Below are 57,016 nucleotides of genomic sequence, written 5' to 3'. Positions count from 1 at the left end.
GCCCGCCATGGTCTGCTTGACGAGCTCGTTCACGCTGCCTTCCACGAACTCGTAGCGCCAACCGGTGTACTTGGCTATCTCAACGAGCCAGTCGTAGAGCACGCCGCTGCGCCGCCCTCTCTCATCTACCATGCTCAAGCCTTCGGCCTGGGGAAACGCCACGCGTACGAGACGCCCTTGGTCCTCGGCGCCCGCATCGGCGCCTTGGGTTCCCCCGGTGCCGGCAGCAGCCGGCCCGCCTTCTGCGCCGGAGGCCGCCGGCGCCTCGTCGGAAGCGGAGGCGGCCCTTTCCTGGGCGAACGCGAGGGATGCGGACGGAGCGGACAGCGCCGCAGCGAGTGCCAAGCATACGATACGCGCAGCCCACTTCCCCATTTCGTCCTCCTCCGGCTCCCACGCGTGCATCAAGCAAGCGCTCAGGATACCATGGGTTGGCGCGAAGGCCCCTGGGCCGGTGCTATTATATGGTCGAAAACCGTCAGCAGCGCCCTTAGGGGCCGAGGAGGAGGCAGGCATGGACGCACGTCGGCACCGCAGGCTCCGCGCAGCCCCGAGCGCCCTCGCGGCTGCCGTGCTCCTTTCCTGCTGCCTGCCCTCCGCGGCGCTTGCGCATACCGACGGGGACGATGCGGTCCTCGGCCGCAGCATGGCCGAACTGGGGATTTCGGAAGAACTTCAGCCCAGCATCGACGCATCGCATGCGGCGCTCATGGACGAGGAGGGCACGCTCTGGTACGGCCGGGCAGCCGGCGAGCGGGCCCAGATCGCCTCGCTCACGAAGATCATGACGGCCATCGTGGCGGCCGAGCACCTGGATGCCGGCGACCGCATCGTCGTGACGCCCGAGGCCGCCGCCGTGGGCGAGTCGAGCGCGGGGCTCGCGGCCGGCGACGAGATGTCGTTCGGCGACGCGCTCAAGGCCGTGCTCACCGCGTCGGGCAACGACGCCGCGAGCGCCGTGGCGCAGGCGGCGGGGGCCCGCATCCTGGAAGCGCGCGGGCAGGACGGCGGCGCCGTCGCGCGCGAGGCGGCGTTCGTGGAGGCCATGAACGCGAAGGCGGCCGAGCTGGGCATGGACGGCACGCGCTTCGCGAACCCCCATGGGCTCGACTTCGACGCGTACGCCCAAGGGCAGTACAGCTGCGCCCGCGACGTTGCCGTCATGCTGCGCTGCGCCATGGGAAACGACCTCGTGCGCTCGGGCATCGGGCACGCGCGCACGACCATCGCGGTGTCGCGCGGCGGCGGGACGGTCGCCGTGGAGCTGGCGAACACGGACACGATGATCGAGGGCTACCCCGGCACGTGCGCCGCCAAGACCGGCTACACGCTGGCTGCCGGCCCCTGCGTCGCCACCGCCCTGAACCGCGGCGACGGGCACGAGTACTACGCCGTGGTGCTGGGCTCGTCCTCGAAGCCGCAGCGCTTCGCCGATTCCGAGGCGCTCTACGACTGGGTGCTCGCCCACCGCGACGAGCTGCAGGCGGCCGCGCAGCCGGCCGATGCCTCCGCCGGGCCCGCCGCGCCGCCGGCATCGGCGGAGGCGACCTACCAGCTGGTGTCCGCCCCGCACTCCGTGCGCGCCGAGATCGGCGGCGTGCAGGCCGCCTGGCCCGTGGTGGCCGAGGTGGCGCACGCCGACTGGACGGACCGCACCGTGGCGGCCACCGTGCCCGACCCGAACGCCACGGCCACGGTGCCGCGTGAAGGAGGGCGCCTCGAGCAGGAGGCCGCGCTCGATGCCGTGACGGGTCATGTGGCGCCCGGCGACGTCGTGGGGCGCTTGGCGTTTCGCCGAGACGGCGCCGTGGTGTGGGAGGCCGACCTCGTGGCCGCAGAGGACGTGCCGGCGCCCGCCTGGTGGGAGGCCGCCGGCATCGCCGTCGAGCGCTTCCTCGGCGGCTTCGCCGGGCTGCCCGGCACGGCGCGCAGCGAGCTTCTGAACCTGGGCGCCATGGAGGTTTCCTGACACCCCTTCCGCGTAGGCGCCGCATGCGCGCCGCCGTTCCGGCCGGGGAGGCTGACGGCAGGCGGGCGGTGCAGGGCCTCTACAGGAGGTCGTCCGGGTCCATGTCCACGGCCACGTTCACCTCGCGCTCGGGCTTGCGGGCGCGGAAGTACGGCAGCAGCACGCCCGACAGGTCGCCGTCCAGCGGGCACTTCACCACCAGGTGCCAGCGGTACGTGCCGCGCAGCTTCGCCAGCACGCACGGCGTGGCGGGCAGCACGTCCCAACCCTCGCCGCCGTAGTCGCGCACCCGGGCGGCCAGCCCCTCGTAGAGCGCGGCAGCCGAGGTGCGCACCGCCTCCTCGTCCTTGCCCCACACCAGCACGTTCGCCATGCGCACGTAGGGCGGGTAGCGCAGCATCCGGCGCTTCGGCAGCTCGTCGCGCAGGAACAGCGCGCGGTCGTAGGCCGCGGCGGCGCGGATGGGCGCGGCATCGGCCTCGTAGGTCTGCACGAGCACGCGGCCCGGCAGCTCGGCGCGCCCGGCGCGGCCGGCCACCTGCTCCACGAGCGCGAACGTGCGCTCGGCGGCGCGGTAGTCGGGCAGCCGCAGCATGGTGTCGGCGTTGATGACGCCCACGAGCGTGACGTCCTCGAAGTCGAGCCCCTTCGCGATCATCTGCGTGCCCAGCAGCACCGCGGCGTCGGCGGCGGCGAACTCCTCCAGCAGCCGCTGGTGCGCGCCCTTGCCGCCCGTGGTGTCCGCGTCCATGCGGACGATGGGCACGCCGGGCCCCACGCCGGGCGTCGCATCCAAGAGCACCCGCAGGTCGGCCTCCACGCGCTGCGTGCCCGCGCCGAACTTCTTCAGGTAGGGGCTGCCGCACTCGGGGCACGCGGGCGGGGCCGTCACGCGGTAGCCGCAGTGGTGGCAGATGAGGAAGTTGCCCCGCTCGTGGAACGTGAGCGACGTGGAGCACGACGGGCACTCCGGTACGAAGCCGCACTCGCGGCACAGCAGGAACTTCGCGAAGCCGCGCTGGTTCAGCAGGAGCACCGCCTTGCGGCCCGCCGCAAGCTCCTCGGCGAGCGCGCGCGAGAGGGCGCGCGAGAACATGGAGCGCGACCCGCCGCCGAACTCCTTCGCCATGTCCACCACCTGCACGGCGGGCAGCGGGCGGCCGTTGGCGCGCTCGGGCAGCTCCACGTGGTGCCAGCGCGGGTCCTTCGCGCACGCGTAGAGCGCCTCGATGGACGGCGTGGCGCTCCCCAGCACCACGGCCGCCCCTGCGCGGCGCGCCATCCACACGGCGACGTCGCGCGCATGGTAGCGCGGCGCGCTGTCCTGCTTGTAGGAGCCCTCGTGCTCCTCGTCGATGACGATGAGGCCCACGTTCGCCAGCGGGGTGAACAGCGCGCTGCGGGCGCCCACCACCACGCGGGCCGCGCCCGAGCGGATGAAGTCCCACTGGTCGTAGCGCTCTCCCGCGCCCATGCGCGAGTGCATGACGGCCACCGTGTCGCCGAAACGCCCGCGGAACCGGCCCACCGTCTGCGGCGTCAGCGATATCTCCGGCACGAGCACGCACGCCGTGCGACCCGCGGCGAGCACCGCCTCGATGGCCTGCAGGTACACCTCGGTCTTGCCCGACCCGGTGACGCCGTCCACGAGCACCACCTCGCCCGCCCCGCGCTCCCGCGCCGCGTCGATAGCGGCGAGCGCCGAAGCCTGCCCCGCCGTGAGCGGCGGCTTCGGGGAGGGGGTGAAGCCGCTGGCTCCGGATGCGCCGGGCCCTGCCGGAGCGCCCGGGACATCCGGAGCCATCCCCCGCATGCGCCGACGGCGCTCTATGCGCACGACGCCTTGCTTCTCGAGCGCCTTCAACGTGCTCGACACCGCGCCGAACTCCGCCGCCAACTCCGCCACGCGCAGCTCGCCCGCCTGCAGCGCCTCCACGATGGACGCCTGCTTGACGGCGTTCTTGCGCGGCTCGAACCCGTCGAAGGCTTCGCCCGGAAGCACCCAGCGGTCGTCCACCTCGCCCACGGCCGGCTCCTCGAGCCGCCAGTACCCCGCCTGCGCGCGCACCATGCGCGGCACGCCGCCCGGCGGCGTGAACAGGCGCACGCACGACGACAGCGGCGCCAGGTAGCGCTCCGAGAGCCACTGCGCGCAGGCCGCCCCCTCCTCGTCGAAGTAGGCGGGGCTCACGGCGCGCACGACGGGCTTGACCTTCGCCGCGTCGATACCGGCCGGCGCCTCGCCGTCGGGAAGCTCCTGCAGCCCCACGACGAACCCCACCGCCTGCCGGTGCCCGAACGGCACGAGCACGGCGCACCCCACCTCCACGTCGTAGCCGCCAGCCTCGGCCGGCGCCTCGGGAACGGCGTACGTGTAGGGCGCGTCGAGCGCCTGCGTGGGTATGTCCAAGATGACCGATGCGAATCTCATGGCAACCAGTATATCCCACGTCTGCAACCGGACCGCCTCAGCTTAGCCCTCCGACGCGGGAAACCCCCGCGCCTCCTGCTCCAACCTGCGCGTCTCGACGGTCACGCGGCGCTCGATCCTTCTCACGTCCTCCTCGGGCGGCAATTCCTCTGGCCTGATGCCGCGCCGGCCGAGCAGGTCGCGCACGCCGGTGTTGTTCTGCACGTGCTCTTCGGCAATGGAGGGCTCGCCTCGCAAGTCCTTGTCCTCGACGTTGTGGTTCGTCATCTCGGTGGCAAGCTGCTTCGCCGCAAGGGTGACCGACGACAGGTGGTCCGCAAGGGGCCTCGACCCTTTGACGCCCAGCCGCTTCTTCATATCGGCCGTCGTGTGGCCGCCGAATAGCGCCGCATCCCCCTTGGAGCGGATGCGCGCGAAGCCCGCGCCGTCGACGCCCCGCTCGTAAGCGATGCGCGAGAGCTCCTTCTCCGCCTCGGTGAGCTGCCCGCGGATCGCGATGCGCGCAAGCGCTCGCATCCGCTCCTCGATGAGCTCCTGCTTGCGCGTCTGCAGCGCGAAGTAGCTCTGCGCGAAGGCGATCTCCTCCTTGCGCGGGTCGCCGTTCTGCGCGATGAGGTAGCAGGCGTAGCGCGTGAGCTTGTAGTCCTTGACCTTGCGCTTGGACCCGCTGCCGAGCTCGACCATTTTGCTGACAGCCAGCAAAATGATGTTCACCTGCGGTTTTGCTGCTTTCGGTCGAGACCATCGCCTTCTTAACCGCCGCCTCGAAGTTCCGCCACTGGGTATATCCCAGAAACCCCATGATGTCGCGCGCGTACCAGAACTCGACGCCGCTTTCCGCGTCGGTGTGCGCCAGGTCGTCCAGCGTCAGCTTGCGCTTCTCGATGTCGTACCGCTCCATGAACGTCCCCCCTTTCCCGCCCTCGCCGCTCAGGCGGCCGCGACCGCGCGCCGACGGCCCGCAGGCAGGCTCCGTCTGTTGAGAGGATCTTGCGGACGTGGTGCGGGCGACGCGGAGACCGCCGCCATCTATGGGCATCCCTTGCGAGGCCGTTCGCCGGCCGAGGGGAAGCATCCGCACTGGCTCTTTCGATAGCAGCATCATAGCATAAATAAGGAACGTTTGTTCCCTTATTTGCAGAATAACGGAACAAAAAACACCCGCCGCGGGCATGTTCGGCGGGTGTTCGGCGAACGGGACGCTCGGGATGCTCGGAACGCCCGAGCGGCCCCCTACCCCAGCCCGCATGCCTTCCGCAACTCGTCGGCCTTGTCGGTGCGCTCCCAGGTGAACTCGGGCAGCTCGCGGCCGAAGTGGCCGTAGGCGGCGGTCAAGCGGTAGATGGGGCGGCGCAGGTCCAGCTCGTCGATGATGGCGCCCGGGCGCAGGTCGAACACCTCGCCCACCGCGCGCTCGATGGCGGCCTCGTCCACCTTGTTCGTGCCGAACGTGTCGATCATCACCGACACCGGCCGCGCCATGCCGATGGCGTAGGCGAGCTGGATCTCGCAGCGCGCGGCGAGCCCGGCCGCCACCACGTTCTTCGCCACCCAGCGCGCCGCGTAGGCGCCCGAGCGGTCCACCTTCGTGCAGTCCTTGCCGGAGAACGCGCCGCCGCCGTGGCGGCCCATGCCGCCGTAGGAGTCAACGATGATCTTGCGGCCGGTGAGGCCCGCATCGCCCATGGGCCCGCCTATGACGAAGCGGCCGGTGGGGTTCACGTGTATCTCGGCGTCCTCGGCAAGCTCCACCCCCTCGGCCTCCAGCACGGGGCGCACCACGTGCTCCACGATGGCGGCGCGCAGCTCGTCGTGGGAGACGCTCTCGGCGTGCTGCGTGGACACGACCACCTTCTCCACGCACATCGGGCGGCCGTCTTCGTAGCGCACGGACACCTGCGTCTTGCCGTCGGGGCGCAGATAGGGCAGCGTGGCGTCCTTGCGCACGGCCGACAGGCGCTCGGCCAGGCGGTGCGCAAGGTAGATGGGCATGGGCATGAGCGTGGGCGTCTCGTCGCAGGCGTAGCCGAACATCATGCCCTGGTCGCCCGCGCCGATGCGCTCGTAGGGGTCGTCGCCGGCCAGGCCGTGCTGGGCCTCCCAGCTCTCGTCGACGCCCTGCGCGATGTCGGGGCTCTGCTCGTGGATGGCGTTGAGCACGCCGCACGTGTCGCAGTCGAAGCCGAACTTGGCGCGGTTGTAGCCGATGTCGGAGAGCACCTCGCGCACGATGCCGGGGACGTCCACGTAGGCCTGCGTGCGTATCTCGCCCGTGACCATGACCATGCCCGTGGTGGCCAAGGTCTCGCAGGCGCACCGCACCTGCGCCGGGTCGGCCGGGCAGCCGTTGGGAGCCACGTAGCCCTGGGCCGCAAGCTCTATCTCCTTGGCCAGGATCGCGTCGAGCACGGCGTCCGATATCTGGTCGCACACCTTGTCGGGATGCCCCTCGGTGACGGACTCGGACGTGAACAGATACGATGCATGCGTGTCGGACATGGTTCCCCATTCTCCTCATACGTACACGGCGCCCCGCTTCCCCGCGAGGCGCCTGGTTTATCTCCGTCCAAGGTTAGCACACCTCGGGTCGTGAAGGCCGAGTCATCCGGCAAATCACGACTATTCTACGCCCGCGCGCGCAGCGTCGCCGGCGCGCGGCGCTCGTGGTAAGATGGCAGGCGATTCACTGCCTCCAACCGACGGAAAAGAGCGCCTATGTCGTACAACGCCGACTACACCCGCGAGTACTTCGCCATCATGGAATCGCTGCAGGGCGACGTGCCCGGCCGCCGCGCCGCCTACCAGTACCTGCAGGGCTCCACGGCCATCGTGCACCACCAGGTAGTGACCGCCAGCTTCGTGCCCCGCCTGTTCGATGCGGGAACGTACCGCATCATGAAGGAGACGGCCGAGACCGCCCACCGCATCCTCGTCAAGGTCATCGAGCACTACCTGGCGGACCCCGACTACCGCCGCGCCTTCGACTTCGACCCGCGCCTCGAGGAGCTCATCTGCCTGCCGCGCGGCTACGACGCGGTGCTTCCGTTCGCACGCGTGGACACGTTCCTGAACGAGGACGACGGCCGGATGAAGTTCTGCGAGTTCAACGCCGACGGCTCGTCGGGTATGAACGAGAACCGCGAGATCACCACGTCGGTGGCGCAGTCGAAGACGTTCGAGGAGTTCGCGAACCGCCACCACGTGGAGGGCTGCGAGCTGTTCGAGAGCTGGGTCGACAAGTTCCTGGACATCTACGCAACCTACGAGCGCCGGGTGGAGAGCCCGCGCATCGCCATCTGCGACTACCTGGAGAACGGCGTGGTGGACGAGTTCCACATCTACGCCGACCTGTTCCGCCGGCGCGGCGCGGATTGCGTGGTGGCCGACGTGCGCGACCTGCGCTTCGACGGCGAGGTGCTGCGCGACGGGGAGGGCCGGCGCATCGACGCCATCTGGCGGCGCTGCGTGACGAACGACGTCATCGACCACTGGGACGAGTCGCAGCAGCTCATCGACGCCGTGCGCGCGGCCAAGGTGGCGCTCATCGGCAGCTTCGCCGGGCACATCGTGCACGACAAGCAGCTGTTCAGCGTGCTGTTCGACGAGCGCACGACCGCGTTTCTGGACGCCGACGAGATCTCGTTCGTGGAGGAGACCGTGCCCCTGACCGCCTTCTTGGACGACGAGCACGTGAACCTGCCGCAGATCCGCGAGAACCGCTGCGAGTGGATCATCAAGCCCACCGACCACTACGGCGCCGACGACGTGTACGCCGGCGAGTCCGTGACGCAGGAGGAATGGGAGCGGCTCATCGACCGCTTCGCGAACGGCCGCGCCGGCCACCCGTTCATCGTGCAGCGCTACATCCGCCCCTTCAAGACCGAGACGCTGCCGCCCGACACGGGCATCGACGCGCTGCCGGACGACGAGGTGCCCTTCGACCCCCGGCCGTACAACAACCTGAACGGCTTGTACCTGTACGACGGCGAGTTCATGGGCGTGTTCAGCCGCCTGGGGCCGCAGCCCACGATCTCGAAGGACAAGCAGGGCATGACGGCGGCCACCATCTGGGTGGACAGGGGCTGACGGTATCGGCGCCGGGCCGCACGGGGGTGCGGCCCGGCAAGCGGGCAGGACGGCACGGCAGGCTGGGCACGGGATGCCGCCGAGGATGCGCGGGGACGCGAGAGGGCGAGGAGGACGGCCGATGGCCGACAAGGTAGCGGCGGCGGTTGCCGCCATGGCGCTGGCGGTGACGCTGTTCGCGGCGGGGTTCGGCGCATGCACGCTGCCCGCCTCCACCCAGATCCTCGCGCAGGCCACCGCGAACGACGCGGAATCGCCCTACGCCGACGGGCAGCTGACGGCGCTCGCCGTGGAGACCCGCGGGTTCACCGTGGACGACTACGGCCGCGGCGCCGATGGCGAGGACGGTGCGCGCGACCGCATAGCCGCCGCCATCCTGGACGCCGCGCGCGAGGCGAGCGCAGAGGGCTCCCCCGTCCGCGGGCGCTGGTCGGCCGAGGCCCGCAAGGCGGTCGCCGCAGACGCGGACGGCTCCTCCCCCCAAGCCGCGCTCGATCGGCTGGCCGCCGTGGACGACGCCTACGCGCTGGACGGCGACGCGCTCTCCCACCTGGACGACTGCAACGTCCTCGTGCGAACCGCCGTTCCCCTGCTCTGGGGCGTGGCGGCGCTCACCGCAGCCGCCCTCGCCTATCTGCTCGTGCGCCACGAGCGTCGCCTCGCGGGCACCGCGCTCGTCGTTGCGCCCGCCGTCCTCATCGCGGCGTTCGCGGCGCTCGGCGCGTGGGCCGCCCTCGACTTCAACGGCCTGTTCGCCGCCTTCCACGCGGTGCTGTTCCCCCAGGGCAATTGGACGTTCTCCTACGATTCGCTTCTCATTGGCATGTACCCGCTTGATTTTTGGATGGGCATGGCCGGTATCTGGTTTGCGACTACCCTCGTCTTGTCTATACTGGCTATCGTCGTCGGCGCGACGCTCCGCCGCCGGCCTGTCTAAGGGACATGCCGTGCTCGAACAGTCCTGGGCTCGCACGAAGCATCCGCAGGATGCTTCGGTTCGTGCGGAACTGCGCGCGGCACGCCCCTTAGACAGGCCTTCGCAAGTCTATCGACGACTAGACAACCAGTGACCGAACGTGAGGATCATCGCAACCATGAGTGAAGAGAAGAAGAACGTGCGCGTGCGCTTCGCGCCTTCCCCTACCGGCCGCCTGCACGTGGGCGGCGCCCGCACGGCCATCTACAACTGGGCGTTCGCGCGCGCCATGGGAGGCGACTTCATCCTGCGCATCGAGGACACCGACCCCGAGCGCTCCACCGAGGAGAACGTGCAGGTCATCTTGAACGCCATGAAATGGCTGGGGCTCGACTGGGACGAAGGCCCCGAGGTGGGCGGGCAGGCAGGCCCCTACTTCCAAACGCAGCGCACGGACACCTACGCCGAGGCGCTCGAGCGCCTGCGCGAGCGCGGGAGCGTCTACCCCTGCTTCTGCACGAAGGAGGAGCTCGACGCCAAGCGCGCCGCGGCCGAGGAGAGCGAGGGCGGCTACGCGGGCTACGACCGCACCTGCCGCGACCTCGACCCCGCCGAGGCGGCCGCGCGCATCGAGGCCGGCGAGCCCCACGTGTGGCGCCTGCGCGTGCCCGAGGGCCGCGGCGCCATCGAGTTCGACGACGCCGTGTACGGCCACGTGAGCTTCCCGGCCGAGGTGATGGACGACATGATCGTCGTGCGCACCGACGGAAGCCCCACCTACAACTTCGCCGTGGTGTGCGACGACGCGAACATGGGCATCACGCACGTCATCCGCGGCGACGACCACCTGTCCAACACCCCGCGCCAGATCCTCATCTACGAGGCGCTCGGATTCGACGTGCCCGTGTTCGCGCACCTGTCGATGATCCTGGGCCCCGACGGCAAGAAGCTCTCGAAGCGCCACGGCGCGGCGAGCGTGGAGGAGTTCTGCGAGCGCGGCTACCTGCCCGACGCCATGGTGAACTTCCTCGCGCTTCTGGGCTGGTCGCTCGACGGCGAGACCACCCTCATCGACCGCGAGACGCTGTGCGAGAAGTTCAGCCTGGAGCGCGTGACCAAGAAGGACGCCGTGTTCGACGAGACGAAGCTCGACTGGATGAACGGCCAGTACATCAAGGACATGGGGCCGAACGCCTGGGTGCGCTCGTCGCTGCTGTGGCTCGCGCAGGCGAACATCCTCGGCAGCGCCGTGGCCGCCGGCACGCCCATCGATCCCGAGGCGCGCGAGGCCGCCTTCGACGGCGCGGCCATCGAGTCCGCGCTCGCCGACGTGCAGGAGCGCGCCGTGTGGTACTGCGATTTGTACCCGCTCGTCTCCGAGCGCCTGACGCGCCTGGACGAGGCCGTGGACAAGCTGGCCTTCATGTTCTGGGGCCGAAACGTGCAGCTCGACGAGAAGAGCGTGAGCAAGGTGCTGAAGAAGGAGGGCGCGCGCGCCGACGAGGCGCTGGCCGCCTGCCGCGGCGTGCTGGCCGACGAGGGCGTGGAATGGGACGCCGAGGCGCTGGAAGAGGCGTGCCGCGCCGAGGGCGAGCGCCTGGAGATCAAGCCGAAGCTCCTGCTCCAGCCGCTTCGCGTGGCCGTGTGCGGCAACATGGTGTCGCCGCCCCTGTTCGAGAGCATCGAGCTTCTGCCCCGAGAGGACGTGCTGGCGCGCATCGACAAGGTGGCCGCGGAGGTGTTCGGTGGCTGACGCCCCCGACAGGCAGGAAACAGGGCTCCCGCCCGAGCAGGAGCCGTCCGGCGCTGCGGACGGCTCCGAGCGGCCGCAGCGCATCGTGGTGTTGAGGGACTTCTGCCTGCGCGCGCACGGGGCCGACTGCGAGCGGTGCGCGCTGGCCTGCCCGCACGGGGCCGTGTCGTTCGCCGAGGCCGGAGCCCCCGTCATCGACGGGGATGCCTGCACGCGCTGCGGCATCTGCCTGGGCGTGTGCGACGCGTTCTCGTCGACGCGCGTCACGATGGCCGACCTGCACGCCCGCATCCGCCGCATAGCCCTGCGCGGCGAGCGCGCGGTGCTCACCTGCAAGGAGAACGTGTTCCCCGGCCTGGAGCCGGCGGCGAACGTCGTGGTGCTGCCCTGCCTGGCGTGCCTGTCGCCCGAGTTCTGGACGCTCGTGCTGGCCGAGGGCATCGACGTGACGATAGCGGCCGACCTGTCCTACTGCACCGACTGCGCACGCGCCGGCGAGATGGGCGAGCTCTTGTACGCCCACGCCGTGGAGACGGCCGAGGAGTGGAGCGGGCGTTCCGTGGGCTTCTCCGACGTCATCCCCGAGAAGGAGAACCTATTGCGCGACCTGGCGGACCCGTCAGGGGTCGACCGGCGCAGCGCATTTTCGAACCTCGTGGGCGAGGTGGGCGACATTGCCAGCGGCAAGCGCCGCCTGCGCAACTCCGAGGTGCTGCAGGAGTTCTACGAGCGCCGCGAGCGCGCGCGGGCGCTGGCACGGCTGAACCTGGGCAACGGCACCGAGTTCAACGACTTCGTGCCGGAGGGCCTCACGAAGAGGACGATGCAGCCGAAGCGCCAGATGCTGTTGGAAGCGCTCGAGCGCGACCCGGGCATCGCCGCGCGCGTGCCGCTTGTGCTGTCAGAGACCGACTGCGCGCTCTGCACGGATACGCTCTCCTGCGCAGCGGTCTGCCCCACGGGCGCGCGTCGCCCCGACCCGGCCGACGGGACGCTCGCCTACGACGCGCGCTACTGCATCGGCTGCGGCCTGTGCGTCGGCGCCTGCCCGGAAGGTGCGGTGGAGCTGGTGGAGACGACGGCCGAGACGCTGCTGCCCGCCGAGGACGAAACCAGCCTGTAATCTCTGTGCGGGCGAAAAACCGCCGCAAGCGGCTGTGCTAAGATAGGCGGGACCGCAACAGGCAAGGAGCCTCCCATGACCGATCCCGAGCGCCAGAACCCCTGCGATCCGCCCGAGCCCGGCTCTGCCGGATCATCCGAGCCTGCCGGGCCGCCGCCCGTGCCCGCGCCCTACAAGCGGCCTCCGCTGCCGGGTTCCGCCGCAGAGCCCTACGCGCCCGCCGGCACGTGCCCGCCCGCGCAGCCGTACGGGCAGCCGCAGCAGCCGAAGCAGCCTGCACAGCCCTACGGGGCGTACCCGCCACCGCCGCAGCAGCCCGGCGGCCAGCAGCCGCCGTACCCGCCCTACGGCGCCGGCCAGCAGCCGCCCTGCCCACCGTACCCGGGGCAGCCTTACCCCGCGGCATCCCCCGGTCAACCGAAGCGCAAGGCATGGCCCTGGGTGCTCGCAGGGTGCCTGCTCGTCTTCGTGCTGGGTATCGGCGGGTGCGTGAGCTGCACGGCATGCGCCATCGTCTCCGAAGTGGCCGACGGCCGCTACGGCGGCTACCACAACAGCTACGGGTACGGGTCCGACGACGGTTACCGGTACGGCTACGGCGATTCCGACGGCTACGACGGCGCGGACGTCGACTTCAGCATCGACTACATCAAGGACATGCTCGACCTGTCGGACGGCCGGACCGTCGACGGCAAGCACACGCCGGGCGTCTACGAGGTGGGCGCCGGCAAGGACCTCGAGCCTGGGCTCTACTTCGTGGAGGGAGATCCTGCAGACGAGGCCGACTACGTGGTGTTCGGCCCCACCTCGGACGCGCGCTACGAGGTGGACTACGGCGTCACGTACTTCGGCAACTACTTCGTGGAGCTCGAGGAGGGCGCGGTGTTCGCCTGGGACGCTCCCGACGGCCTGCGCCTGTACCCCGCCTCCGACGCCGCCTTCGAGCCTGCCGCACCCTACCGCAGCGGGCTCTACCGCGTGGGCGAGGACATCCCCGCCGGAACCTACACCGTCACCATCGAGCCCGAGGCGGCAGCCGAGGCCGACAACGAGTGCGGGGCGTTCGTGATGAGGGACCTGGCCTTCGGCAGCGGCTCCATCACCGACGAGAAGTACGTGGTGCGCGGCGGCTCGCAAACCGTCACCGTGAAGGACGGCGACTGGCTGGAGCTCTACGCCGCCACCGCCGTCCCGGCACAGTAGTCCCCCCTCCGCCTTCCAAGGCCCTGCGAGGGGCCTTCTCAGCGCCCGACCGGAACCCATGCGAAAGGACCCGCCCATGCTGCCCGACAACCCCACCCGCGACCAGATAGAGGCCGTGTTCGCCAACGACCGGTTCGCCACCCAGGCGGCCGGGTGCCGCGTCGTGGAGGGCGGGCGGGGCCGTGCGGTGTGCGAGATGGAGCTGGGCGACATCCACCGCAACGCCATGGGCAACGTCATGGGCGGCGCCATCTTCACGCTGGCGGACTTCGCGCTGGCCATCTCGTGCAATATCGGCGAGGAGCCCACCGTGTCCGTGGACTCGAACATCAGCTTCCTGCGCGCGACGAAGGGCGCGAAGCTCACCGCCACGTCCGTCTGCGACAAGCCGGGCCGTCATCTGGGCTTCTACACCGTGACCGTCAAAGACGACCTGGGCAAGGACGTCGCGAGGATGACCGCTACCTGCTACCGCTAGCGCCCGTGGCTGTCGGTTCCGCCCCCTCGGCAACACCGGGGCACGTCCGGGGCGCAGGCCGAGGACGCTGCCAGCGCCCCGCTACTCGGCGGCGCACTGACCGTCCACAAGATCGATGATCTCCTGTTGGGAGTGGGCGCCGAGCTTCGCGTAGATGTGCTTCACATGCGTCTTGACCGTGTTCGGCGAGATAACCAGCTCCTGGGCTATGAAGGGAGCGCTGCGGCCGCGTGCGAGCATTGCGAGGATCTCGGTCTCGCGGCCGGTGAGGCCGCCTTTGCGGGCCAGCGCCCCGCAGCTCCGCTCGATGGCGGCGCGCGTCCCGTCGCCGGGGAGAGCGGCCTCCGAGGCGGCCGCCAAGCTCCCGGTGCCCGGAGCGCCCACAGCCGGGGCCGGCCCGGGCACCGAACCGGGCAGGGCTCCCTCGCCGCCTGAAAGCGCATCCTCGAAGCTGAAGCGCCGCAACCCCACCAGCGCGTAGGCCACGAGGGCGAACGCGAACCCCACGGCCACCACGTCGGGCACGAGCGGGCTCACTGCAGAGAACGAGGAGGCCACCGTCCCCAGCACCAGGCCGCCCAGCATGCCGAGGGCCACGGCCATCCGCCCGCCTGCCTGCAAGGCCAGCGCCTCGGCCGGGCGGCTGGCGGCGCGCGCCGCCAGCACGATCCACACGAGCATGGCGAAGCACTCCGATCCGGCCGCCAGCAGCGTGTTCGACACGTGGATCAGGGCCACGCGCTCGCCGCTGGACGCCTGCGCCACGAACGGCACCACCAAGAGCCCGGCCAGCACGAGCAGCAGCCCGAAGTGAAACACCACGTCCGTGCGGCTTTTCGAGAAACGCGACGCCACGATCACGGCCAGCATCGCGGCCGCCATCGCCACGAAGCTCACGCCGGCGCTCTCGCGCGAGCCGAACACGACGAAGGCGGTGTAGCCGCTCACCAGGCCAAGCGCGATCAGCACGGCGAACAGCACCGCCTTGGGCGGCCCGCCGGCCTTCGAGCAGGCCGGCGGGTAACCGTCCGATGCCGCGGGCCGGGCCGCCGCGCCGCCTCCCCCGTCAGCGAAGACGGCAAGTGCGGCACGCCCCGGGCGCACGGCGCAGGCAAACGCGGCAAGGAAGGTGAGCACGTAGAGCGCGAGCAGCGCCAAGCGGGCCGCGCGCAGCGACTCCACGAACGGCACCAAGGCCGATGCGGCCACGTACACGGCGGCGTACGCCGCCGGAATCGCCGCGAAGGCGGTCCGGGGCGAGAAATGCGCGAGCGCGAGCCCCGTCAAGACCACGAGCCACGCCGTGGCGAGCGATGCAAGCAACCACCCCGCGAGCGAGGCCGTCGTCGACTCGCCCCGGTACCCCGCCGCCACAAGCGCCGAGCCCGCGCAGAAGAGGGCGAGCGCAGCCCACGGCACCGACGGATGCCGCAGGGCGTTCGGCCTCCGGGCCGCGACTGCGAGCAGCGCGGCGTAGGCAAGGACGGCGGCGAGGGCTGCGGCGAAGCCGCCGTATGAAGGGTACGAGCCCGTAGAAGGCACCACGAACAGGTTGAGGACCAGCGCGTTCGTCGCAAGCGCGGCCAGCGCGATGCAGCACCGCAGCGGGAAACCGCCCGTCAACCCCTTCATCCCCGTATTCCCCTCTCCTGCTCGGGACATCGCCCGCCGCCTCGGCCCCCCAAGGCGCCTTCCGCGCCCGGCCCCACCGCCAGGCACGTCCGGACGGCCGCGCATCCGCGCCGCCCAAGCACCTCCGGTACGTCAGGGGCAGCATGCAGCCATGCCGCCATTATACGCAAAGGGCGCCCTGCACAGCCGGGCGCCTGCCAAGTCTATCGCCTTTCCCTGCTGTGGAAGGCGGGCAGCAGGCGCCCTCGGGCAACCGCCTTGGCTACCGGGGCCTCAACCCGGCCCGTCAATACAGCCGAGGGCCGAACCGGAGAGGCAACGCGGAAGTCCGCACGGGAGCCCGCGCCGCCACGCGCACGCACCCGGCATCCCCGCTCCTACCTGCCGGCCCTGGCTCGCACGCCTCTTACGCGTAGCCGTAGGGCTTGCGCAGCCCCACGAGGAAGGCGGTCGTCAGCACGAGCGCGCAGGCCTCCGCCACGATGATGGCGCTCCACACGCCGTCTATGCCCCACACGATGGGCAGCAGCATGACCGTGGACGTCTCGAACACGAGCGTGCGCATGAAGCTGATGAGCGCCGACACCTTGCCGTTGTTGAGCGCCGTGAAGAACGCCGAGCCGTAGATGTTGAACCCGCACACGAGGAACGCCACCGCATAGATGCGGAACCCGTGCAGCGTCATGGCGGCAAGTTCGGCGTCGTAGCCCACGAACACGCCCACGAGCGGCGCAGCGAGCAGCTGCGAGGCGGCGAACATGGCCGCACCTGTGCCGCCCACCAGCAGCATGCTCTTCTTGAACAGGCCCTTGAGCTCCGGTTGGTTCTTTGCGCCGTAATGGTAGCTCACCACCGGCCCCGTGCCCATGGCGAAACCGAAGAACACCGCCGTGAAGATGAAGTTCACGTACATGATCACGCCGTAGGCCGCCACCCCGTCCGCGCCGGCTATCATCATGAGCTGGTAGTTGTACAGCATGCTCACCACCGACGCGGCCACCTCGGTCATGAGCTCGGACGAGCCGTTCACGCAGGTCTTGCCGAGCGCGCGGAAGTCCGCGAGCGGGCGGGTGAAGCGCAGGCGGCTCGTCTTGCTGCGGGCGAAGAACACAGCCGACACCGCCGCCGCCAAGAACTGGCCCGCCGCGGTGGCGAGCGCGGCGCCGACAATACCCCAGCCAAGCACCGCGATGAACATATAGTCCAGCACGATGTTCGTCACGCCGCCGGCCACCGTCACCGCGAGGCCCATCTGCGGCTTCTCGGCCGCAATGAAGAAGCTCAGAAACACGTTCTGCACGATGAACAGCGGCAGCGCCACCACGAGGATTCGCCCGTACACGAGGCCCTGCTCCATGAGCGAGCCCTGCGCGCCGAGCGCCGCGAGCACCGACTCGAGCACGACCGCGCCGACGGCGGCCAGAAGGATGCCGGACGCCACTGCGGCGAGCGCGATGAAGCTGAACAGGCGGTTCGCCCGCACGGCCTCACCCTCGCCCATGGTCTTCGCCACGAGCGCCGCGCCGCCCGTGCCCAGCATGAAGCCCACCGACCCCAGCCCCATGGCCAATGGGAACACCAGGTTCACGGCGGCGAGCGCCTCCTTGCCCGCGAAGTTCGATACGAACAGGCCGTCCACCACGCTGTAGATGGACGTGAATATCATCATGGCGATAGACGGCAGCGCGAAGCGCACGAGCCGGCCGTAAGTGAAGTGGTCCGACAGCTTGATGGCCACGCCGCTCACCTCCTCTCCGGATACGGTAGGGCGTCCACCAGCCCGCGCAGGTGCTCGAGGTAGACGCGCGACAGGCGCAGAAGCTCCTCGCACTCCCCAGGGGCCATGGCGGCGAAAGCGGCCTCTTCGGCCCTCGCCACCGGTCGTATGCGCTCGGTCACCAGAACGCGTCCCGCCTCGGTCAGATGGAGGTGGGTGCCGCGCCCGTGCTCCACGCGCAGCTCCACGTAACCTGCGCGCTCGAGCTTATGCACCGAGGTGTTCACCGTCTGCTTCGACAGGCCCGATGCGGTGCACACGTCCTTCTGGAGGCAGCCGTCGCCTAAGCCGTCGAGGGCGTACAGGATGTCGAACGCGCTGTCCGACAGCCCCATCCTCACGGCCACATTATGGTAGAGCTCGTTGCCGAGCCGGTAAAGGTTGTTGTATTCGCGGTTGGCGTGCGCCGTCCGTGCGTCCATGTCGGTTCGCCCTCCGTTGTTCGATTCGCAAGTCCGATTTCGTACCTGTGGCATTTAAGTCCGATATCGGATTCACGTCAACAGAGCTCACAGAACGCCCACGAGGTATCGGAGGGCGACCCGCCCGCAGCTCCCCTTTCCTTGGGGTTTTCGCACTCTCGGGCGCTATCGTTCCCTTCGGGCTCCTGTTCGCGCACAGCTCCCGTTCTCACGCAGGCCTCGCTCTTCTGCAGCGCATGTTCTCCCGCTCTCGTTCCCTTGGGATTCGCCCTCCCGCTCCGCACTCTCAAGCGCCCGCTCCTCCCCTCCCTGCGGTGCGTCGGCTTCGCTGCAGCGCCGGCCTCCTCCTCGCACGCCGAGCACCATGGACGAGATTCGAGCTTATGCACAGTATCGCGTAACCGCCACTATATTATTCTCAATTTCACATTAATTTGAAAAGGCATTATAAACAGTACCCAACCATTTCTTCGCCGTACAGGCTCGAAGGCCGACAATATCCAGCCACAAGGTGCAATCTTGTCCATGACCTCGTTGCTTGTATTAGACCTGCCCCTCCAGCCGTTCGAAGAACGCGCGGGCATTGCCGAAGAACGCCTTGTCGGCCACAGCCTCGCCGAACCGGCTCGCGATGAGCGCATGCAGGCCGCCTGCCTGGTCGCACGGGTCGAGCCAGCTGGGCACGTCGCAGCCATCGTAGTCGCTGCCGAGCGCGAGCACGTCCTCGCCCGCCGCCTCGAGCATGCGGTCCACGTGGCGCAGCACGTCGTCGGGGGTCGGGTCGGCGTGCGTCTCGGACAGGAAGTCGCGGCAGAAGTTGAGTCCCGCGACGCCGCCCGCGTCGGCCAGCTCGCACAGCTGCCAGTCGGCGAGGTTGCGCGGGTGCCCGCACACGGCGCGCGCGTTGGAGTGCGAGGCGGCGAAGGGCCGCGTCGCGGTCGCGCACACGTCCTTGAAGCCCGCGTCGTTCAGGTGCGACACGTCCACCGCGATGCCGCGCAGCTCCAGCTCGCGCACGCAGGAGCGGCCGAAGCCGGTGAGCCCGTCGGCCGTCTCGTTGCCGCTGCCGAGCGCGTTGCGCCCGTTCCACGTGAGCGTGACCATGCGCACGCCCGCCTCGGCGAGCGCGTCGAGGCGCCCTTCGGCGGCCGCGTCGTCCTCCAGGAAGGATGCGCCCTCCACCGTGAAGAGCCCCGCCGTCTTGCCCGCCGCGAGGGCCGCGTCCACGTCGGCCATGGAGCGAGCCCGCGCGAGCTTGTCGCTGCAGCGCTCCAGCTCGCGCTCCCATACGCGCCGCACGCGCTCGAACAGCGCCCAAGCCGCATCGCCGCGCGCCTCGTCGGGGACGAACGCCGCGAAGCACTGGCACCAGGCGTACCCAGCCGTGCGCTCGAGCGAGACGTGCGCGTCGTTGTCGGCGAGCGAGGACATGCGCGCCGCCGGGATGCGCGCGTCGTGCGCGGCGAACCCGCCCGGCACCGACGGGTCGCCATGGAACGCCAGCCTATCGAGCGTGTCGCAGTGCAGGTCGAACACCCGCAGGCGTCCCTCGGCCGCCTCGCCCGGCGCCGCCTCGGGCAGCACGCCCTCACGCAGCAGCGCCGCCTCCTCGGCCGACGCGTCCTCCAACGTCATGAACAGCCCCACGGCCGCCCTCCTCTCACGCGCCGCGCTCGATCGCGCCCAGCGCCTCTTCCAGCGGAACCACCCGCGCATAGCGGCCGTCCCAGATGCAGTCCTCGAAATACGCCGTCAGCTCTCCTCCCGGCGCGAACGCGGAGTCGAACGTCGTCACCGCACCCCTCGGCACCGTCACGTCGAAGCCCAGCTCGAAAGCCACCTTGACCGACGCGTCGAAGCAGAACTCCGTCTGCATGCCGCACATCAGCAAACGGCGCAGGCCGCGGCGCTCGAGGTGCGCTTGCAGCCCCGTCCGACGAAACGCGCTGTTGAAACGCTTGTCGAACACGGGCTCGCCTTCCTGTGGCGCAAGCGGCGCGCAGATCCGCCAGCCGTCCGTGCCCGCCTCAAGCTCGTCGCCGGGCCCGCCGTCATGGCGCACGTGCAAGACCGGCACGCCGCTCGCGCGGCACGCGCCGACAAGCCTCGCGATCGCGTCCACCGTCTCATCCGCCCCGCAAGGTCGCCGCCCTACGAGGGCCTCCTGCATGTCGATCACGATCAAAGCGTCGAACCCCATCGACACATCCTTTCCATCCCGTGTAGGCACCCCGCCATTGTACCGCGGCGAACCTGACAAGGGGACAGGTACCTTGTCATAAATACGCTACTTATCGAAGCACATATTGAATCGCACCGCGACCGATCCCCGTTAAACGCTCTATCTGCCTTATCGACAAGCCAGCTTTGCTCATTCTTCTAATCGCATCGTCTCTGCGCTTCTTTTCGACCGTCTTTAAGTCAGCAGGTCTCGAATCAGCAAGATCCACCTCTTCGAGTATCCGCTGCACAAGGGCAAGCGCCTCTTCGTCGCGCATGGGCCTCGTCTTCCCCGCCGCGTCCGCGTCCAAGCAAACCGCATTGTCATCTTTTACCTGATGGAAACGCATGAACTCTTCAATGCCGCCAAAAATATCCAAGACGTAGTCCGTATCGCACAACACCAGCGAACGCTTGGAAGCGATATATTCGCTGAAGCTACTCCAGCGATATTGAGCACACGAAGCCAAACCGGCCTTCTCGGGATTCATGTGAATGTATCGCACCACTGTCTGAAAATAGGAATCGTCCGAAACAGGCTCGCTTTTGAACCTCTCTTGGAACAGATGCCCCGTGCGCCCATTCCGCACATTGAACGCCTGAGCATAGTTTCCGCACACCAATTTGAAGAACCGCGAAACATCTTCCATGGGAGCTCTCACAAGCACATGAACATGGTTTCCCATAAGGCACCACGCGTAGATCGTACAATTCGTCTCATGGGCTTTTTCCGATAGAAGCCGAAGAAAGAACGTACGGTCGGGGTCGTTTTCGAAGATCAATTGACGTGCTGTACCCCTTGCCACCACATGGTACACATTGGATTCGCATTGTTTTCTCGGTGTACGCATCTCGACTCCCTCTCTATTTATGACAAGGAACCTGTCCCTTTGTCACGAAGTTGGACAGATGCTCGAACAGGAGGTTCATGCCGGTCGTGCCGGGCATGTGCCCGCTGCGCGGGGCCTCGGCGTAGCGCAGGTTGGGGTTGCCGCATTCCGTGACGAACGCGCGGATGGTACGGGTGGACGTGACGATGTCCGTCTCTCCCTGCACGATGAGGTACGGCACGCGCATGTTCGCGAGCTCGTCGGAGAGGTCGACGGCGAAGATCTCCGCGAACAGGCGCTCGCTTTTCGAGAAGTCGTTCGACACGGCCGCCACGAGGTCGCGCAGCGTGTAGTCGGGGCTCTCCAGCATGCCGCGCACGAACGCTCCCACCGGCATCATGCCGTCGCCCTGCGCCTGGTAGCCCTCGGTGTACTTCCGCACCCAGCCGGCCAGCCGCATGCCCGACTCGAGGTTGCGCGCGCCCGACCCTCTGATCGCGCGCAGCTCGCCTTTGAGCTTCTCCGGCATCGCCGAGCGCTCGAGCGCCTCGAACACCTCGTCGTTGAAGCCGAGCTGCTTGAGCACCTGCCCGTACGTGACCACATGGTCGACGAGCCCCGGCTCGCGCGCGGCCGCGCGCGCCGCCAGGATGGAGCCCCAGGACACGCCGAGCAGGTTCACCTCGTTGCTGGGGAAGTCGCGCCGCACCGCGCGCACGAGGTCGAGCGTCATGTCCACGTAGCGATCGATGCACGCGTCGTCGCCCAGCCGGCAGCGGTTCGCGCCGCACCCCAACTGGTCCCATGCTGCCAGCACGTAGCGGTCCGCGAGGTCCGGGAACATGCCGCGCGTGCCCACCGAGACGGGCAACGGCGAGCCGGGCCCACCGTGCAGGAAGATCACCACGGGCGCGTCCGCGCGCCGGCCCTCCAGCGTCACCTTCTGCTCCACGCCGCCCAGCTCGTAGCGGACGAGCCGCGACACCTCGCACGACTCGAGGTATCGTCGGCGCTCCTTTTTCATTACGCCTCCCCTTCTGCGCCGTCCAGCGCGCTTCCTTCGACTTCTGTTCCTGAAACATGACAAGGTACCTGTCCCCTTGTCATGTCCCCTTGTCATGTGGGGGAGGAATCGCCCTCGCAGGGCGCTTCTGCCTGCGGCTGCGGCTTCTCGCCCGTGACCAGGAAGATCATGGCTATCATGAGCACGAAGCCCGCCCAGTCGGCTCCCGAGAACGCGGTTCCCAGCCACAGGGCCGAGAACGCCGTGGCGCTCACCGGCTCGATGGCGCCGAGCAGGCTCCCCTTCACCGAGCCCACGATGGACACGCCGTGTAGGTACAGCGCGAACGCGGCGAACGTACCCACGACGATGATCAGCCCGAACACAAGGAATCCCGCCGCGTCGAGCGTGGGCAGCGCGAGCCCCGCGCCACCCGCGACCCCGCCCGCCAGCCACACGAGCGCAGCCGCGACGCCGCCCACGAGCATGCCGATTCCCGTGACCGCGAAGCTGCCCCATTCGGCGAACAGCTTCTTCGGGTACATGATGTAGAACGCCACCGACAGCCCGTTCGCGATGCCCCACACAAGCCCCGGCAACGGCAGCGAGAGCGCCGACGGGTCGCCCTGCGTGGCGATGAGCCAGGTGGCGAACATGGCCGCAACCAGGCCGACGAGCTCCTTCGCCCGCGGCAGCTTCCGCCCGACGACGCACGTGAACAGCATGACGAACGCGATGCCCGTGCACTGCAGCACCGTGGCCGTGCCCGCGTTCGTGTAGTCGATGACGATGGCGTACGTGATCTGGCAGAGGTACAGGCCCACCGCGCCGAACACCGCGAGGCGCCCGAGCGTGCGCCGGTCGGCCAGCATCGCGGCCAGCCGCTCGCGTTGGCGCACCGCGAGCACGACGAGGAACAGCAGGCCCGCCCCCAGCATGCGCACCGCCGTGACGAACGGGGGCGTTATGTCGTAGTTCGACAGCAAGAACTGCGCACACGCCCCCGAGAAGCCCCAGAGCCCCGCGCCCACGAGCGCGCAGGCGATCCCCCGCCAGAACCGTCGCCGGAAGAAGGCCTCCCCCGCGCGCACGCTCGCACCAGGGACGGGCCCTGCCGTCTCGCCCCCGTTCATCGTTCGTCTCCTCATCCCGCCAGCTCCTTCAGGAACGCGAACACCGGCGCGAGCAGGTTGTCGCCTTCGTCCAGCTTGAAGTAGCGCAGCGGCAGCTGCAGCTTGCGCTTGTCGGCCAAGTAGCGGCCGCCCGCACGGCGCAGCTTCGTCATCTGGTCGCGCGACACGTCGATGGGCTCCACCACCAGGCGGCCGCCCGTCACCGACACGGTGCGGATATGCCGCTCGTTCGCGTAGGCCTTGATGCGCGCCTTCTCCAGCAGGTTCCTCGCGGCCTGCGGCATGTCGGGGCGCTTGGCGGCGAGGTCCGTCGCCACGTCCTCCACGGCCTGCCCGGTGGCGGCGCTCGCGATCTTGCGGTACCACAGCACCCGCTCGTCGGCGTCGGGCACATAGTCCTCGGGCAGGTAGGTGTGCCCCGGCACGTTCACCGTGATGTCGGAGAGCGCGGGCGGCAGCTGGTCCATGGCCTTGAGGTCGCCTTCGCGCGTGGCGCTCACAGCCTGCGCGAGCATCTGCGCGAACAGGTCGAAGCCCACCGCGGACATGTTGCCCGACTGCTCGGCGCCCATGAGGCTGCCGGCTCCGCGTATCTCCAGGTCGCGCATGGCGATGCGCATGCCGCTGCCCAGGTCGGTGTGCTCGTCCAGCGCGGTGAGGCGCGCCTGGGCCTCCTCGGTCAGGCTCACGTGCTCGGGGAACATGAAGTAGGCGTAGGCCTGCGTGGACGAGCGGCCCACGCGGCCCTTCAGCTGGTACATCTGCGCCAGGCCGTAGCGCTGCGAGTCCTCGATGATGAGCGTGTTCGTGTGCGGGTTGTCGATGCCGCTCTCGATGATGGTGGTGGCCACGAGCACATCCAGCTCGCCGGCACTGAAATCCTCCATCACGCGCTCGAGCTCCTCCTTCGACATCTGCCCGTGCGCCACGCCCACGCGCGCCTCGCCGGCGGCCGCCGCCACGCGACCCACGGCCTCCTCCATGGTGCGCACGCGGTTGGACACGTAGTACACCTGCCCGCCGCGCGCCAGCTCGCGGCGGATGGCAGCGCTCACCAGGTCGGGGTCCCACTCGCCCACGTGCACCTCGACGGGGCGGCGCTCGTCGGGCGGCGTGAGGATGAGGCTCATGTCGCGCACGCCCGACAGGCTCATCTGCATGGTGCGCGGTATGGGCGTGGCCGAGAGCGTGAGCACGTCGATGGACTCGCGCAGGTTCTTCAGCTGCTCCTTGTGGCCCACGCCGAAGCGCTGCTCCTCGTCGATGATCACGAGCCCCAGGTCGTGCGGGTTCACGTCACGCGACAGCAGCCGGTGCGTGCCCACGAGAATGTCCACGTCGCCCTCTTGGAACCCGCGCAGCGCCTCGGCCTGCTGGGCAGGTGTGCGGAAGCGCGAGAGCACCTCCACGCGCACGCCGAAGGGCTCGCAGCGCTCCTTGAAGTTCGTGAAGTGCTGCTGCGCGAGGATGGTGGTGGGACAGAGCACCATGACCTGCTTGGAGTCCTGCGTGGCCTTGAACGCGGCACGGATGGCCACCTCGGTCTTGCCGAAGCCCACGTCGCCGCACACGAGCCGGTCCATGGGCTTGGCGGACTGCATGTCGGCCTTCACGTCGGCGATGGCGGAGAGCTGGTCGGGCGTCTCCTGGTAGGGGAACGCCTCCTCCATCTCGCGCTGGGCCGGCGTGTCGGGACCGAAGCGGTAGCCCTGCACGGTGGCGCGGCGCGTGTACACGTCCACCAGGTCGAACGCCAGCTTCTTCGTGGCCGCGCGGGCCTTCTTCATGGCGCGCGACCAGTCGGCCGTGTTCAGGCGCGTGAGGCGCGGGGAAGCACCCTCGGGGCCCACGTAGCGCGTGACGCGGTCGAGCTGCTCCACCGGCACGTAGAGCTTGTCGCCCTCGGCGTACTCCAGCAGCAGGTAGTCGCGGGCCGTGCCGTCCACGTCGCGGCGCACGAGCTCCTTGAAGTGCGCCACGCCGTGCGCGGCATGCACCACGTAGTCGCCCGGCTTGTAGGGGAACGTGATGTCCGTGACGTCGATGTGCCGGCTCGGGCGCGCCGCGGACGCCCCCTGCGTGTCCGACACGCTCACGAGCGCGAGCTTCGCCTTCGGGATGATCATGCCGAGCGGCACGTCCACGTCCACCACGTTCACCACGCCTCGCCGCAGCCGGCGCTTGGCCGCGCCGGCGGTTTCCCCATCCCGACGGTCGTTCGCAGGGTCGGCGAGGGTTTCCGCGGCGTCGGCAGCTCCGGCGTTCGGGAGAACGTCGGAATCCAACGTCTCCTGGATGGGCAGGCCCTGGTCCACGAAGGCCAGCTTCATGTCCTGGCGGGCGCGGAAGTTCGGAGCGCTGAACACCACCGTGTAGCCGCCGTCCACGAGCGTCCGCAAGCGGCCGTACAGCTTGTCGGGGTGTCCCGCCACCTCCACGCGCTTGACCGGCAGCTCGTCGTCTATCTGCCCGCCCACGCGCATGATGGACACGTACGTGGCCCGCTGGCCGTCGCCGAAGCTCACGCCGGCGGGCTCGGCGTAGAGGCCCTCGAGCGCGATGCCCATCCCCTTCGACCGTCCCGCCAGGTCGTCGTAGGCATGCGTCATGTCGTCGAAGAGCGAGCGCGGCTCCACCAGCACCGAAAGGGCGCCGGGGCGCACGTAGTCGCCGAGCGTGGAGGTGGTCTTGTACAGGTAGGGCAAAAGCACGTCCGAGCCGCCCTCGCGCAGGCCGCCGTCCAGCCTCTCCAGCACGTCGCGCAGCGCGGCGTTCGTCTCGGCGGGCCGCTCAAGCTTCTGACGCGCGCGGGCGAGCGCGGCCCTCGAGGCCGCGAACTCCACGACGGGGTACACGTCGGCGCGGGGCAGCGCGGCGATGGTCTGCCCGGTGGTTGGCACGATGCGGCGGATCTCGTCCAGCTCGTCGCCGAAGAAGTCGAGCCTCACCGGGTACACCAGGTTGCCGGGGAACACGTCCAGGGTGCCGCCGCGCACGGCGAACGTGCCGGGGCCGTCCAGCTCTCCGGTGTTCTGGTAGCCGCGCTCCTCCAGGGCCCGCGCCACGCCCCCGAACTCGGCTACGCCCGCCGCCTTCGCGCCCTCCATGTCCGCCAGCTCGCGGCCGGCCTCGAACACAAGCGGCAGGTGCACGCTCGACCCCGCCGGCGGCAGCGCGCGCACGAGCGCGCGGGCGCTCGCCACCACCACGGCCTCGCGGCCGGAGGCCAGCGCATGCACGGCCTCCATGCGGCGCGCCGCCTGGGCCGGGTCGCCCGGCTTGCCGCCCCACGGGTAGTCGGCGCGCTCGGGGAAGCGCATGACGCGCTCGTCGCCCAGGTACGCCGCCACCTGGCGCGCGAACGCGATGGCCGCGTCCTCGCCCGCCACCACGACGAGCGTCGTCTGCGGCTTGTGCGCGAACCGCGCCGCCACGAGGAACGGCCGCGCCGACGAGGCCACGCCGAGCGTGCCGTCATGCCCCTCGTCGAGCTTGCCCCAGAACGCGTCGAGGCAACCCGATTTCTCCAGGGCGAACGTCAATGAGTCGATGAGCATAGCGTGTCCTATCCGTATGCGAACAGCACGAAAAGCCGCGATCGCGGCCTCGTGCAAGGTTTCTGCCTGCCGCCCGCGCAGGCGCGAACAGCGCAGACGATTCTACCACCCGAGGACGCCCTGCACGATGCCCGAAGGCGCGCATGAAGGAGAAACCACAGGCAGGCGGAGCGCGCCAGCGCATCGAAAGAGCGGAGTATCCGGCGCACGTTCCGGAGGCACACGTTCCGGAGATCCCTTCCGTATTCAAGGGCCCCCGGTCACCGTTTTGGCCGCTGTGAAGCGTTTCGGCGGCAATAAGGGGCTGCGGTTCGCGACCTGCGCAAACGGCAAGGGGCAACCAATCCGCCGTCGAAATCAGAGTCCGGGCGCGCGAGAAGCCTTCACAGCGGCTAAAACGGTGACTTTCGGAATGCTTTTCGGCGCTGTATCGAGGCGAAGGAGGATTCTACGCCTCGGATACCGCGCGCGCGGCAACCAGAAGCCACGCTCCCGGCTATCGCCGCATGGGATCATCCCGATATCCCCCCACCGCCAACATCGCCGCCACGGGGTTCGCCTTTCATCGCCACGGGTTGCCTTCGCCTCCCCGTATGGCGGCAACGCGCCCGCGAATTTCGCTATACTGGGAGGCGAAACCGTCCGCACGCTAGCCGACAGGAGACCCTATGCCGCGCGAGACCATGACCGCCAAGCGGGAGCGCGCGCTCGAGGTGGCGCGCCGCATGAACGAGCACTACCCGGCCGCCGAGTGCGCGCTGCACTACTGGGGCGACCCGTTCCGCCTGACCATCGCCGTGCTGCTGTCCGCGCAGACCACCGACAAGGGCGTGAACAAGGTGACGCCCAAGCTGTGGGAGCGCTACCCCACGCCGGCCGACCTCGCCTCCGCCGACGTGCGCGACGTGGAGGACATCATCCGCACCATCGGCTTTTTCCACACGAAGGCGGCGAACGTCATCAAGTGCGCCCAGATGGTGGTGGCCGACTACGCAGGCGAGATCCCGCGCGACATCGACGAGCTGCAGAAGCTGCCGGGCGTGGGCCGCAAGACAGCGAACGTGGTGCTCAACGAGGCGTTCGGCATCGTGGAGGGCATCGCGGTGGACACGCACGTGTTCCGCATCGCGCACCGGCTGAAGTTCGCGGGCCCCTCCGCCGACACGCCGGCGAAAACCGAGACGGCGCTGCTCAAGCTCTACCCGCGGGAATACTGGGGGCCCATCAACCACCAGTGGGTGCTCTTTGGCCGCGAGACGTGCATCGCGCGCAGCCCGAAGTGCGGCGAGTGCTTCGTCTGCGACCTGTGCCCCAGCTGCGGCAAGGTGTAGGGTTCCCCCGACTCCCCTTCGGCGAAAGGACCCCTTTTGGATACCCTCACCATCGTCGGCGCGCGCGAGGGCAACCTGCGCGACGTCACGCTCGCCATCCCCAAAAACAAGATCACCGTGTTCACGGGCGTGTCGGGCTCGGGCAAGTCCACCCTGCTCGTGGATGTGCTGGCCACCGAATGCCAGCGCCTGCACCTGGAGGCCCTCTCGATGCAGGGCATCCCCAAGCCCGCCGTCGAGCGCGTGCGGGGCGCCTCCCCTGCCATCGCCATCCTGCAGGACGGCGCGAACCGCAACCCGCGCTCCACCGTGGGCACGGCGACCGACGTGTACACGGCGCTGCGCATGGTGTTCGAGAAGCTGGGCGAGTACCCCTGCCCGCACTGCGGCCAGATGCTCTGCGCGGCCGACTGCGCAGAGGAGACGGAGCGCGTGGGCGACGACTTCCGCGTGTACCAGTTCTGCCCCTCGTGCGGCGAGCGCATGGACAAGGTCACGCGCACGGAGTTCTCGTTCAACACGCGCGAGGGCGCCTGCCCCGCATGCGAGGGCATGGGCGACGTGCTCGCGGTGGACCGCGCAGCCGCCGTGGACGAGTCCCTCTCGCTCGAGGACGGCGCCGTGGCCTTCTGGCAGGCGAGGTACCGGGAACACCAGATAGGCGTGTTCCGCGCGGCGTGCCGGCATTTCGGCCTGCCCGACCCTGCGCACGTGCCCGTGGAATCGTTCGACGCGCTGCAGAAGGCGCTCTTGTACGAGGGGTCCGAGGCGCCCGCGCTCGAACGCGCGTTGCCGCAGGTCGAGCCGCCCCGGAAGGTGGCCGACGGGCGCTTCGAGGCGTGGTGCCGCTGCTCATGCGCCGCCTGGGCGAGCAGGGGCCCGACGCGAAGGGCGTGCGCGCTTTCGTCATGCGCACCCCCTGCCCCGCCTGCGGCGGCGAGCGCCTGGGCCCGCGGGGCCGCGACGTGGTCGTGGCGGGCACGCGGCTGCCCCAGCTGGCGGGCCGGTCGCTGCGCGAGCTCGCGGCGTGGGTGCGCCGGGTGGGCACGCAGCTGGATGGGCCGCGCCGCGCGGTGGTAAAGGACTACCTGCTGGACATGGAGACGAAGCTCGCGCGCATCGGGGCCGTGGGCCTGGACTACCTGACGCTCGACCGCGCAACCGCCACGCTCTCGGGCGGCGAGCTGCAGCGGCTGCGCCTGTCCGCCGTGCTGGACTCGGAGCTCTCCGGCGTCGTCTACATCCTGGACGAGCCCACCGCGGGGCTCCACCCCCGCGACACGGAGGGCCTCGTGGGCATCCTGCGGCGCCTGCGCGACCTGGGCAACACCGTGCTCGTCATCGAGCACGACCCGGACGTCATGCGCGCGGCCGACCACCTGGTGGACCTGGGCCCCGGCGCGGGCGCGCACGGCGGGCGCGTGGTGGCCGAGGGGTCGCTCGCCGACCTCGCGGCCGCGCCCGACTCCGCCACGGGACGCTTCCTCGCGCGCCCGCTCGCGCCCAAGGCGGCGCCGCGCGCGCCCCAGGGCGCTCCGATCGAGCTGCGCAACGCCACCCGGTTCAACCTCGACCATCTGGATGCGGACATCCCCGCCGGGTGCCTCGTGGCGGTGACGGGCCCGTCCGGCTCGGGCAAGTCCACGCTCGTGTTCGACATCCTGGCCCGCGGCGATGCGCGCGGCCCCGAGAACGCCGTGTCCGGCTGCGCACACCTCGACCGCATCGTCGCCGTGGGGCAGGCGCCCATCGCGCGCATGAAGCGCTCGAACGTGGCCACGTACACAGACGTGTGGGCGCCCGTCCGCGCGGCCTTCGCCGCCTCCCCGGAGGCGCGCTCGCGCGGGCTCGCGGCCAAGGCGTTCTCGTTCAACACGCCCGGCGGCCGCTGCGAGACGTGCGAGGGCATGGGCACCGTCACGAGCAACCTGCTGTTCTTCCAAGACGTGCAGGCCCCCTGCCCTGCCTGCCACGGCCGGCGCTTCCACGACGAGGTGCTGGAGGCCACGCTCGACGGGCGCTCCATCGCCGACGTGCTGGCGCTGTCGGTGGACGAGGCCCGGGACGTCTTCTCCGCCCGCCCCAAGATCGCCCGCGCGCTCGGCCTCCTGTCCGACGTGGGCCTGGGCTACCTGGAGCTGGGACGTCCGCTCACCACGCTCTCGGGCGGCGAGGGCCAGCGGCTGAAGCTGGCGCGGGAACTCCTCGGCGGCGGCCGCGGGCGCACGCTCTACCTGCTGGACGAGCCCACGCGCGGCCTGCACCCGCAGGACGTGGAGCACTTCCTCGCGCTGCTCGACCGCCTGGTCGACGCCGGCAACACGGTCGTGGCGGTGGAGCACGACCATCGGGTGCTGTGCGCGAGCGACTGGGTGGTCGACCTCGGCCCCGAGGGAGGCGAGCGCGGCGGCCGCCTCGTGTTCGCGGGAACCCCCGCCGAGCTCGCCGCACACGGCGAGGGCGCCACGGCCGCCTGCCTGCGCCGGGCGCTCGGAAGGTAGCCGCGCGCTCGCATGCAGGCGCACTCGGCGGTATCGTCGACGTACGGAGAAACGAGCAAGGGGGAAACCATGCGCTATCGGGAACTGGGCCGCACCGGCCTTGAGGTGAGCGAGATCGGCTTCGGGGCCGAGTGGATGGAGAAGAAGACGGCGGCCGAGGTGAAGGCCGTGGCGGATGCGTGCGCCGCGTCAGGCATCAACATCCTGGACTGCTGGATGGCCGAGCCCGAGGTGCGCAGCAACCTGGGCGCCGCCATCGCGGGAGAGCGCGACCGCTGGATCATCCAGGGGCACATCGGCTCCACTTGGCAGAACGGCCAGTACACGCGCACGCGCGACCTCGACGCGGTACGCCCCGCGTTCGAGGACCTGCTCGCGCGCCTGGGAACCGACCACGTGGAGCTCGGCATGATCCACTACGTGGACGACGTGGAGGAGTTCGAGGCCATCATGGCCGGCGAGTTCATCGCCTACGTGCGCGCGCTCAAGGAGGCGGGAACGATCGGGCATATCGGCCTGTCCACCCACGCGCCCGAGGTGGCGCGCCGCGCGGCGCTCTCCGGCGAGGTGGAGGCCATCATGTTCAGCGTGAACCCCGCCTTCGACCTCCTGCCCGCCACGGCCAGCCTCGACGATGCGTTCACGTTCGACTACGCCGACGAGCTGGGCGGCATGGACCCGGCGCGGGCAGAGCTCTACGCGCTCTGCGAGCGCGAGGGCGTGGGCCTCACCGTCATGAAGGGCTATGCCGGAGGCCGCCTGTTCAGCGCCGAGGCGTCGCCGTTCGGCGTGGCGATGACGCCCGTGCAGTGCATCCACTACGCGCTCACGCGCCCCGCCGTGGCCAGCATCATGGCCGGTTTCGGCGAGCCGTCCCACGTGGCCGACGCCTGCGCCTACGAGACCGCCGACGACGCGGCGAAGGACTACGCGAGCGTGTTGGCCGGCGCCCCGAGGCACGCCTACTTCGGCCAGTGCACGTACTGCGGGCACTGCGCGCCCTGCCCGTCCGGCATCGACATCGCGCTCGTGAACAAGTTCTACGACCTGGCCACGATGCAGGACGAGGTCCCCGCCGGCGTGCGCGCCCATTACGGGTCGCTCGACGCCGCGGCCGCCGACTGCATCGCCTGCCGGGCATGCGAGCCGCGCTGCCCCTTCGGCGTGCCGGTGGCCGAGCGCATGGAGAAGGCCGCCGCGCTGTTCGCGTAGCGGCCCCGCCCACCGCGGGCGCCCTACGCGCCCGCCTCCCCCTCGGCTGCGAAGCGCTCGGCAGCCTCGTCGATGCAGGCGAGCGCGTTCAGCACGCGCGGGTAGCCTATGTAGGGTACGCACTGCGCCACGGCGCCCGCCAGCAGCTCCCTGCCGTTGCCCGCGCGCAGGTTGCCCAGCGCATGGGCGGCAAGCTGGGGCTCGCAGCCGCCCTGCGCGGCCAGCAGCACGAGCGTCGCCAGCTCGCGCTCGGCCAGCCCCAGGCCGCCGCGGGTGTACCAGTCGCCGAAGCAGTTGCCGGCCAGCCACGCGCTCACCGGGCGCCGGTCCTCGGGCCCGCGCTCCCATGCCGCGCGCAGGCCCTCGCCGAACAGCTCCACCTGCAGGTCGTTGCCGGCCGCGCGGCGGCTCTCGCGCGTCGTCGTGCCCTGGGGCGGAAGCGGCAGGCTCTCGCCGCGCTCGCACAGCACCTCGTTCGCCGCCAGCAAGAAAGGCAGCATACGCCCGAAGCCCACATAGGCCATCGACTGGTACACCAGCTCCTTCAGCTCGACGGACGTCACGCCCACCTCGAGCGCGGCCGGCGCGAGCGCCTTGAACGCCTCGACGCCCTGGCAGCCGATCAGCGCGGATAGGATGGCCAGGAAGCGCGTGCGGTCGTCAAGGTCGCCGCCGGCGCCCTCGGCGTTCACCACCTCGTCGAACGCGAAGTTGGCGAACAGCTCCACGAACTCGGGGTCGGTCTCGTACAGGGTGGCCGCGCTTCCGGGGTACAGCTTCTCGCGGTACGCCCGTGCGGCCTCGGTGATCCGGGGGGTCATGGCATGCTCCTTTTCCGCGGCGGCCCCGGCCCCGCAGGCGGCCTCGGCCTCCCGCGGGCGGCCGGGCGCGCCGCCGCCGTCTCTGGTTATGGCAGCAGCATATACCCCGGAGCCTGCTCCAAGTCAACCGCCACGGGAAAAGACGGCGCGCACCATAATTGCTACACTTTTACTAGGGTTTTCACACGGGCGTGGCCGGGCGTCCGAGCGGGTCCTTTGACATTACTTTGACGTCAAAGTATAATCTCCGAGCATCCGACGCATCGAAAGGAGCCCGCCTTGCGCGGAACCGTCAACCAGCTGGCCCGGACGCTCGGCCTGGCGAACCGCTTCCTCCTGGAGCAGCTCGAGCAGTACGGCCTCGCGGGCATCGCGCCCTCGCACGGCGACATCCTCGTGCAGCTGTTCGCACACGGAGAGCTGCCCATGAGCGAGCTGGCCCAGCGCATCGGCCGCGACCCGTCCACCGTCACCGCCCTCGTGAGGAAGCTCGCGGCCGGCGGCTACGTGTCCACGGCGAAGCTGCCCGAGGACAAGCGCGTGACGCTCGTCGCGCTCACCGAGCGCGGGCGAGGGCTGCAGCCCGCCTTCGAGTCCATCTCGGACGCGCTCGCCGACGTGCAGTGCCGCGGCCTGGACGACGGCGAGCTGGAGGCGCTCGACCGCGCGCTTCGCACGATGCAGGAGAACTTCGAAACCGCTCTGGAGGGAGAACACGCATGAACACCACCGCCCCCACCCGCCCGCGCCGCCTGCGCGCGGCCCTCGCCGCCCTCGCGCTCGCCGCGGCGGCGCTCCTCGCCCTGACCGCCTGCTCGTCGAACGGCGGCACCGAAGGCTCGAACGACGCCGCGCCCGCAGGCGACGGCGCCGACAAGACGCTGACCGTGGCCATGGAGCTGGCCTATCCCCCGTTCGAGACGAAGGACGACGCCGGCAACCCCAGCGGCGTGTCCGTGGACTTCATGAAGGACTTCGGCGCGGCGTACGGCTACGACGTGGTCATCGAGAACACCGCGTTCGACGGCCTCATCCCCATGGTGCAGACCGGCAAGGCCGACTGCCTCATGTCGTCCATCACCATCACGGACGCCCGCAAGGAGTCGGTGGACTTCTCCGACCCCTACGCCATGGCGCAGCTGGCCATCCTGGCCAACGCCCAGTCGGGCATCGGCAGCATCGACGACTTGAACCAGGCCGGCAGGAAGGTGGCCGTGAAGACCGGCTCCACCGGCGACGTGTTCGCCACGAAGAACCTTACCGAAGCCGAGGTCGTGCGCCTGGCCGACGAGAGCGCCTGCGTGACCGAGGTCGTGCAGGGCAAGGCCGACGGCTTCCTGTACGACCAGCTGACCATCTACCGCAACAACCAGAAGAACCCCGACACCACCGAGGCCGTGTTCATCCCGTTCCAGGACCCCGAGTCGTGGGGCATCGCCGTGGCCAAGGGCAACGACGAGCTGCTGGGCCAGCTGAACGAGTTCATCGCCCAGTCGAAGGCCTCGGGCGAGTTCGACCGCCTGACCGAGAAGTACCTGGCCAGCGAGAAGGCCGCCTTCGACGAGCTGGGCTTCAAGTGGTTCTTCGACTTCGAGTAGCCGCGCCGTCCGACCGCCGCGAGAAAGGCGCCCGTTGAAAGCACCCTCACCGCTCGCCCGCCCGTTCACGGCGGCGCCCCGCCAGGAAACGCCGCCGCTCAAGGCCGCGGCGAACTACCTTTTGGTCTGCGTCGCCGTGATTGCCGTATTCTGGGTCTCGCTCGGCATGACCGGCATCACGCTGAACTTCGACTTCGTGGGGCAGTACCGCGACCGCATCGGCAGCGGCTTCCTGCTCACGGTGGAGCTCTCGGCGGCCAGCCTCGTGGCCAGCATGGCCATCGGGGTGCCCGTGGCCCTGGGTCAGAGCGCGCGCGTGCTACCCGTGCGCTACCTGTGCGACCTGTACGTGAAGCTCGTGCGCGGCACGCCGCTGCTCGTGCAGATCTACCTGTTCTACTACATCATCGGCACGGCGTGGGGCATCGACAACAAGGTGGTGGCGGGCGTCGTCATCCTGTCCGTGTTCGCCGGCGCCTACATCGCCGAGATCGTGCGCGGCAGCCTGCTGTCCATCGACGAGAGCCAGCTGGAGGCCGCCCGCGCCGTGGGCTTCACGCGCGCGCAGACCGTGCGCCACGTGGTGCTGCCTCAGCTGGTGGCGCGCACGCTGCCGGCGCTCACCGGGCAGTTCGCCACCATCGTGAAGGACTCGTCGCTCCTGTCGGTCATCGCGGTCATCGAGCTCACGCAGACCATCCGCGAGATCACGGCCACCAACTACAACTTCTTCGGCGGCTTCCTGCTGCTGGGCGGGCTGTACCTGTGCCTCACGCTGCCCATCATGTTCGTGAGCAAGCGCTTCGAGAAGAGGTTCGGCTATGCGCATTAGGCTGGAGCACCTGGAGAAGGGGTTCGACGGCGTGCCCGTGCTGCGCGGCATCGACTTCGATGACGACGTGACCACGCTCGCCGTCATCGGGCCGTCGGGCGGCGGGAAGTCCACGCTGCTGCGCATCGTGGGCGGGCTCATCGCGCCCACGGACGGCACAGTGGAGGTGGACGGCGAACGCGTGGACTACGACGAGCGCGCGCTTCCGTCCTACCGCTCCCAGCTAGGCTTCGTGTTCCAGGCGAGCGGGCTGTTCCACCACTTGAGCGCTCTGGAGAACGTGGCGCTGCCGCTTTCCGTGGTTCATGGCGTGCCCGAGGACCAGGCCCGTGAGCGCGCCGCCGACCTGCTCGCGCGCTTCGGGCTGGCGGCCGAGGAGGCCAAGCGCCCCGCCCAGCTCTCGGGCGGCCAGCAGCAGCGCGTTGCCATCGCGCGCGCCGTGGCGGCGTCTCCCAAGATGCTGCTGCTCGACGAGCCAACGAGCGCGCTCGACCCCGAGTACACCAACGACGTGCTCGACCTCATCCGCGACCTCAAGGAGACCGGCACCCGTTTCATCGTGGTCACGCACGAGATGGGCTTCGCCCGCCGCGCCTGCGACAAGGTGGCGTTCCTGCACGGCGGGCGCCTGCTGGAATACGGCGAGAGCGCCCGCCTGTTCGACCATCCGGCCACGCCGGAGCTGCAGCGGTTCTTGGGCAAGCTGTTGGAATGGAGCATCCGATGATAGGCGTGCTGTACGAGTCGGACGAGTGGTCCGACCATAAGCTGGCGGCCGAGCTGGAGGCGTGCGGGGCGCCCGCGCTTCTGCTGGACATGGAGGACGCGGCGAGCATGCAGGCGGCGCTCGCCTGTGAGATGCTGGTCAGCCGCGTGTTCGCGAGCGCCCGGTTCCGCGGGCACACGGCCTCGCTTAAGCGCATGGCGCTCCTCGCGCGCACGGCCGAGGAGCGCGGCATCCCGCTGGTGAACCCGGCGCGCGCCCACTTCTTCGAGGTCGACAAGCGCCTTGCGACCGAGACGCTGGCCGCGGCCGGCCTCGTCACGCCCGCCGTCTACGCCTGCGCGATTCCAAAGGACGTCGACCCCGCATCACTCTCCTACCCCTGCGTGCTCAAGCCGAACTGCGGCGGCCGCACCACCTGCACCGCCATCGCGCGCAGCGCCGACGAGGCCCGGTCGTTCTTGGCCGGGGCCCCCGCCATCGCGTTCATCGCCGAGGAGTACGTGGAGCCGGCGCGCGGCTTCCTCACGCGCATCGAGGTGGTGGACGGCGCGTGCGCGCTCGTGGTGAAGCGCTCCGTGGCGGACAACGGCCTGTCGGCCTACCGCTTCGGCTCCACCTACGCCGCCTACCCCGACGTTCCCCGCGAAATCACCGACGCCGCGGAGCGGGCCGCCGCCGTGCTGTCCATCGAGCTGGGCAGCTTCGACGTCATCGAGTGCGGCCGCGGCCCCTGCATCATCGACGCGAACTCCGTGTCGAACGTCTCCGAGGACTGCACCGAGCTTTTGGGGATGGACCTCATGCGCGCCCACGCCGAGGCCATCGCCCGCCGCTGGCGCGCCCTGCCCACGAACTGACCTGCGAGAAAGGACCCGGCCCATGCTCACCATGAAGGAAGTTTTCGACCGTTTCGACGAGATCGGCTGCTGCAGCTTCGCCACGCCCGACGGGCACGGCGGCGTGGAGGCGCGCATCGCCCACTTCTTCGCCTACGACGACGAGGGGCTCTACCTGCGCACCATGGACGTGAAGCCGTTCTACCGCCAGCTTAAACAGAGCGGGCGGCTGGCCGTGAACGGAGAGCGCACGGAGGCCAAGGTCGTGTTCGACGAGAACAACCTGCCCCTGTTCAAGCCCGGCTACCAGATGCGCGTGGCCGGCGAGGTGCGCGAACTATCGATGGCCGAAGTCGAGGCCAAAGCCCCGCACGACCGCAACTTCAACGTGGCCGTGTACGACATCGCCAAGTACCCCGAGACGCGCGTGTTCGTGCTGCACCGCTTCCACGGCGAGCTGTACGACTACGACTACGCCATGGTCAACCGCGACCATAAGCTCCACCGCGAGCGCTTCGCGTTCGGCGGCGACGCGTACGAGGAGCCGGGCCTGCGGATCACGGACGACTGCATCGCCTGCGGCACCTGCCTCGCGGGCTGCTCGTTCAAGGCCATCGTGCCCGGCGAGCCCTATGCCATCCTGGGCGAGCGCTGCGACGAGTGCGGCAACTGCTACCACGCCTGCCCCGCCGGCGCGGTGGAGGGCAAGGGGGAGTAGGGCCCTTCTCCGCGCGCCTGGCAGGAAAGCTCTTCGTCGCCGCGACCGTTCGCCGATCGCACGCGGGCGCCATCGGCGCCAAAATTGGTACAATAGCCATGCTGATCTGCGCCGTCCTTCTGACGCGATGGAATCGCGCAACCGTTTCCCCACCCAATCAGACCAGGAGGTCGCCATGGTTTCCCCCGGAGACATCGTCGTCTACCGCCATCACGTCTGCAAGGTGGCCGCCGTGCGCGAGGCGTACTTCGAGAGCCGGGACTACTTCGAGCTGCACGCGCTGTTCGAGAACTCCCTCAAGCTCTTCGTAGCCGTCCCCGAGGCCGAGCCGCCCGCGCTGCGCCCCGCCATGTCGCGCAAGGAGGCGCTCGCGCTCATCGATTCCATCGCCGACGCGCAGACCATCGACGAGGACGTCCTGAAGCCGGGTGCGAACACGCCCACGCTGCTGGAGCGGCGCCTGAAGGAGGAGTACGACAAGCGCCTCAAGACGTTCTCGCCGCAGGACCTCGTGCCCATCATGAAGTCCGTGCACGAGCGCACCGTGCGCCGTTCCGGCGCCGGCCGCCAGATCACCGCCACGGACAAGAAGTACTTCGACCTGGCCGAGAACCTGCTGTGCGACGAGCTGTCCGTGTCGCTGGGCATCGAGCGCGACGGCGTGCGCGACTTCCTCGTCGATCGCGTGAAGAAGGCCGAGGCGCGCCGCCGCTGACGCATCTCCGGGAACGGGGCCTGCCATACTCGCGGCTCCTTTGCGCGGGGCCGTGAGCCTGCGCAAAGGAGCCGCACCGTCGAGCTGCCCGAGGCCCTCGTTCTAGCCCGGCAGACGGACCACGCCTTCGCCGACCGCACTCTACGGAGCGTTCATTGCGCGCGCCGCCGCGCACGGGTATCGTGGGACGGCACGCGAAACCGAACCAGGAGGAGAACCATGGACATCAGACGCACCGGCGAGCTCATCCGCAGCCTGCGGGAGGAGCGCGGGCTCACGCAGCTCCAGCTGACGCAGCTCGTGGGCGTGGGCGACAAGGCCGTGTCGAAGTGGGAGCGCGGGGGCGGCTGCCCCGACGTGTCGCTTTTGCCCGCGCTCGCCGAAGAGCTGGGCGCCACCGTCGAGGCGCTTTTGGCAGGCAGCCTCTCCCCCGACGAGCTCCAAGGAGGCACTATGAGGCGCACGGCATTCCGCGTTTGCCCTTCCTGCGAGAACATCATCACCACCACGGGGGACGCCGACGTCTCCTGCTGCGGCAGGAAGCTCGGGCCGCTGCCCGTGCAAGCCGCCGACGACGTGCACGCCGTGCGGGTGGAGGACGCAGAGGGCGACTGGTACCTCACGTTCGACCATCCCATGGAGAAGGCCCACAGCCTGGGCTTCGCCGCCGTCGTGGGCTACGACAGCCTGGCCGTGGAGAAGCTGTACCCCGAGCAGGGCGGCGAGGCGCGCCTGCCGCACCTGCCCGGCGGCACGCTCTACACCTGGTGCACCGAGCACGGCCTCATGCGGCATCCCGCCGCGCACCCTCGCCGCTAGGCGCATCCGGCTCGGCAAGCGGTCGGCGACGGGCCGGCCGAGCACCCGTCAGGCCGGCGGCTGGCCGGCCGCGGCCGCCAGCTCGCGCACCCGGGCGACCACCGGCGCGATGGCGGCGCGGTCGGTGCCGTCGAAGCCGCCGCGCATCCCCGAGAGCATCTCGGCGGCGCGTGGGTCGGTGGCCGCCTGCTTCTCCTGCATCTTGAAGAACATCTTAATGGCCAGCTTGTTCGGCAGGCTCAGCCTCTCGTAGGCGAACCCGCCGCGCAGGTAGAACCGCTCCACGCCGTCGAGCTCCGGCGAGGGAAACTCCCGCGCCATCGCCTCGTCCACCATGTCGGTCCACTCCGGCGGCGTCGCGCCCACGGCGAACGCGACGAAGGGGGTGCCCGGGTGCGCTGCCCGGGTGCGCGCGAGCCACTTCTTCCCCACCAGGCCGCCCGCATGGAACCAGCCGCCGAACACGACCACGTCGCACGCGCCTGCATCTATCGCGTCAGCCCGCTCCACCGGCACGGCCTCGCAGCCCAGCTCCTCTGCGATCCATTCCGCGTACCGGCGCGTGAACCCTGTCTGCGACGCGTACACCACGATGGCGCTCATCGCGCGCCTCCTTCCGCCGCAGCGCCCGCAGGTGCCCCGATCGCATGTGCAGAGAAGAACCGTCCCAGGTGGTCGCGTATGAGCGGCTCCGCGTCCTCCCAGGGAACGTCCGAGAGCAGCAGCAGGAACACCGGCCCGTAGAACTCGCGCGCGAGGGCCTGGGCGTCGTCGAGTGCGAACTGCCCGATGGCCATCAGGTGCTCGAACACCGCGCGCTGGATGGCCAGGGGCTGCTCCACGAACACGAAGCGGAACGCCTCCGCAGCGTGGGCGTCGGCGTACCGGCTTGCGGCCAGCAGCCGGCGCAGCCGGACCATGTCCCCGTCCGCGAAGAAGTGCCGGAACCCCGCCAGCACCCGCCGCTCCGTCTCCTCGAACGCACCGGCGTACCCGGCGGGGTCCTCGACCGGCGCGGTCATGACGCCCTGCTCCGCGAACACCGCGCGCGTGCGCTCGAGCTGCGCGGCCAGCACCGCGTCGAAGATGGCCTGCTTGCCCGGGAAATGGTTGTAGAGCGACGCGTCCTTGACACCCACCGCCGCCGCGATGTCGCGCACGGAAACGGCATGGTACCCCTGCTCCGCGAACAACCCGAACGCCGCCTCGACGATTCGCCCTTTCGTGTCCCTGCTCCTCACGTATCCTCCTAAAACTAGTGTGCGCTAGCTATTATACTAGCAATTGCTAGTTTTGCAAGGAGACCCAACAACCGTACCGATGCTTCCCATGGAGCATCGGCATAGGGAAACGGGAAGAGCAGGGCTTGAGACGGTCTCGCAGGAAGCGGGCCCGAAGTGCGTGGATCGCACGCGCTGACGGAATCACCGCTCGGCGGATGGCAAGGCTGGCTCGGCGCAAGACCAGGCGCAGGCGGCGTGAAAGCGGGCGCCCGATGCCGGCGAAGCGAGGGCGCTAGCCCTTCGTCGCGGCCTCGAGCATCTGCTGGAGCACCTCGACGTGGCTGCGGCGCTTGTGGGTGGCGGTGCCCAGGAGGCAGACGCTTTTGTACTCGCCGTAACGGTCGTAGAACTGCGGCACGGCCTCGCGCTCGCGGATGTCCTCGCGATAGGCGTCGGCGTAGGCGTCCCAGCCGATGTTGCCGTGCAGGTAGCGCTCGAGCATGGTGGGCGCCGGGGCGAACAGCTTGTCGTGCACGTAGTCGGCGTGCAGGAGCTTCGGCACGAAGTACGCCAGGTCGTTCTTCTTGGTGAAGCCTGCCAGCTGGTTCGTGTTCTTCAAGCGCGTGTCCAGCAGCAGGTCGACGTCCCATGACTCCAAGGCGCCGAAGAACTTCTCGGCAGTGGTCTCGTAGGCGCTGATCGTGTTGATTCGCATGGCGGAAGGCTCCTTCTCGGCCGCGCGCGAACGCGGGCCACGGCTTTTCGGAACACCATAACCGCGCCGCCCGCGCTCCAGAGCCGCGCGCAGCCGTTGTGGCGCAACCGCAGGCGTTTCGTCACGCAACCGCCACGGCCGAGCCCGCCGGACCCCGCGCACCGGCGCCCGGGCCGGCCGCAGCCTGCCGAAAACCCCTCTCCTTGCGTTTTCTGCTCGCCGAGAAGGCCGATTGACCTTACAATACGATCAACGTTAATTTGAATGCCCGTCAACAAGACGCGAGGTAGCCCTGCATGGACGCGAATGAAGCGCTGAACTCCTTCGACCTCGATCCGCGCCTGTTCTACGATGCCATAGCGTACAGCACGGACGACTACCTTTACATCATCGACATGAAAACGGACATGGCGCTCGTGTCCGAGAACATGCTGCACGACTTCGACCTGCCCGGACGCGTGTTCGAGGGGCTCATTCCCCGATGGCGCGAGCTCATACTTGAGCGCGACCGCCAGAGCTTCGACGAATCCATCGACGACATGCTCTGCGGCAAGACCGACGAGCACGACCTGGAGTACCAGGTGCGCAACCGCAAGGGCGAGTACATCTGGATCGTATGCCGCGGGCTGCTCATGCACGACGACGGCGCGCCCGTGCTGTTCTCGGGCGCCGTCACCAGCTTGGAGCGCAAGGGCAAGGTGGACGCCACCACGGGCCTGTTCATGCACGGCAAGTGCCTGCAGGTGCTCGACCGCCTGCTCGCCCACGAGCGCCCCTCGGGCGGCGTCCTGCTTTTGGGGCTCGACGACTTCTCGCGCATCAACTCGCTCAACGACCACTCGTTCGGCAACGGCGTGCTGCGCCAGTTCGCGCAGACGCTCCAGCGCCTGCTGCCCGAGAACGCCTCGGCGTTCCGCTTCGACGGCGACGAGTTCGCGGTCGTGCTCGACGATGCCGACCGCGGCGCCATGGAGGACCTGTACCGCACCGTGCACGCCTTCGCCAACCGCCAGCAGGCCATCGAGGGCGTGCCGTACTTCTGCACGGTGTCCGGCGGCATCGCCATGGTCGGCGAGGACGGCTCCACGGGGCTCGACCTCATCAAGCATGCCGAGAGCGCGCTGGAGGAGAGCAAGCACCGCGGCAAGAACACCGTGTCGTTCTTCTCGTCGGACATGTCGAGGGAGAAGCTGCGCCGCCTGGAGCTCAGCGACCGCCTGCAGGCGTCCGTCATGGACGGCATGCGGGGCTTCCCCTTGCACTACCAGCCGCTCGTGGACGCCGACACGCTGCGCATCGTCGGCGCCGAGGCGCTGCTGCGCTGGAGCGCAGACGAGTTCGGCAGCGTGAGCCCGGCCGAGTTCATCCCCGTGCTGGAGTCCTACGGCCTCATCGGCGCCGTGGGCCGCTGGGTGTTCCAGCAGGCCGTCCGGCAGTGCGCGGCATGGGACCTCGTCCAGCCCGACTTCATCATGAACGTGAACATCTCCTACCTGCAGCTGCTCGAGGCCGACTTCGTGCCGTTCGTGGAGCATGCCCTGGTCGAGGCCGGCACCAAGCCGAGCCGTATCGTGCTGGAGATGACGGAGAGCTACTTCGTCACCGACCTGGAGGCGCTGCGCGCGACGTTCGACCGGCTGCGCGCCATCGGCATACGCCTGGCCATGGACGACTTCGGCACGGGGTACTCCTCGCTCGGCCTGCTGTCGCAGTCGCCGGCCGACATCGTTAAGATCGATCGGCTGTTCATCAAGAACATCCATGCCGAGTCGTTCAACCGCGCGTCCATCGACGCCGTCATCGATCTCTGCCATAGCGTGGACATCGAGGTGACGGTGGAGGGGGTTGAGGAGCGAACCGAGCTGGACACCGTGCGCGCCATCGGTGCAGACAGCGTGCAGGGATTCCTCGTTTCGCGCCCGCTGACCGCCGGGCAGTTCGAGGAGCGCTTCCTGGGCGCGGGCGGCCCCGGAAAGCAAGAGGCCTGACCGGCCCCGCGCAGGTCAGGCCGCAGGCTGGGTACGCGGCGCCCCTTTCCGCGCGGAGCGCCGCAGGCTGCGGCGCTCGGGCGCCCCGGACAGGGCCGACGCGGGGGCGGCGGGGCCGTCCATTACGGCCACGCGGTACGCGCTCTTCCCCGTGCGCTTGATGCGGTACAGCGCCTGGTCGGCCACGCGGTAGTACGACTCGTACGACCAGCCGGGCCTCCCCACGGCAGCGCCGATGCTCACGCTCACCGGCACGCCCTCGGCCGAGAGCCGCTCGACGCCCGCGATGACGTCGAAGCATATCCGCTCGGCCACGCAGGCGCACGGGATGTCGGCCACGAACGCGGAGAACTCGTCGCCGCCCGCGCGGAACACGATGTCGGTACGCCGGAACGACTGCTCCAGCAGCTGGGCGAACCCGCGCAGCACGTCGTCGCCGCGGTGGTGCCCGTGCTCGTCGTTCACCTTCTTGAAGTCGTCCACATCGAACATGAACAGCGCGCTGCACGCACCCTCCCAGCGCGGTTCGGCAAGGGCGCCCTCCACGAGGCGCCTGCCCTGCCGCACATGGTACAGGCCGGTCAGCGGATCGCGCATGGCCTGGCGCTCCAGGAGACGACGCTCCTCGCGCAATCGGCGGTCCAGCAGAGCCTGCTCGGTAACGTCCTGGAGCACGCAGGCGCAGAAGCCCTCGCGGGGGCGGTAGGAACGCACGGAGAAGTAACGGTCGCCGGAAACGCTGCGGCAGGTGAAGTACTGCGCGGCGCCCGTGCGCGCCGTGTCGTCCAGCACTCCCAGCATGCAGCGCGCAACATCGGGGCAGGCATCGAACACCGACGAGCCCACGAGCACCTCGCGCGCGCAGCCTGCCAAGGCGATGGCGGCATCGTTTACATAGGCGAACACCAGGTCGACGGTGCGCCCCTCCTCGTCGGGGATGGTCTTGACGACGGCGAACGGCACGGGCATGGCACGCAGGTAGTCGGTCTCTTCGCTGGGGTTCGGCACGGTGCTCGGCACTCCTCTTGCTGGCTCTCTGGAACGGGAGGAGGAGGCCGCGACGCATCGGCGCCGCACCAAGGGCGGCCGAAGGGCCGCGCGGGGCATTACGGGGTTGCCTCCATAAAGGGCCGTCCTCACGAGGTCAGCATGCTACCAGCGGCGTCGGCTCCCTGTAAAGGCGCTTCACGGAACGTTGGCTGCGTTGAAACCGTGCCGTTACGAAGCCGTCCTTATCCGGCTGCACCCGCGCGCGGGACAAGCGGCGAGCCCAGTCGCGCAAGCTCGCCCGCCACCGTCTCCACCAGGAGGGGCAGCGCGGCGGCCACCTTCGGCGTGAGGCCCACCGTCATCACGGCCGGCGAAGGGTTCTCCACCTGCATGCCCAGGCACAGGCCCTCGGCCTCGTAGCCCAGCAGCGTGGCGGCGTCGAACAGGTCGACGAGCTTCAAGTCGTGCAGCGATGCCGTGGCACCCGAGTGGCGCGCCATGGCGTCGGGCTCGAAGCGGAACACGGTGCCCGGCTCGGCGTCCGTGCCGTCTACCGCGTCCACGGTGAGGAGCACGTCGAAGTCGCGCACGTACGGCAGCATATCCATGCTCAGGCAACCCACGTCGAAGAACTCCACGTTGCCGGGCGCCTCGTAGCGCTCTACCAGCTCCTCGTACACGGCGGTGCCCAGCCCGTCGTCCAGCATGAGCTTGTTCCCCACGCAGAACACCCCGATGCGCCGCACAGCGCCGCCCTCCGGCGCGCCCGCGGCGCCGCCGCGAACCTGGGCGCTTCCTTCCGATGCGCTCGCAGCCGCACGCTCGTCGGGCAACAGGCCGTCCTCCGGCGCGCCCGTCGCGACCGCGCCGCCCGCGGCATGCTCCTCCCCCATGCCCATCACGCCCCCAACGTCGGGCGGATGGCCAGGTTGTAGTAAGTGGCCCCGGCGATCATGACGCAACCCGCGACCACGCTCACCGCAGCCCATACGCGCTGACGGCGCAAGTACGCATCCTTCTCCACGCCGCGCGAGGCGGCGCGATGCGCGGCGAAGGGCTGCCCGATGAGGGAGAAGGCCACCGTGCCCGCCGTGAGCGTCACGAAAACGGCTGCCGCCACGATGAGCGCAAGCGGCGTGCGCTCCGTCCATGCCGCGTAGAACGTGTTGTCCGCGAACAGCCAGATGGGATAGAACAGGAGCGCCGCCCACATGCCATGAGCCGGCCCCCAGATGGGCGGAAGGAACAGCGCACCCACGTTGAGGCGCGGTATACCCTCCAGGAACTTCTCTTCCCGTGCGATCTGCTGGTCCGTCAATTCAGCCACCGATATCTCCTTCGCTCTCGTGATCGCCGCCTATTATAGCGAAGCCGTCGCCTGCAGAAGGCGCAGGGGGCCAAGCGGTTTTCCGTGACGGTTCAACGCCAATCCAAGCCGCGACATGTCAAACGTGCTATCATATGACACCAAGATGATAACATTAATGGATCGAGAGGCACCTCATGGACATACTCGCCATCGCCGGATCGCTTCGGCAGGGAAGCTACAACCGCCAGCTCGCCGAGGCCGCGGGGGCTGCGCTGGGCAGGCTGCACCCCGAAGCAGGCTTCCGGCTGCTCGCTTGGGACGACGTCCCGCTCATGAACCAGGATATCGAGCACCCTGCGCCCGGCGCCGTGGCGCGCGTCCGCGACGAGGTCAAGCGCGCCGACGGGCTGTGGCTGTTCAGCCCCGAGTACAACCACGCCATCCCCGGCCCGCTGAAGAACCTGATCGACTGGCTCTCGCGCCCTGTGAGCGAGGCCGAGGGCCAGGTGCTGGCCGGCAAGCCCGTGGCGCTGGCCGGCGCCAGCATCGGCATGAGCGGGGCGGCGCATGCGCAGGAGCAGTTCGTGGGCGTGCTCAGCTTCCTGGATGCGCGGATCATGAACCAGCCGCGCCTGGCCATCCCCCACATTGCCACCCAGGCCGCAGACGGCGTGCTCGCGCTGGACTCCTCGGCACCCTACCTGGAGCGGCAGGCGCGGGCGTTCGTGCGCTTCATCGAGCGCGAGGGCCTCTAGCGCCGGTCGGGCGCAGCCTCCTCGCAGCCGTGGACTCCAGCGCCACCCGCGGCCTCCGCGCCCGCCGCGCCCGCGCAGCCGTCCCCGCACGCTGCGGCCTCCGCGGGCGGCGCGCCCTTGCCTCGCTCGGACAGCACGAGCCCGGCGCAGGTCAGCACGACGCCGACGCAGATCTGCGGCGTGAGCGGCTCGCCCAGCACCAGCACCGACGCCGCAACCGTGATCACCGGCACGAGGTAGATGTAGGCGCTCGTCTTCACGGCGCCCAGAAGCTTCACGGCGATGCCCCACGTGGCGAAGCACGCCGCCGACGCGCCCACGCCCAGGAACAGCATGTTCGCGGCCGCAACCGGATCGGCGAACCGCTCGATGCCGAACTGGAAGTCCAGCAGGAACAGCGCCGGCACCATGAGCACGAGGCCCCAGGCGAACGTGCGCTTCGTCATCTGGATGGTGTCGTCGCACAGCAGCGAAAGCTTGCGGGTGAGCACGGCGTAGAACGCCCACACGGCCGCGGCCGCCACCGCAAGCGCGTCGCCCACCACGCCGCCCGTGCCCAGCCCCTCCCAGCTGATGAGCACGATGCCCGCCATGGCAAGCGCGAACCCGGCGAAGAACACCGGGTGCAGCTTCTCGTCGCGCAGCAGCGCCGAGGACAGCAGCGCCGTGAAGAACGGGTTCACCGCCACGATCACGCCCACGTTGCTGGCCGTGGTGTAGGTGAGCGCGATGTTCTCGAACAGGAAGTACAGCACCACGCCCGTGAGGCCGGCCGCCGCTACGAGCGCCTCCTCGCGCCAGCCGCCCAGCCTCACATGGCGAGGACGGCACGCCCACAGCACCAAGAACCCTATGAGGAAGCGGTAGAACAGTATCTCGATGGGCGCGAAGTCCACGAGCAGCACTTTCGTGGCCACGAACGTCGTGCCCCACACCGCCACGGTGAAGAGCGCGAACAGGTGCCCGCGCGCCGCCGACCCTCCGGCCGCCCGCGCGACCTTCGCCGCCTCGCGCGCGCTCATGAGGCATCCCCCGCGCAGGCGGCGCGGTAGCGCGCCGGCGTGAGCCCCGTCACGTTGCGGAACACGCGCCCGAGATGGGCCTGGTCTGCGAAGCCTGCGAGGCCGGCGGCCTCTACGGGCGTGCAGCCCTGCTCCAGCAGGCTCTTCGCGTGCATGACGCGCACGGCCGCGATATAGCGGCCCGGCGTGATGCCCAGCTCCCTCTTGAAGGCGCGCACGAGCGCATAGCGGCTCGTGCGCGCGACGGCCGCCAGGTCCTCGAGCGCGATGCGCTCGGCGTAGCGCTTATCCACGAACGCCCGTGCGGCGGCCACGGGGCCTCCCGGCTCAGCATACGCCCGCGCGCCGCCGGCCGCCGCGTCGGCCGCGTCGAGAAGGGCGCGCAGCAAACCGTCGAGCTCGTCGAGCGCCGGTGCTCCCTCGTGCGCTCCCCGCTTGAAGAACGCGTCCGCCCGCTCGAACAGCGCGGGATCCCGCAGCACGGGAACGGCGAACCGTGGCGCGGGCGCGGCGGGTGCCGAACCGTCCGCGGCCCGTCCGGACGGGCCCGCAACGGCCCCGACCTCGGCAGTCGGCGCGCCTCCCGTGGCGCGGGCGCGCTCGGGCACGTCCGCCGGTCCCCCGTCCGGCCCGGCAAGCGCGGCCATCGCGGCCACCGGCACGTTCGCGCAGCGGTACGCGAACGGCTCGTCGTCGAGCGGGTCGCAGGCATGGGGGTCGCCGGGGTTGACCAGGAACACGTCGCCGGGCTCCAGCACGTGAAGCTCGCGGGCGCTGATGGCGAGCGCGCGGCGGCTGGCGTACAGGGCTCCCACCACGTAATGGTCGTGCAGGTGGTTCGGGAACGCCCGGATGTTCCCGGCCAGCGAGCACACCTCCACGAAGGACCCGTCGGGGCGTGCGAGCGCCCGCACCTCGCGCGCGTCCATGCCCCGCGGCTCCTCCGCCGCCTGCGGACCCCCGGTCCGCCCGCCTTCGCATCGCATATGCCTGCTCTCCTTTCGCAAAGGCACAGTATAGTCGATGCATGCGCCGCGGCGCTTGTACGTTATTGCACGCCCGGCAGACGGCGCACGCCTCTCCGCCCGCGAAAAAGGGAGGAGACCCGGTTTCCCAGGTCCCCTCCCTCATGGAGACGCGATGCGCGGGGCGAATGCCGAGCGCTTACGCCTTCTCGCCGTGATGCAGGTCGTCGTCGCCCACGATCGTGTGGTGCTCGGGATCGTACACGAGTCCGCCATGCTCCTTCCAGAAGAACATGAGCAGCGTCGGGGAGATGCCCTCGATGTTCGCCAGGTAGATATGGATGAACATGAAGCAGATGAAGACGTACATCATGAAGTAGTGGATGATGCGCATCGACATGAGGCCGCCCACCAGATCCGTGCCGGCCGCGAAGAAGCCCATGTTCATCGTGGGAGCCCACAGGGCCAGGCCCGTGTAGAACATCAGGATGATGAGGATGGGGATGGCCAGGTAGCTGATCTTCTGCGGAACGCCCAGCTTGGCGCCCAGCGGGTGGTCCTTCTTCAGGAACAGGTAGTACTTGATCCACGCGCCCAGCTGGTGGCGGTTGTCGGCCTGGGGCAGCCAGGTCTTGTAGTCCGTGACCTGGTAGCGCGTGCCGCCGTCCGGCGAGGACTTCACGAAGAAGGCCATGATCACGCGGACGATGCAGTTGATGAACAGGATGAAACCGCAGAACACGTGCACGCCGCGGGCGATGCCCATGAACGCGGGCCAGAACGGGAAGTGAATGCTGAAGCCCGTGACGATCAGCAGGATCATGCAGACGAGGTTGATCCAGTGCGTGATGACGAAGGGCATCGGATGCGCTTCGCGGTAGTGTGCCAAGTGCGCCATGTTACTTCACCCCCCAAGGGCTCGTGACGGTCTCGAAGCTCTTGCCCGTCGCCGGCTCGGTGATGTGGACCGCGCACGCCGTGCAGGGGTCGAAGCTGTGCACCGTGCGCAGCGCGTTGATGGGCTTCTCGATGTCGCCCACCGGGTTGCCGATGAGGGCCTGCTCCATCGGGCCGCTCTCGCCGTTGGCGTTCTTCGGCGCGAGGTTCCAGGTGGTCGGGATGATGATCTGATAGCCCGTGATCTTGCCGTCCTTGACCTCCTCGGAGTGGTAGAGCGCGCCGCGCGGCGCCTCCCAGAAGCCGGTGCCGGAGCCGGTGATGGTGGCGGGCTCGCGGAAATACTCGCTGTCGCCGCTCTTCACGGCCTCGCAGAGCTCGGCGACCCAGTCCTTCATGAGGCCGGCGATGTAGAGCGTCTCGATCTGGCGGACGGCGGTGCGGCCGAGCGTGGACTGCGCCACGCCGATCTGGCCGGGGGCGCCCAGCGCCTCCAGCAGGCCGTCTACCTGCTCCACGATGAACGGCACGTTGCGCTTGTACGCCGCGAGGATGCGGGACAGGCCGCCGGCCTCGTAGGGCTTGCCGTCGTAAGCGGGGCACTTGACCCACGTGTAGCGGTCGTTCACGTCGTAGGAGGTGAACTCGGGCTCGGTGACGAAGTACGGGGAGGTGTAGGTCTCCTCGCCCCTGTACCAGGAGTGGCCCATGTACTCGGTGATGAGCTCTTCCTTCACGTCGGAGAGGTTGAGCTTGTCGTCGATGACGCCCATGGGCAGGTAGCGGTCCTTGAGCTCCATGCTCTCGTTCTCGAATACGCCCCAGGCCACGTAGCGGCCGCAGCCCTTGCCCCAGTTGAGCGCGTCGATGTAGTACGGCGCGATGGCGAGCGTGTCGGGGATCATCGTGGCCTCGACCCAGTTGTAGATCTCGTCGACGAGGTACTTGAGGTCGTCGAGCTTCTGGTCGGTGGGAACGAACGCCGTGCCGCCCGGGATCAGCGTCATGACGTGCGGCATCTTGCCGCCGATGATGGCAGAGACCTGGGAGGCCTTGGCCTGCATCTGCAGCGCCTCCAAATAGTGGGCCGTGCAGATGAGGTCGAGCTCGGGCGGCAGCTTGTAGCCGGTGCCGTCCTCGGCGTCGAACCAGTTGCCCGAGAAGATGGACAGCTGGCCGTTGTCGGCGAAGTTCGACAGGCGCTCCTTCAGGGCCACGAAGTCGCTGTTCGTGGACGTGCCGGCGGCCTGGGCGAGGTCGTAGGCGTCGGCCGCGTCGGCCTTGAGGGCGTTGAGCGGGTTCACGTAGTCCAGCGCAGCCAGGTTGTAGAACCACAGGATGTGGCTGTGCAGGAACTGGGCGCCTTCCAAGATGTTGCGGATGATGCGCGCGTTGTTCGAGATCTTGATGCCGTAGGCCTTCTCGGCCGCGATGGCGGACGAGTGGGCATGCGACACCGGGCACACGCCGCAGATGCGCTGCACGATCTGCGCGGCGTCTTCGGGCGTGCGGTTCTCCACGACCATCTCCATGCCGCGGAAGCAGCCGCCGGATACCCAGGCGTCGGAGACCTTGCCGTTGGTGACCTCCATCTCCACGCGGAGGTGGCCCTCGATGCGGGTGATCGGGTCGATAACTGAACGGGTCATGTAGGCTTACCTCCCTTCTTCTTCATCGGATTCGACAGCCTTCGCGTTCGCGTTGCGGCTGCTCTTCTCGCACGCGGCCTTGGCCTCGTCGCGCGTGAGGTCGTACTTCCCGATCGCCTTGTCGGGGTGGTTCTTGTCCCAGGCGCGGACCTTCTCGAAGTCGGCGCCGCCGTCCATGCGGCCCGTGATCTTCATGCCGAAGCCGTGCACGACGAGCGCGGCGGCCAGGATGCCCGTGATGCCGAGCGCGATCGTGCCGGGCTGAACCATCCAATCGCCGATGCGCAGGTCGCGATGGCGCTTGTAGAACGGGGTGTTGACCTCGACCCAGTTGTGGCCGGGATCGTTCGGCGCAGCCTCGCAGCAGCCGATGCAGGGGGAACCCGCCTGCACGCACCAGCTGCGGCGGTTGTTCCACAGCGTCACGCCGCAGTTGGACTTCGTCTGCGGCCCGCGGCAGCCGAGCGGGTACAGGCAGTACCCCTTGGCCTCCTCCTCGGAGCCGAACTGGTAGACGAACTCGCCGTTCTCGAAATGGCCGCGACGCTCGCAGTTGTCGTGGATCGTCTGGCCGAAGATGCCCTCGGGCTTGCCCTCGTTGGTGAGCGGGGGCAGCTTCTCGAGCATGATCACGTCCACGAGCACGGACACGAGCCACTCGGGGTTCGCGGGGCAGCCGGGGATGTTGATGACATCCACATCGATGCCCGCCTTCTCCAGGAACTGCTGCACGCCGAGCGCGCCCGAGCTGTTCGGATGGGCGCCCATCCACCCGCCGTTGACGGCGCAGGAACCCAGCGCCACCACGGCGTTGGCCTTCTCCGCAGCCTCGATCAGGTGCTCCGTGCCGGGCTTGTCGGCCACGCGCAGCGCCTGGCCTTCCCAACCCTCCAGCACGGCACCCTCGTACACGAGGATGTAGTTGCCGGCCTCGATCGTCTGCTCCTTGGCTTCCTCCATCGACCAGCCCGCAGCCGCGGAAAGCGTCTCCGAATAGTTGAGCGAGATCAGCTCCAGCACGACGCTCGCGGGATCCGGCGTCTCGACCTGGGCGAACGACTCGGTACATCCCGTGCACGACGCGCCTTCGATCCAGATGACCGGGTAGAGCTTCCCCTTCGTAGCGCCGATCACGGATTTCTCGAGGGCCTGCGCTATCTGCGGCGCGGCGAGCTGGGACAGCCCGGCAGCCGCGGCAACGGCGCCGCAAAGCTTCATGAAGCTCCGCCGCGTCACACCGCGAGCGGAGAGCATCTCCTGAAACTCTGAAACCGTGGCCTCTGTTTCCATGTGCACACCTCCTCAGGTGCTTCTCGTCTGACATTCACTGCTAGCATTTTCCCCGAGAAGTGTTTCTTGTGGCTTAGCGTCTACGCGAGCGCAACGTTTGGGCCGCAAATGGTACAAAAATGTTACAGATACCTCTACTCGTAACATGATTTATGCAGGTTAGGCGCGATTTTATGCAAAATCTCGCATAACGGGGCCAACCTCCTCGAACCATGTGCGATACAAGGCCGCTCATCGAAAAACAGGAGAAATGTTGGATTCCTGCATATAAGCGACCCACTCCTCGGGCAACACCGCTCGGAAGGATATCATAAGATGGCGCGCAAAGCGACCGGCACATCCGCATCGACCGAAGGACAACCCCATGCCCGTCTCCGCACCCGTGTTCGCCTACCTCGGCCCCGCCGGCACCTACACCCACGAGGCCGCCCGCGCCTTCGCGGCGCGCCTCGGCATCGACGAGCCCGCGCTTCTGGAATGCGCGTCGTTCGACGAGGTGTTCGACGCCGTGGACCGCGGCAAGTGCGAGTTCGGCGTGGTGGCGAAGGAGAACTCGCTCGAGGGGTCGGTCACGGCCACGCTCGACAACTTCGCGTTCAAGAGCCAGGCCTCCATCCTGGGCGAGCACGTGCTCGACATCCACCACTGCCTGGTGCTGCACCCCGACGCGAAGTTGGAGGACGTGACCTGCGTGGCCTCGCACGCCCAGGGGCTCGCGCAGTGCCGGCGCTTCCTGGCCGAGCGGCTGCCGGGGCGCGCGACGATCACCACGTCGTCCACCGCCGAGAGCGCGCGCATGGCCGCCGAGGACGTGCACGTGGCCGGCATCGCGAACGCCTTCGCGGCCGAGCTGCACGGCGCGCGCGTGGCCGAGCGCGACATCGAGGACCATTTCGGCAACCAGACGCTGTTCGCCCTCATCGGCCGCCAGGGCCACCCCGCCGTGTTCCGCGGCGAGCGCTACAAGACCTCGCTCGCGCTGTTCCTGCAGGTGAACCGCGCCGGCACGCTCAACATGATACTGTCGGAGTTCGCCTACGCGGGCATCGACCTGTCCATGATCCAGTCGCGTCCCACCAAGCAGCAGCTGGGCGACTACATGTTCTTCATCGAGTTCGAGGAGAGCGCGAACGCCCTGGCCGTGCAGACCGCCTTGAACTGCCTGAGGCTGAAGCTGCGCGAGGTGAAGGTGCTCGGCAGCTACCCCGTGGATTAAGGGCGTTAGAGCGCCAGGATGCCCAGGTGCTCCAGCAGGATCTTCGTGCCGATGAGGACGAGGACGACGCCTCCGGCGATGGCGGCGGCTTTCTCGTAGCGCGCGCCGAAGCGATGGCCCACGGCCACGCCCACGAGAGCCAGCACGAACGTGGTGGCGCCGATGAGCCCCACGGACAGGGCTATGTCCACGCGCAGGAACGCGAACGTGATGCCCACGGCGAGCGCGTCGATGCTCGTGGCGATGGCGAGCATGACGAGCTCCCGCAAGTCGAGCCTGCCGTCGGCAGGGCAGGACAGCTCATCGTCGTCCTCATGGAAGGCGTCCCACAGCATCTTGCCGCCGATGAGCGCCAGCAGGCCGAAGGCAATCCAGTGGTCCACCGGCGTGATGTAACGTTCGAACTGCGTCCCCAGCGCCCAGCCGAGGAGCGGCATAAGTCCCTGGAAACCGCCGAAGAACAGCGCGATGACCAGCGCCTGGCGCATGTCCAGGCGCTTCATGCACAGGCCCTTGCACACCGATACGGCGAAGGCGTCCATCGACAGCCCCACCGCGATCAAGAACAGCTCCGCGAATCCCATGGTCGTATTCCTCTCGTCTTCTCCGCGATCCCCCTGGCCGCGCCGCAGCGCCGATCCGGGCTGCAGGCAAAAAAACACCGGCGCGTGCGCACCGGCTGCAGAAGCGAGCGGTGCGGCGTCGAGCGCCACACCGCGAGTCTTGTCGTTTCAGGTTGCGCCAGCTTCGAGAAGAAGCAGCATGTTGACGCAGCCGCACCCTTCGGCGCCGACTACTCCCCCACGGGATTCGGATATTCTAGCACAGGTTTCCGCCGCCAAGACGGGAAACGCCATGCCGCAGCCTCCGTTTTCGTCCGCTTCCCTGATCAGGCGTAATATGCTCTATCACCTGCTCAGGAGCTTGCCGAGACGTGGACGAGAACAGAGGCTATGGCAAACACCGGCCCCGTGGCGCCCAGTCGACGCGGACCATAGCCGCCCCGCCCCCTAAGCGAAGAGCAGGTCGCCCTCCCGGCGGAAGAAGCCCTCGGAAACCAGGTCGGCGACGATGCCGTCGAACACGTCCGCATCCACGCAGGGGCGGCCGGCAGCCTGCTCGAAGGCGTCCAGGCGCTCGGCCAGCTCCGGCACGGCGATGCCCGGAGCAGCCAGCACGATGCGCACGAGCTCGGCGCGCTTCTGCCGTCGCGACCCCTCGAAGGCCGACTGGCGCGTATGGTGGGCGCTGCGCCGCGACGGGTTCGCCACCTGCGTCTTCAGATGCGCACCGTAGTCCAAAAGCGCGTAATACCATGCCCGGGCGCCCTCCTCGGGGCACGTGTCCGCCACGAGGGGAGCCAGCTCCCGATCCCTCACGCCCTCGCGGTTCGGGAACAGCTCGTGCAGGAACACCGTGCGCACGTTCGTCTCCAGGTAGAGCGAGGGGCGGTCGAAGGCGAACGCCACGACGCCGGCCGCCGTGGCCGGGCCGATACCGGGCAGCTGCACCAGCTCCTCGGCCGTGCAGGGCAGCTGACCGCCGCGCTCGGCGGCGCAGAGGTCGGCCGTCCTCTTCAGCGCAAGGGCACGGCGGTTGTAGCCGAGCCCCTGCCACTGGGCCAGAACGTCGGACGTGTCGGCCGACGCAAGCGCGTCGATCGTGGGGAACAGCGCCATGAAGCGCTCCCAGAACCGCCCCACGCGCGCCACCTGCGTCTGCTGGAGCATGATCTCGGACACGAGCACGGCGTAGGGGTCGTCGAGGTTGCGCCACGGAAGGTCGCGGTAAAGAGCCGCCCCCCGCTCGCGCACGAGCGCCGTGAACGCCTCGCGGTCGGGCACGGCGGGCGGCCACGCGGGCCGCGGGCCGTCCGTCAGCGGCATGGGCCCTGCGTGCAGGTCCGGCGCGCGCACGCGCAGGCGCTCGCCCGCGCCTCCGACGCGTCGCGGGGCACGACGGCGCCGACGTCCGGCGAGGGCGCCTCCCCCGCGCCCATGGCCCCCTCCACCACGGGATGGGTGGCTCCCTGTTCGAACAGGTCCTTGAGCGTGATGGATGCGAAGTAGCCGTTGAGCAGCCTGTCCGCGCCCTGCCACACCTTGTTGTAGGCGCATTCCGGCTGCTTCTGGCAGTAGTCGGGATCCAGGGCGCACAGCGAGATGCTCACCGGCCCCTGGATGGCCTCCAGCACTTCCAGCAGCGTCACCTCGGCCGGATCGCAGTTGAGTATGAGACCGCCGTGCGCGCCGCGCACGGTCTTTATGAGGCCTCCCTTCACCAGGTCGTGCTGGATACTGCGCGCGAACGCGTAGGGTATGTCCTCGTCCTCGGCGATGTCGGACACGGATACGTAGGCGTCGCCGCTCTTGTAGGCGGCCCGGAGGATACGGCAGGCGTAATCGCAGCGTCGCGTGATATCCATAAAGTCTACTCCTCGGTTCCTTTCAGCAGATCGTCGAGATGGTCGAGGTCGCGGCGGAAGTCCCGCACGACGGCGTCCTCGAGGGCACGGTACTCGTCCGAGTCGAGCGGCTGGTATGCCGCCAGCTTGTCGAACAGGTTGTCTGCGGTGACGGGCACGTAGCGCCGTGCCACGAGGCTGGCCTTGTAGGCTTCCTCGATGGCCTCGCGCGCCGCCATGTAGATGTCGTAGCGGGGCATGCCGGAGGACAGACGCACGAGGTCGACCCGATTCACGCCGCGCAGCGACGGATGCTCGCGCGCGATCTCCATCCAGATGTCCACGCGCTCCTCCGGCGTGGGATAGTCGATGTCCACGATGGACAGCGGCTCCAGCAGGTCGTAGAAGAACGGGTCGATCTCCCCCGCCTCCGCCGCCGAGGCCAGCACGAACACGTCCGGGTTCTCCACCGCCGAGCGGACGAGGCCGATAGCCTCGCGCGCGCCGCGCGACAGGCTGGAGAACACGAAGCCGCCGAAGTCGTCGCCGCCCTCGGTCATGGGCGACGCCCACAGGTCCAAGTCCTCCAGCATGAGCACGCCCGGCCCCTCGAAGGCGTTGCGCGCGGCGTTGAGCTGGGGCTGGTTGTCGGCCTGCGCCATGACGCACAGCACGGGCATGCCCTGGAGGTTCTCCTCCATGCGCATGCGGATGGCCGGCATGTCAAGCTCGCCGAGCGTGGCCGCCATGAAGCGGTTCGCGTCCTCGCGGGCGGGCGAGCGGAAGAGTATCGCGTCGGCAGCCGGCATGCGGTCCAGGCCGTGGCGCGCGTTGAGCAGCTCCACAAGGCTCTGGAACTGGGGGTCGTCCTGCATTCCCAGACCGAAGTCGCGCATGAGCGCTACCGCGTCGTTGTAGCCGACGATATCGGCGTAAGAGATGCGCTCGATCGCCGACACCACGGCGTGCGCGTCGGCATCGGCGCCCATGGCGTCCTCCACCGCCTTGGCAGCCTGGGCGAGCGCCGAGGCATGCTCGGAAGATGCGCCCTTCCCCTGGTCGCCCTTCGTGTCGCCCGCCTCGCGCCGCCAAGCTGCGGCGTCCTTGTCGGCTTCCCCGGCGTTCTCGGCAGCCTTCGCCGTATCGTCCCCGGCCTCGGCAGCCTCCGCCTCCTCCGGGTCGGGCAGCGCCGCACGCGGTGATCGCGGGAGCGTGACGTGCTCCACCTTCATGAGCCGCGGCGCATCGATGCCGAGGAAGTCCTGGGAGATCATGTCGGTCATGTCCTCCAGGTCCTCGCGCGTCAGCCCGAACTCCTCCAGCTTGTCGAGCGCAAGGCGCTGCAGCTGCTCGGCGCAAGCGGCCACCTCGTCGGAGGCCAGATAGGGCTCCAGCTTCTCGAAGATGTACTCGGCAAGCGAGCGCTCTTTCAGCTTGCAAGCCAGGGCCCATGCCTGGCGGAGGCCCCCCACGGCCTCGTCGTCGGGCGCGTAGGCGCCGTGCGCCCCCTTCTCGAAGGCGGCGAGGTACAGGTGCATGCCCAGCACCGCGTCGCCCGCCGCGCAAGCTTGCGCGGCACGGTGCAGGTAGTCGGCGGCAGAGTTGCCGTATTCGTCGTTCTGGCTTGGTGAGCTGTTCGCGTCAGCGTTCTCGAACATGGACCCACCTCCTTCGCAAGTATGTTTCGCCTGTCAGATGCGCAATTGTATATGGTCAAGTCGCATTTTACCGGACTGGAGGGCAGGCGCATAGGGCGCGCCGCAAAAACCTCAAAACGTCACGGGATGGAAAGGGATGGGACAGGGGGACGGGGATGCCGCCGCAAGCGAATGAGACGTCATCCCCGTCCCCCTGTCTCACCAGCCGAGAACCGTCCAGCCCTTCTCGCGGGCCGTGCGGGCGAGCGGGCGGTCGGGGTCGACGGCAAAGGCGTGCCGGGCGGCGCCCAGC

51 protein-coding genes (2 of these 51 running past the window's edge) are annotated in these 57,016 nt (G+C 69.1%); 21 read left to right on the top strand and 30 right to left on the bottom strand.

What is annotated here, in order from left to right; translation table 11 throughout:
- Nucleotides 1-375: the 5' portion of an ATP-binding protein gene (locus BN3560_RS12775; protein WP_096228345.1), read on the bottom strand. It extends 2,496 nt beyond the left edge of the window; the window shows 375 of its 2,871 coding nt (coding positions 1-375); its start codon is at nt 373-375; the stop codon falls past the left edge of the window.
- A gap of 139 nt (nt 376-514) precedes the next feature.
- Here BN3560_RS12775 and BN3560_RS12770 point away from each other — a divergent pair, with 139 nt between their 5' ends.
- Complete coding sequence (locus BN3560_RS12770) at nt 515-1,969, top strand: D-alanyl-D-alanine carboxypeptidase family protein (protein WP_096228344.1); 1,455 nt, start codon at nt 515-517, stop codon at nt 1,967-1,969.
- Between the two features lie 79 nt (nt 1,970-2,048).
- On the opposite strand, the gene priA is transcribed toward BN3560_RS12770, so the two are convergent.
- The 3 genes from priA to metK all read right to left on the bottom strand — a co-directional run bounded on the left by priA (nt 2,049) and on the right by metK (nt 6,899).
- Nucleotides 2,049-4,400: a replication restart helicase PriA gene (gene priA / locus BN3560_RS12765; protein WP_096228691.1), complete on the bottom strand. Its 2,352-nt coding sequence runs from the start codon at nt 4,398-4,400 to the stop codon at nt 2,049-2,051.
- A 42-nt stretch (nt 4,401-4,442) separates the two neighbouring features.
- Nucleotides 4,443-5,114, bottom strand: coding sequence for a DNA damage-inducible protein D (dinD, locus tag BN3560_RS12760; protein WP_197702193.1), 672 nt, complete (start codon nt 5,112-5,114; stop codon nt 4,443-4,445).
- A gap of 519 nt (nt 5,115-5,633) precedes the next feature.
- Nucleotides 5,634-6,899 carry a methionine adenosyltransferase gene (gene metK / locus BN3560_RS12755; RefSeq protein WP_096228343.1) on the bottom strand — a complete coding sequence of 422 codons (1,266 nt, stop codon included), beginning with the start codon at nt 6,897-6,899 and terminating at the stop codon, nt 5,634-5,636.
- A 216-nt stretch (nt 6,900-7,115) separates the two neighbouring features.
- Here metK and BN3560_RS12750 point away from each other — a divergent pair, with 216 nt between their 5' ends.
- From BN3560_RS12750 to BN3560_RS12725, 6 genes are all read left to right on the top strand, one after another.
- The gene (locus BN3560_RS12750; protein ID WP_096228342.1) at nt 7,116-8,486 is read left to right on the top strand and encodes an ATP-grasp domain-containing protein; all 1,371 of its coding nucleotides are present in this window, start codon (nt 7,116-7,118) and stop codon (nt 8,484-8,486) included.
- A gap of 121 nt (nt 8,487-8,607) precedes the next feature.
- The gene (locus BN3560_RS12745; protein ID WP_096228341.1) at nt 8,608-9,423 is read left to right on the top strand and encodes a lipoprotein intramolecular transacylase Lit; all 816 of its coding nucleotides are present in this window, start codon (nt 8,608-8,610) and stop codon (nt 9,421-9,423) included.
- Nucleotides 9,424-9,580: 157 nt separating this feature from the next.
- Complete coding sequence (gltX, locus tag BN3560_RS12740) at nt 9,581-11,155, top strand: glutamate--tRNA ligase (protein ID WP_096228340.1); 1,575 nt, start codon at nt 9,581-9,583, stop codon at nt 11,153-11,155.
- Nucleotides 11,148-12,278, top strand: coding sequence for a 4Fe-4S dicluster domain-containing protein (locus tag BN3560_RS12735; RefSeq protein ID WP_096228339.1), 1,131 nt, complete (start codon nt 11,148-11,150; stop codon nt 12,276-12,278). Before gltX ends, BN3560_RS12735 begins: the two co-directional genes overlap by 8 nt.
- A gap of 75 nt (nt 12,279-12,353) precedes the next feature.
- On the top strand, nt 12,354-13,481 hold the full coding sequence (locus BN3560_RS12730; RefSeq protein WP_096228338.1) for a hypothetical protein: 1,128 nt from the start codon (nt 12,354-12,356) through the stop codon (nt 13,479-13,481).
- Between the two features lie 76 nt (nt 13,482-13,557).
- A complete protein-coding gene (locus BN3560_RS12725) occupies nt 13,558-13,959 on the top strand; it encodes a PaaI family thioesterase (RefSeq protein ID WP_096228337.1) in 402 nt (133 codons plus the stop codon).
- 81 nt (nt 13,960-14,040) lie between these two features.
- Here BN3560_RS12725 and BN3560_RS12720 read toward each other — a convergent pair whose 3' ends face one another.
- The 9 genes from BN3560_RS12720 to mfd all read right to left on the bottom strand — a co-directional run bounded on the left by BN3560_RS12720 (nt 14,041) and on the right by mfd (nt 26,533).
- On the bottom strand, nt 14,041-15,591 hold the full coding sequence (locus BN3560_RS12720) for a helix-turn-helix transcriptional regulator (RefSeq protein WP_157780588.1): 1,551 nt from the start codon (nt 15,589-15,591) through the stop codon (nt 14,041-14,043).
- Nucleotides 15,592-15,997: 406 nt separating this feature from the next.
- Nucleotides 15,998-17,329, bottom strand: a complete 1,332-nt coding sequence (locus BN3560_RS12715) for an MATE family efflux transporter (RefSeq protein WP_227115530.1) — start codon at nt 17,327-17,329, stop codon at nt 15,998-16,000.
- 5 nt (nt 17,330-17,334) lie between these two features.
- Nucleotides 17,335-17,790 carry a MarR family winged helix-turn-helix transcriptional regulator gene (locus BN3560_RS12710; protein WP_087190580.1) on the bottom strand — a complete coding sequence of 152 codons (456 nt, stop codon included), beginning with the start codon at nt 17,788-17,790 and terminating at the stop codon, nt 17,335-17,337.
- Between the two features lie 543 nt (nt 17,791-18,333).
- A complete protein-coding gene (locus tag BN3560_RS12705; protein WP_096228334.1) occupies nt 18,334-19,437 on the bottom strand; it encodes a dipeptidase in 1,104 nt (367 codons plus the stop codon).
- A 13-nt stretch (nt 19,438-19,450) separates the two neighbouring features.
- On the bottom strand, nt 19,451-19,969 hold the full coding sequence (locus tag BN3560_RS12700; RefSeq protein ID WP_231897424.1) for a cysteine hydrolase family protein: 519 nt from the start codon (nt 19,967-19,969) through the stop codon (nt 19,451-19,453).
- 112 nt (nt 19,970-20,081) lie between these two features.
- Nucleotides 20,082-20,861, bottom strand: a complete 780-nt coding sequence (locus tag BN3560_RS12695) for a transposase (RefSeq protein WP_096228332.1) — start codon at nt 20,859-20,861, stop codon at nt 20,082-20,084.
- 13 nt (nt 20,862-20,874) lie between these two features.
- Nucleotides 20,875-21,864: an alpha/beta fold hydrolase gene (locus BN3560_RS12690; RefSeq protein ID WP_157780585.1), complete on the bottom strand. Its 990-nt coding sequence runs from the start codon at nt 21,862-21,864 to the stop codon at nt 20,875-20,877.
- Nucleotides 21,865-21,956: 92 nt separating this feature from the next.
- A complete protein-coding gene (locus BN3560_RS12685; protein WP_227115529.1) occupies nt 21,957-22,991 on the bottom strand; it encodes a DMT family transporter in 1,035 nt (344 codons plus the stop codon).
- The gene (gene mfd, locus BN3560_RS12680) at nt 22,988-26,533 is read right to left on the bottom strand and encodes a transcription-repair coupling factor (protein WP_096228329.1); all 3,546 of its coding nucleotides are present in this window, start codon (nt 26,531-26,533) and stop codon (nt 22,988-22,990) included. The genes BN3560_RS12685 and mfd overlap by 4 nt, the downstream gene beginning before the upstream one ends.
- 668 nt (nt 26,534-27,201) lie before the next feature.
- Here mfd and nth point away from each other — a divergent pair.
- From nth to BN3560_RS12665, 3 genes are all read left to right on the top strand, one after another.
- Nucleotides 27,202-27,864, top strand: coding sequence for an endonuclease III (gene nth / locus BN3560_RS12675; RefSeq protein WP_096228328.1), 663 nt, complete (start codon nt 27,202-27,204; stop codon nt 27,862-27,864).
- 36 nt (nt 27,865-27,900) lie between these two features.
- A complete protein-coding gene (locus BN3560_RS14570) occupies nt 27,901-28,944 on the top strand; it encodes an excinuclease ABC subunit UvrA (protein WP_197702192.1) in 1,044 nt (347 codons plus the stop codon).
- A 1,490-nt stretch (nt 28,945-30,434) separates the two neighbouring features.
- A complete protein-coding gene (locus tag BN3560_RS12665) occupies nt 30,435-31,577 on the top strand; it encodes an aldo/keto reductase (RefSeq protein WP_096228327.1) in 1,143 nt (380 codons plus the stop codon).
- 23 nt (nt 31,578-31,600) lie between these two features.
- Here the strand turns inward: BN3560_RS12665 and BN3560_RS12660 are convergent, their stop codons facing one another.
- Nucleotides 31,601-32,398: a carboxymuconolactone decarboxylase family protein gene (locus tag BN3560_RS12660; RefSeq protein ID WP_096228326.1), complete on the bottom strand. Its 798-nt coding sequence runs from the start codon at nt 32,396-32,398 to the stop codon at nt 31,601-31,603.
- Between the two features lie 279 nt (nt 32,399-32,677).
- Here BN3560_RS12660 and BN3560_RS12655 point away from each other — a divergent pair, with 279 nt between their 5' ends.
- From BN3560_RS12655 to BN3560_RS12620, 8 genes are all read left to right on the top strand, one after another.
- A complete protein-coding gene (locus BN3560_RS12655) occupies nt 32,678-33,121 on the top strand; it encodes a MarR family winged helix-turn-helix transcriptional regulator (protein ID WP_096228325.1) in 444 nt (147 codons plus the stop codon).
- On the top strand, nt 33,118-33,996 hold the full coding sequence (locus BN3560_RS12650; RefSeq protein ID WP_096228324.1) for a transporter substrate-binding domain-containing protein: 879 nt from the start codon (nt 33,118-33,120) through the stop codon (nt 33,994-33,996). Before BN3560_RS12655 ends, BN3560_RS12650 begins: the two co-directional genes overlap by 4 nt.
- Nucleotides 33,997-34,030: 34 nt before the next feature.
- Nucleotides 34,031-34,828: an amino acid ABC transporter permease gene (locus tag BN3560_RS12645; RefSeq protein WP_197702191.1), complete on the top strand. Its 798-nt coding sequence runs from the start codon at nt 34,031-34,033 to the stop codon at nt 34,826-34,828.
- Nucleotides 34,818-35,555, top strand: coding sequence for an amino acid ABC transporter ATP-binding protein (locus BN3560_RS12640; protein ID WP_096228323.1), 738 nt, complete (start codon nt 34,818-34,820; stop codon nt 35,553-35,555). Before BN3560_RS12645 ends, BN3560_RS12640 begins: the two co-directional genes overlap by 11 nt.
- Nucleotides 35,540-36,412, top strand: a complete 873-nt coding sequence (locus BN3560_RS12635; protein WP_096228322.1) for an ATP-grasp domain-containing protein — start codon at nt 35,540-35,542, stop codon at nt 36,410-36,412. Before BN3560_RS12640 ends, BN3560_RS12635 begins: the two co-directional genes overlap by 16 nt.
- A 22-nt stretch (nt 36,413-36,434) precedes the next feature.
- Nucleotides 36,435-37,109: a 4Fe-4S binding protein gene (locus BN3560_RS12630; protein ID WP_096228321.1), complete on the top strand. Its 675-nt coding sequence runs from the start codon at nt 36,435-36,437 to the stop codon at nt 37,107-37,109.
- A gap of 175 nt (nt 37,110-37,284) precedes the next feature.
- The gene (locus BN3560_RS12625) at nt 37,285-37,824 is read left to right on the top strand and encodes a CarD family transcriptional regulator (protein ID WP_096228320.1); all 540 of its coding nucleotides are present in this window, start codon (nt 37,285-37,287) and stop codon (nt 37,822-37,824) included.
- A gap of 219 nt (nt 37,825-38,043) precedes the next feature.
- A complete protein-coding gene (locus BN3560_RS12620; RefSeq protein ID WP_096228319.1) occupies nt 38,044-38,643 on the top strand; it encodes a helix-turn-helix domain-containing protein in 600 nt (199 codons plus the stop codon).
- Between the two features lie 48 nt (nt 38,644-38,691).
- Here the strand turns inward: BN3560_RS12620 and BN3560_RS12615 are convergent, their stop codons facing one another.
- The 3 genes from BN3560_RS12615 to BN3560_RS12605 all read right to left on the bottom strand — a co-directional run bounded on the left by BN3560_RS12615 (nt 38,692) and on the right by BN3560_RS12605 (nt 40,581).
- Nucleotides 38,692-39,246 (bottom strand): flavodoxin domain-containing protein, encoded by a 555-nt coding sequence (locus BN3560_RS12615; RefSeq protein ID WP_096228318.1) that lies wholly within the window; start codon nt 39,244-39,246, stop codon nt 38,692-38,694.
- Nucleotides 39,243-39,884: a TetR/AcrR family transcriptional regulator gene (locus BN3560_RS12610; RefSeq protein WP_096228317.1), complete on the bottom strand. Its 642-nt coding sequence runs from the start codon at nt 39,882-39,884 to the stop codon at nt 39,243-39,245. Before BN3560_RS12610 ends, BN3560_RS12615 begins: the two co-directional genes overlap by 4 nt.
- Before the next feature lie 274 nt (nt 39,885-40,158).
- Nucleotides 40,159-40,581 (bottom strand): DUF488 domain-containing protein, encoded by a 423-nt coding sequence (locus BN3560_RS12605; RefSeq protein ID WP_015539900.1) that lies wholly within the window; start codon nt 40,579-40,581, stop codon nt 40,159-40,161.
- A gap of 296 nt (nt 40,582-40,877) precedes the next feature.
- Between BN3560_RS12605 and BN3560_RS12600 the strand changes: the two genes are divergently transcribed.
- A complete protein-coding gene (locus BN3560_RS12600) occupies nt 40,878-42,569 on the top strand; it encodes a bifunctional diguanylate cyclase/phosphodiesterase (protein ID WP_096228316.1) in 1,692 nt (563 codons plus the stop codon).
- 15 nt (nt 42,570-42,584) lie between these two features.
- Here the strand turns inward: BN3560_RS12600 and BN3560_RS12595 are convergent, their stop codons facing one another.
- From BN3560_RS12595 to BN3560_RS12585, 3 genes are all read right to left on the bottom strand, one after another.
- Complete coding sequence (locus BN3560_RS12595; protein WP_157780584.1) at nt 42,585-43,577, bottom strand: sensor domain-containing diguanylate cyclase; 993 nt, start codon at nt 43,575-43,577, stop codon at nt 42,585-42,587.
- Between the two features lie 224 nt (nt 43,578-43,801).
- Nucleotides 43,802-44,452 (bottom strand): hydrogenase maturation protease, encoded by a 651-nt coding sequence (locus BN3560_RS12590; RefSeq protein ID WP_096228689.1) that lies wholly within the window; start codon nt 44,450-44,452, stop codon nt 43,802-43,804.
- Nucleotides 44,453-44,457: 5 nt separating this feature from the next.
- Entirely contained in the window at nt 44,458-44,886 is a 429-nt protein-coding gene (locus BN3560_RS12585) for a viscotoxin-A3 (protein WP_087190557.1), read from the bottom strand.
- A 176-nt stretch (nt 44,887-45,062) separates the two neighbouring features.
- Between BN3560_RS12585 and BN3560_RS12580 the strand changes: the two genes are divergently transcribed.
- Nucleotides 45,063-45,623 (top strand): NADPH-dependent FMN reductase, encoded by a 561-nt coding sequence (locus tag BN3560_RS12580; RefSeq protein WP_096228314.1) that lies wholly within the window; start codon nt 45,063-45,065, stop codon nt 45,621-45,623.
- Here the strand turns inward: BN3560_RS12580 and BN3560_RS12575 are convergent.
- From BN3560_RS12575 to BN3560_RS12555, 5 genes are all read right to left on the bottom strand, one after another.
- On the bottom strand, nt 45,620-46,645 hold the full coding sequence (locus tag BN3560_RS12575; RefSeq protein WP_087190555.1) for a DMT family transporter: 1,026 nt from the start codon (nt 46,643-46,645) through the stop codon (nt 45,620-45,622). The two genes, BN3560_RS12580 and BN3560_RS12575, sit on opposite strands and share 4 nt — an antisense overlap.
- Entirely contained in the window at nt 46,642-47,574 is a 933-nt protein-coding gene (locus BN3560_RS12570; RefSeq protein ID WP_161959468.1) for an AraC family transcriptional regulator, read from the bottom strand. Before BN3560_RS12570 ends, BN3560_RS12575 begins: the two co-directional genes overlap by 4 nt.
- Nucleotides 47,575-47,809: 235 nt before the next feature.
- Nucleotides 47,810-48,508, bottom strand: coding sequence for a cytochrome b/b6 domain-containing protein (locus BN3560_RS12565; RefSeq protein ID WP_096228312.1), 699 nt, complete (start codon nt 48,506-48,508; stop codon nt 47,810-47,812).
- Between the two features lies 1 nt (nt 48,509).
- Nucleotides 48,510-50,156, bottom strand: a complete 1,647-nt coding sequence (locus BN3560_RS12560; RefSeq protein ID WP_087190552.1) for a nickel-dependent hydrogenase large subunit — start codon at nt 50,154-50,156, stop codon at nt 48,510-48,512.
- Between the two features lie 6 nt (nt 50,157-50,162).
- The gene (locus BN3560_RS12555; protein WP_087190551.1) at nt 50,163-51,446 is read right to left on the bottom strand and encodes a hydrogenase small subunit; all 1,284 of its coding nucleotides are present in this window, start codon (nt 51,444-51,446) and stop codon (nt 50,163-50,165) included.
- A gap of 364 nt (nt 51,447-51,810) precedes the next feature.
- Here BN3560_RS12555 and pheA point away from each other — a divergent pair, with 364 nt between their 5' ends.
- Nucleotides 51,811-52,662 carry a prephenate dehydratase gene (gene pheA / locus BN3560_RS12550; RefSeq protein WP_087190550.1) on the top strand — a complete coding sequence of 284 codons (852 nt, stop codon included), beginning with the start codon at nt 51,811-51,813 and terminating at the stop codon, nt 52,660-52,662.
- Nucleotides 52,663-52,667: 5 nt separating this feature from the next.
- On the opposite strand, the gene BN3560_RS12545 is transcribed toward pheA, so the two are convergent.
- The 5 genes from BN3560_RS12545 to BN3560_RS12525 all read right to left on the bottom strand — a co-directional run.
- Nucleotides 52,668-53,246 (bottom strand): manganese efflux pump MntP, encoded by a 579-nt coding sequence (locus BN3560_RS12545; RefSeq protein ID WP_096228311.1) that lies wholly within the window; start codon nt 53,244-53,246, stop codon nt 52,668-52,670.
- Between the two features lie 426 nt (nt 53,247-53,672).
- A complete protein-coding gene (locus BN3560_RS12540; RefSeq protein WP_087190651.1) occupies nt 53,673-54,548 on the bottom strand; it encodes an HhH-GPD family protein in 876 nt (291 codons plus the stop codon).
- Nucleotides 54,539-55,087, bottom strand: a complete 549-nt coding sequence (locus BN3560_RS12535) for an RrF2 family transcriptional regulator (RefSeq protein ID WP_096228310.1) — start codon at nt 55,085-55,087, stop codon at nt 54,539-54,541. Before BN3560_RS12535 ends, BN3560_RS12540 begins: the two co-directional genes overlap by 10 nt.
- A gap of 5 nt (nt 55,088-55,092) precedes the next feature.
- Nucleotides 55,093-56,724, bottom strand: coding sequence for a ribonucleotide reductase subunit alpha (locus BN3560_RS12530; protein ID WP_096228309.1), 1,632 nt, complete (start codon nt 56,722-56,724; stop codon nt 55,093-55,095).
- Between the two features lie 198 nt (nt 56,725-56,922).
- On the bottom strand, nt 56,923-57,016 hold the end of the coding sequence (locus BN3560_RS12525; RefSeq protein WP_087190546.1) for an HAD family hydrolase. Its footprint extends 659 nt past the window's final position; 94 of the gene's 753 nt are visible here — the last part of the coding sequence; its start codon lies beyond the right edge, outside the window; its stop codon occupies nt 56,923-56,925.

This window comes from Gordonibacter urolithinfaciens (assembly GCF_900199375.1).
GTDB lineage: Bacteria > Actinomycetota > Coriobacteriia > Coriobacteriales > Eggerthellaceae > Gordonibacter > Gordonibacter urolithinfaciens.
The sequence above is the reverse complement of the archived record's forward strand: the minus strand, read 5'-3'. Positions and strand labels throughout refer to the sequence as shown.

What these genes read in the sequence shown, in the direction of transcription:
- BN3560_RS12770 (WP_096228344.1), top strand. Translation starts at nt 515, where the DNA reads ATGGACGCACGTCGGCACCGCAGGCTCCGCGCAGCCCCGAGCGCCCTC.
- priA (WP_096228691.1), bottom strand. Translation starts at nt 4,400, where the DNA reads ATGAGATTCGCATCGGTCATCTTGGACATACCCACGCAGGCGCTCGAC.
- metK (WP_096228343.1), bottom strand. Translation starts at nt 6,899, where the DNA reads ATGTCCGACACGCATGCATCGTATCTGTTCACGTCCGAGTCCGTCACC.
- BN3560_RS12750 (WP_096228342.1), top strand. Translation starts at nt 7,116, where the DNA reads ATGTCGTACAACGCCGACTACACCCGCGAGTACTTCGCCATCATGGAA.
- BN3560_RS12745 (WP_096228341.1), top strand. Translation starts at nt 8,608, where the DNA reads ATGGCCGACAAGGTAGCGGCGGCGGTTGCCGCCATGGCGCTGGCGGTG.
- gltX (WP_096228340.1), top strand. Translation starts at nt 9,581, where the DNA reads ATGAGTGAAGAGAAGAAGAACGTGCGCGTGCGCTTCGCGCCTTCCCCT.
- BN3560_RS12730 (WP_096228338.1), top strand. Translation starts at nt 12,354, where the DNA reads ATGACCGATCCCGAGCGCCAGAACCCCTGCGATCCGCCCGAGCCCGGC.
- BN3560_RS12725 (WP_096228337.1), top strand. Translation starts at nt 13,558, where the DNA reads ATGCTGCCCGACAACCCCACCCGCGACCAGATAGAGGCCGTGTTCGCC.
- BN3560_RS12720 (WP_157780588.1), bottom strand. Translation starts at nt 15,591, where the DNA reads ATGAAGGGGTTGACGGGCGGTTTCCCGCTGCGGTGCTGCATCGCGCTG.
- BN3560_RS12710 (WP_087190580.1), bottom strand. Translation starts at nt 17,790, where the DNA reads ATGGACGCACGGACGGCGCACGCCAACCGCGAATACAACAACCTTTAC.
- BN3560_RS12695 (WP_096228332.1), bottom strand. Translation starts at nt 20,861, where the DNA reads ATGCGTACACCGAGAAAACAATGCGAATCCAATGTGTACCATGTGGTG.
- BN3560_RS12690 (WP_157780585.1), bottom strand. Translation starts at nt 21,864, where the DNA reads ATGAAAAAGGAGCGCCGACGATACCTCGAGTCGTGCGAGGTGTCGCGG.
- BN3560_RS12685 (WP_227115529.1), bottom strand. Translation starts at nt 22,991, where the DNA reads ATGAGGAGACGAACGATGAACGGGGGCGAGACGGCAGGGCCCGTCCCT.
- mfd (WP_096228329.1), bottom strand. Translation starts at nt 26,533, where the DNA reads ATGCTCATCGACTCATTGACGTTCGCCCTGGAGAAATCGGGTTGCCTC.
- nth (WP_096228328.1), top strand. Translation starts at nt 27,202, where the DNA reads ATGCCGCGCGAGACCATGACCGCCAAGCGGGAGCGCGCGCTCGAGGTG.
- BN3560_RS12665 (WP_096228327.1), top strand. Translation starts at nt 30,435, where the DNA reads ATGCGCTATCGGGAACTGGGCCGCACCGGCCTTGAGGTGAGCGAGATC.
- BN3560_RS12660 (WP_096228326.1), bottom strand. Translation starts at nt 32,398, where the DNA reads ATGACCCCCCGGATCACCGAGGCCGCACGGGCGTACCGCGAGAAGCTG.
- BN3560_RS12650 (WP_096228324.1), top strand. Translation starts at nt 33,118, where the DNA reads ATGAACACCACCGCCCCCACCCGCCCGCGCCGCCTGCGCGCGGCCCTC.
- BN3560_RS12640 (WP_096228323.1), top strand. Translation starts at nt 34,818, where the DNA reads ATGCGCATTAGGCTGGAGCACCTGGAGAAGGGGTTCGACGGCGTGCCC.
- BN3560_RS12635 (WP_096228322.1), top strand. Translation starts at nt 35,540, where the DNA reads ATGGAGCATCCGATGATAGGCGTGCTGTACGAGTCGGACGAGTGGTCC.
- BN3560_RS12630 (WP_096228321.1), top strand. Translation starts at nt 36,435, where the DNA reads ATGCTCACCATGAAGGAAGTTTTCGACCGTTTCGACGAGATCGGCTGC.
- BN3560_RS12625 (WP_096228320.1), top strand. Translation starts at nt 37,285, where the DNA reads ATGGTTTCCCCCGGAGACATCGTCGTCTACCGCCATCACGTCTGCAAG.
- BN3560_RS12620 (WP_096228319.1), top strand. Translation starts at nt 38,044, where the DNA reads ATGGACATCAGACGCACCGGCGAGCTCATCCGCAGCCTGCGGGAGGAG.
- BN3560_RS12615 (WP_096228318.1), bottom strand. Translation starts at nt 39,246, where the DNA reads ATGAGCGCCATCGTGGTGTACGCGTCGCAGACAGGGTTCACGCGCCGG.
- BN3560_RS12605 (WP_015539900.1), bottom strand. Translation starts at nt 40,581, where the DNA reads ATGCGAATCAACACGATCAGCGCCTACGAGACCACTGCCGAGAAGTTC.
- BN3560_RS12600 (WP_096228316.1), top strand. Translation starts at nt 40,878, where the DNA reads ATGGACGCGAATGAAGCGCTGAACTCCTTCGACCTCGATCCGCGCCTG.
- BN3560_RS12590 (WP_096228689.1), bottom strand. Translation starts at nt 44,452, where the DNA reads ATGGGGGAGGAGCATGCCGCGGGCGGCGCGGTCGCGACGGGCGCGCCG.
- BN3560_RS12580 (WP_096228314.1), top strand. Translation starts at nt 45,063, where the DNA reads ATGGACATACTCGCCATCGCCGGATCGCTTCGGCAGGGAAGCTACAAC.
- BN3560_RS12575 (WP_087190555.1), bottom strand. Translation starts at nt 46,645, where the DNA reads ATGAGCGCGCGCGAGGCGGCGAAGGTCGCGCGGGCGGCCGGAGGGTCG.
- BN3560_RS12570 (WP_161959468.1), bottom strand. Translation starts at nt 47,574, where the DNA reads ATGGACGCGCGCGAGGTGCGGGCGCTCGCACGCCCCGACGGGTCCTTC.
- BN3560_RS12565 (WP_096228312.1), bottom strand. Translation starts at nt 48,508, where the DNA reads ATGGCGCACTTGGCACACTACCGCGAAGCGCATCCGATGCCCTTCGTC.
- BN3560_RS12560 (WP_087190552.1), bottom strand. Translation starts at nt 50,156, where the DNA reads ATGACCCGTTCAGTTATCGACCCGATCACCCGCATCGAGGGCCACCTC.
- BN3560_RS12555 (WP_087190551.1), bottom strand. Translation starts at nt 51,446, where the DNA reads ATGGAAACAGAGGCCACGGTTTCAGAGTTTCAGGAGATGCTCTCCGCT.
- pheA (WP_087190550.1), top strand. Translation starts at nt 51,811, where the DNA reads ATGCCCGTCTCCGCACCCGTGTTCGCCTACCTCGGCCCCGCCGGCACC.
- BN3560_RS12545 (WP_096228311.1), bottom strand. Translation starts at nt 53,246, where the DNA reads ATGGGATTCGCGGAGCTGTTCTTGATCGCGGTGGGGCTGTCGATGGAC.
- BN3560_RS12540 (WP_087190651.1), bottom strand. Translation starts at nt 54,548, where the DNA reads ATGCCGCTGACGGACGGCCCGCGGCCCGCGTGGCCGCCCGCCGTGCCC.
- BN3560_RS12535 (WP_096228310.1), bottom strand. Translation starts at nt 55,087, where the DNA reads ATGGATATCACGCGACGCTGCGATTACGCCTGCCGTATCCTCCGGGCC.
- BN3560_RS12530 (WP_096228309.1), bottom strand. Translation starts at nt 56,724, where the DNA reads ATGTTCGAGAACGCTGACGCGAACAGCTCACCAAGCCAGAACGACGAA.